This is a genomic window from Rhizobium sp. ARZ01, assembly GCF_014851675.1.
Taxonomy (GTDB): domain Bacteria; phylum Pseudomonadota; class Alphaproteobacteria; order Rhizobiales; family Rhizobiaceae; genus Mycoplana.
Genome location: NZ_JACVAE010000001.1, coordinates 2688896 through 2746566, shown reverse-complemented (window position 1 = coordinate 2746566; position 57671 = coordinate 2688896). Strand labels below are relative to the sequence as shown.

Sequence of the window (57671 nt, the reverse complement as noted above, 5' to 3'; positions counted from 1 at the left end):
AAGCGGCCGTCGGTGACGAGCGCGCAGGCCTTGCCGAGACCCTTCGACTTCAGGTAGCTCGTCGGATAGAGCATTTCCTGCATGCCGGGACCGCCCTTCGGGCCCTCGTAGCGGATGACGACGACATCGCCGGCCTTCACTTCGCCGCCGAGAATGCCTTTGACCGCCGCATCCTGGCTTTCGAAGACGACGGCGGGGCCGGTGAACTTCAGGATCGATTCATCGACGCCGGCCGTCTTCACGATGCAGCCGTCGAGCGCGATGTTGCCCTTCAAGACTGCAAGGCCGCCGTCCTTGGAGAAGGGGTGCTCGACCGAGCGGATCACGCCGTTTTCGCCGTCAGTGTCGAGCTCGTCCCAGCGCGCTTCCTGCGAGAAGGCTACCTGGGTCGGGATACCGCCGGGGGCGGCGCGGAAGAAGGTGCGGACCGTTTCGCTGTTGGTGCGGGTGATGTCCCAGCGGTCGATGGCATCGCCAAGCGTTGCGGCGTGCACGGTCGGGCTGCCGCGATGGATCAGGCCGCCACGGTCGAGCTCGCCAAGGATGCGCATGATGCCGCCGGCGCGGTGGACGTCTTCCATGTGCACGTCGGCCTTCGCAGGGGCGACCTTGGAGAGGCAGGGTACCTTGCGGGAGAGGTTGTTGATGTCGTCCAGGGTGAAGTCGATCCCGCCTTCATAGGCCGCAGCCAGGATGTGCAGCACGGTGTTGGTCGAGCCGCCCATAGCAATATCCAGGGACATCGCGTTCTCGAAGGCCTTGCGGTTGGCGACGTTGCGCGGCAGCACGCTCTCGTCTTCCTGCTCGTAGTAACGGCGGGCGAGATCGACGATCAGGTGGCCGGCTTCGACGAACAGGCGCTTGCGGTCGCCATGGGTGGCGAGCGTCGAGCCGTTGCCGGGGAGCGACAGGCCGAGCGCTTCGGTCAGACAGTTCATCGAGTTGGCGGTGAACATGCCCGAGCACGAGCCGCAGGTCGGGCAGGCGGAGCGTTCGATAGCCTTGACGTCTTCGTCGGACATCGTGTCGTCGGCGGCTGCGACCATTGCATCGACGAGGTCGAGCGCATGCGTCTTGCCGTGCAGCACGACCTTGCCGGCCTCCATCGGACCGCCGGAGACGAAGACGGACGGGATGTTGAGGCGCATGGCGGCATTCAGCATGCCGGGCGTGATCTTGTCGCAGTTGGAGATGCAGACCATGGCGTCGGCGCAATGCGCATTGACCATGTATTCGACCGAGTCGGCGATGATCTCGCGGCTCGGCAGCGAATAGAGCATGCCGTCATGGCCCATGGCGATGCCGTCGTCGACGGCGATCGTGTTGAATTCCTTGGCGACGCCCCCGGCCGCCTCGATCTCGCGGGCGACCAACTGGCCGAGGTCTTTCAGGTGCACGTGGCCGGGCACGAACTGAGTAAACGAGTTCACCACCGCGATAATCGGCTTGCCGAAATCCGAATCCTTCATGCCGGTCGCGCGCCAAAGGCCGCGGGCACCGGCCATGTTGCGGCCGTGGGTGGTGGTTCGGGAGCGATAGGCTGGCATCGATGGTTCCTCACTTCCAAGGGGCACGGAATGGCTGTCGGGCATGGCTATGCGGTGCGACTTACGCCATTCCTGCCGTTGTCAGGGGTTCCCTACCTCAAATCCCCCGCCGCGTCACGAAAGGAATGACATTATTTGCGGTCAAACGCGGAATTTCCTGTCGCTGCGGGCGGATCAATGATCGTTGTCGACAGGATGCATTTGTGAGACTGTGCGCCGCGCAACGAGGTTGGGTGAAGATGGCAAGGAAACGGGCGGATATCGCGGACGCGGCCGAAAGCAGCCCGCTCTATTTGCGCATCCGTGACGCGCTTGCCGAGGCGATCGCCGCCGGTCGCCTGCCGAAGGGCGCGCTGCTGCTCGAAGGCCATGTCGCCGGCATCTTTTCCTCGACGCGCACGCCGGTTCGCCAGGCCTTTGCATTGCTCGAAGCGGCCGGCGCAATCCGCCGCTTCGAGGGGCGCGGCTTCGTCGTCGGGCAGGGCAGGGGGGCGCCGCTGCGACTGATGCTGACACCAGACATGTTCGGTGATGGCGAGGAGGCGCAGACGCTGCGCAAGGCGCCGGCCTGGGAGGGGATCTATGAGGGGCTGGAGCGGGAGATGGTGCATCTCTCCGTCTTCGGCCGCCACCGCATCAACGAGGTGGAACTGGCGCGCGCCAAGGGTGTCGGCCGGCAGGTGGCGCGCGATGCGCTGACAAGGCTCGAAAGCCTCGGCATCGTCGAGAAGGACGAGCGGATGCGCTGGACGGTGGTGCCGCTCGACGAAAAGCGCATGCGCGACCTGCACGACATCCGCGTGGCGCTGGAGCCGGTGGCGTTGAGGCAGGCATTCCCCTTCATCTCGCCGGACGAGCGGGCGGCGATGACCGACCGCCTCAAGCGCGCGCTTGCCGGCTACCCCGATCTGTCGATCGAGGAGATGGACGGCATGGAGACCGACCTGCACATCACCCTTCTCGGCCATTGCCCCAACCGCGAGGTCCTGATCGCGCTGCGCCGCGCCCGATTCATGCTCAACGTCAGCAAGCACATCATGGGCGTCTCGCATGTCATGCCGAGGGACGAGCCGTTCATTGCGGAGCATCTGGTGGTGTTTGCAGCCCTCGAAGCCGGCGACATCGATCGGACGGCGGAGGCGCTGCGCCACCACATCGCGATCTCGCTGCCGAAGGTGATCGGGCGGGTGGCGGAGTTTCGCCGCACGCATCGGCCGGAAGTTCCGGTGTATGCCCACGATATCGGGCACTGAGCAACGTGGCGAAGGAAGGTGCGGGCATGGCGCCGGTTTGAGGCGAACCTAGCAGGTGGTGGCCCTCAGCTATTTGATATCGATCTCACTTTCAATTCGCTCGATCTCGAAATCACTGATCAGTATGTCCAGCCGAATTCTCCACACACCGGGAAGCGGCAGGAGGAGATCGGAGACGTCCCATGACCCGTTCGGTAGCTTGCGTGCCTTCCGTTTGATTTGCTCGATGCCGACCGAGGGATTGGCGAAGACGAAAGTGACCTCCTTCGCGTCGAGCGGGGCGAAGTCAGCACCCATCACGAAGGCAGAAGCTTCCGCCGCTTCAGCCTGTCCACGGGCAATCGTCACTTCCGCCATTGCCCGGCTACCATGCAGATGGACCGATGCAGGTTGAGCCGCCGCAATTGCAAGCGTTCGTGGTGGCGGGGTGAAGCGCCACGCCGCTGCCACGCCGAGTACCATTAGCACCAGAAGAATTTCAGCGGTGATCGAACGCACAAGCGCCCGGACCGCGCTTTTGTCACCGGCTTCGGCGTGACCCGTCAGTGCCCATCGATTGAATGCTGCCAGTGCGAAAAGAAGCATCGCCAGAGCAAGCTTGACGAGAAGCGCATAGCCATAGGCTGTGCTGAAAAGGGCCGGCAGTCCTCCCACCTGCACGACTGCGAGTGCGATGCCCGCAACCACGAGAATTGAAACTACTGAAGGGATGAGTGCGGAGAAGCGATGGAGGGCCTTGGCCCCAGCCGGATGACCGGCGTGAAGCGCTTTGGCAAGCGGCACCAAGGCTCCGACCCAGATCGAAATGGCCAACGCATGGAGAAAAACGCTCGGCCGCATCAGCCATTGCGGTTCAGCGGCACTGGCATGTCCGCTGAGCGACAAAGCCAGCGAACCTGTGACCAGCGCAAGGAGTGACGTTCCTCTCGCCAGGCGCGGATGCAGTGAAAATGCTGCCAGTACAAGCGCCACGGTCATGGCGAGCACGGTTCTCCCGAAGCTCGTTGACAGTCCAGTCGACCACACCAGCGGATCGAGGAGGTAGGGTAGCGGCCTGCCCAGCGCATCCAGTCCTTGCAGTCCGGCGGAAAGCGCGGTCCCGACAAGTCCGGTCCCGAGCATTGCAGCGTTGAATCGGCGCGCCACCCGCGCATCGCGAAGGAGCCAGTTGGCGGCGAAGACGCCACCAATGCCGAAGAACAGCCCAGCATACATGGCGATGCGGCTCACCCAGATGGCGGCCCTTACCGTCCAGTCGACCGTTGCCGCATCAGGAGCGGACTTGCTGGGCGCGCCGACGGAGAAAACCACCGAGCCACCCACCGGATGCCCGTCTTCAGAGACAACGCGCCACGTAAGCACGTGCGTGCCGGCGGAAAGGTCGGGCGGCAGCTCTATTTCAACGGTACGATCACGGAGTTTGAATCGCTCGAGTTCGACCGGCGAACCATCCGGCTCGATCAGTCTCAATGCCAACGGCGACACCGGCTCGCTGAATGACAGCGCGAACTTTGCCGGGGCTGTTGCGATTACGGCACCGTCGCGCGGTTCGCTGGCCGTCAACGAAGCGTGGGCCAGGGCCGTCGTTGCCAGGAAGAGCAAGGCCAGGACAGCCATCGCTGCTCGACCAATGAAAGCAGATTGGATGGTTCTGACCTTGCTCACTGCCTAGTCCCGATGTGAGATTGAAAGCCAACGCGGACGTCGGCTCATTGGCTCAATGTCCGGAGGCTTTTTCAAGCAGTTTCAACCCCGGAGCCGGCAATTCGAGATCGTCGGCAGATTGACCGGCCGCCGGAATTTCAATCCACCGTTCAGCCATGCCATCCGGGCACTCCTGTACAACCGGGAAATACAGGGTCTCACCTGCTTTCAGGTCGGTTGTCAGAAAGACCCGCAGTGCGAACTCGTCATACTCGTCGTCGGCGAGGCTGCCGCCGCTCCAGATGACTTCCTTCACGCCTTCGCTGGTCGGAGTGCCGTAGTAGTCATAGGACTTTGCATATGACCCCTTCACCTTCTCCAGGGTCCAGCCGGCCTTCGGTTGCGGTTTGATTGCAATGACGCCCTCGGGGATCTGAATGCGAACCGTCGTGGTGGGTTTACCCTCGCAACCATGCGGCACCTGCAGGATTGCCTTGTAGCTTGCGCCGACCGGCGCTTCTTTGACCTGCAAGGAAACGTGCGCCAGCGCTGCGCTGCTTCCGAGCGCCAGGATGGTTGCGGTCGCGATGAACTTCTTGAACATTTGTTTCTCCATGTCGCCTGCTGCTTCAGCTGGCGATGATCTGACGGCGCGGGGCCTGATAAAATGCCGGCATCTTCGCCTGAGAGGTGTCGGGCGGTCTGTCCGGATATGAATGGGGATTGACGAGCAGTCGCGTGTTCTCAGCTCAGTCGGGGAGGCGCTCGTGGGCTTCCCTGGAATTCGTCGAGCTGACGGAGTTGAAGGTCCGCTCGTGTGACAATCAGTTCGCTGTGACCGGAGAGCAATCTCTCAAACGCATAGGTCAGCCTTCCCGAGAAGGCGATGTCTGCAAATGCGCCACAAGCGAGTGTGCAGCACTTTAGCGTTCCGGAGTGGTCGGAAGAGGGAGCAGTATTTTCGGTGTGGTGGTCCGAGCTGTTGACACACAAAGGATTGCCGTAGGCATCCAAGGCGACTTGATTGGCCGCACCCGCCCCGTTGGCAATCTGCAAGACAAGAAAGAGCGCTGCGACAAGCGCCAGCCAGATACTCTTTCCGTTTCGCAGGTGTTGCATGATTGCTCCGTTTGATCGCTTGTCTATCTTCTAATAATCGAATTGAACATGCTCTTGATCAAACATAATCGGGAAAACGCGCACCAACGTTCAACGCTGTTTCAGCGGATTCTCTTGGAGGCGTTCCCGTTCGCAAGCGTTGTTATCGTTCAGCTTTGCCCTCCCGGTATGGTTTCCGCGTGCTCCCGAATGCGGTCATTTACCTCGCGTCATGCACGGGGCGCTGGCTGTCGGGCAGGGTTTCATGGTAAATACGCTGTGCCGGAGCAGTAAAGTTCGGCTACCGCAGGAGCGGACCTAAGCGGACTCAGCATTCCACAGTTTCTCTTCATTTCGCGTTCTTTGGCATGCGCAAGACACCATGCGTATGCGAACCTTTGAGGAGGGTGAAAACATGAGTGCCTTGCGTAATATTTGCTTTGGACTGTTATCATCCACATTCGCCTTTGCCTTGAACACGCCAGCGCCCGCTCAAGAACCTAAGCCGAACATCGTTGTCATCATGGGCGACGACATCGGGTGGTTCAACATCGGCGCCTACCACCGCGGCATCATGTCCGGAAAGACGCCGAACCTCGACCGGTTGGCCTCGGAAGGATTGATGTTTACCGACTACTACGCGGAGGCGAGTTGCACGGCCGGCCGTGCAAGTTTCATTACCGGTGAAATACCTTTGCGGACAGGATTGACGACGGTCGGACAGGCCGGCGCGGATGTCGGGATGCCGGACAAGGCGGCAACCATCGCCTCTGCCCTGAAAGAACAGGGGTACGCGACCGGGCAGTTCGGCAAGAACCACCTCGGCGACCTCAACAAGTACCTGCCGACGCTGCACGGCTTCGACGAGTTCTTCGGTTACCTCTATCACCTCGACGCGATGTCGGACCCCTACTGGTATTCGTTCCCGAACGACCAGTCGTATCGTGACAAGGTTGGGCCCAGAAACCTGGTGCACAGCTATGCAACGGACACCGATGACACGACCGAGATGCCGCGCTGGGGCAAGATCGGCAAGCAGCGGATTATCGACGAGGGGCCGCTCGCGCCGTATCCGGACATGACCAACGTGCCGAACATGCACGACATCACGCCCAAGGCAAAATACGACATGGGCACCTTCGACGAAGTGCTGGTGAAGGCTTCGTGCGATTTCATGGACAAGGCGAAGACGGCCGGCAAGCCCTTCTTCGTGTGGCACAATACGACGCGCATGCACGTCTGGACCTTCCTGTCACCGAAGTACCAGGCTCTCATGAACAGCGACACCAACTACGGGCTTGAGGAAGCCGGCATGGCACAACTCGACGATAGCGTCGGTGCCATCCTGAACTGCATCGACGACGCCGGCGAGACCGACAACACCATCGTCATCTTCACCACCGACAACGGCGCCGAGGTGTTCACCTGGCCCGATGGCGGCATGACGCCGTTCAAGGGCACCAAGGGCACCGTCATGGAGGGCGGCTTCCGGGCTCCGGCGATTATCCGCTGGCCGGGCAAGGTCAAGGCCGGCACGGTCGAGAACGGGATCTTCTCAGCGCTCGATTGGTTCCCGACGCTTGTTGCCGCCGGCGGCAACCCGAACATCGCGCAGCAATTGCTCAAGGGCGTGCAGCTTGGCGACCGGACCTACAAGAACCATCTCGACGGTTACAACCAGATGGATCTGTTGATGGGAAACGGGCCGTCAGCCCGGCATGAATTCTTCTACTTCGGTGGCCCGCAATTGGGCGCGGTGCGGATCGACAACTTCAAGTTCCAGTTCTACCAGCAGCCACAGGGCTGGCCGGGACAGAAGGTGACGACGGACATGCCCACAATGGTCAACATCCGGCAGGATCCGTTTGAACGGACTCCCTCCATTGCTCAGCAGAGCCTCAATGATCTGGGCGGGGGATACATGAATGATTTTTTCGCTCGCGAGTTTTGGCGGTTTGTGAGCGTGCAGCAAGAGGTTGCCAAGCTCGCTCTTACGGCGGTCGACTATCCGCCGATGCAAGATCCGGCGTCCTTCAATCTTGATGCTGTGAAGAAGCAGATCGATGCCGCAATCAAGAATAAGCCGGGGAATTAGCAGACCGGAGATGCGGGTGGCCGTTCAGCCACCTGCATCCTACAGATTTCCTTGGGGGATGCTTCGGGGCTAAAAACCGAAGCGCCCGCGCGATGCGCCAGCATCATCAGCCGCCCGGTTCTGTGCGGATGTGGACTTGAGACCGCGAAGATCGCAGCACCAAACCAGCAAAGACCTCACGACTCGACCAGGATCACCAGGGAGTCCGGCACCACGCCGTCAAAAGCCATCGCATCGGCCGCAGCCTCGCTCTGCATGGCCTTTGCGAGGGCGTCCATGTCCGGGACGTCCATGAGAATGGCAACCCGGGTCGGATCCTGCGGATCAACAAACGTTCGAATGCTCTTTATGCCAAGTTGACCAAAAAGCTCGGTGCGCTTCGGCGAGTTGAGCCAATGTTCCGTGCCCTTTGTGATGTTGTGGTGGGCAATGATCGTCGGCATCGCTTCCTCCCTCTTGTGACGTGGAAGGCAGGCATCAGCCGAGCGTGCCAAATTCCTACCACGTCGATCCACGGAACGCCGTACCATCTGGACTGTCAAGTACGCCGCCGGCGGGCGGGGCGATTTGAGCTTGGCTGCATATTCGTAGGCTGATGTTTGGCCGGGGGCTGCAGTAGCGCTCTGGCATTGCCGCCCACCCCCTCACGTAATCGCCCCCACCTGCCAGGGCACGAATTCGTTGTCGCCATAGTCAAACGCCTCGCTCGCCGTCTTCCGGCCCGACGCGGTCTCGATGACGAAGTCGAAGATGCGGCGGCCGGCCTGCTCGATCGTCTCGGTGCCGTCGACGATTGTGCCGCAGTTGATGTCCATGTCTTCCTTGATGTGCTCGTACATCGGCGTGTTGGTGGCGATCTTGATGCACGGGGCCGGCTTGTAGCCGGAGACTGAGCCGCGGCCAGTGGTGAAGGCGACGAGGTTGCAGCCGCCGGCGATCTGGCCGGTGACGGCGGCGGGGTCGTAACCGGGCGTGTCCATGAAGACGAAGCCGCTTTCCTTTACTTCTTCCGCATACTCATAGACGGCATTCAGCGGCATCGAGCCGCCTTTGGCGACCGCGCCAAGCGACTTTTCCAGGATCGTCGTCAGCCCGCCCGCCTTGTTGCCGTGCGAGGGGTTGTTGTTCAGTTCGGCGTCGTTCTTGGCCGTGTATTCGCGCCACCAGTCAATGCGCGACAGCAGTTTCTCGGCGACTTCCGGCCGCGCGGCGCGACGGGTTAAAAGGTGCTCGGCGCCGTAAATCTCCGGCGTTTCGGAGAGCACGGTCGTCGCGCCTTCCTTCACCAGCATATCAGAGGCGATGCCGAGCGCCGGATTGGCGGAAATGCCGGAATAGCCATCCGAGCCGCCGCATTCGAGCGCCAGCTTGATGCCGGAGAGCGGCTGCGGCGTGCGGCGGATGGCGCCTACGTCCGGCAGCATGTCGTCGATCATCTCGCAGGCCGCCTCGATCGTCTTGCGCGTGCCGCCGTGGTTCTGGATCATCATGGTGCGGAAGGTCTTGCCTTCCTTCAGTCCCGCTTCCTCGACCAGCGGGCCGTACTGGAACGTTTCGCAGCCGAGTCCGATCATCAGGATGCCGCCGAAATTCGGGTTTCTCGCATAGCCCTTGAACGTGCGGGTGAGGATGCGGCCGCCTTCGGATTTCAGGTTCAGCGCGCAGCCGCCGCCATAGGTCAGCGCGACGACGCCGTCGATGTTGTTGTGGCCGGCCTCGCGGAACTTTCGCGCATAGTGCTCGGCGACGTAGCGCGAGACGGTGGCGGAACAGTTCACGGTGGAGAGGATGCCGATGTAGTTGCGCGTGCCGATGCGGCCGTTGCCGCGGTCATAGCCGTCGAAGGTGCGGCGCTCGGCTTCCGGGACCATGACCGGTGGGGCATTGTCGACGCAGAATTCATGCTTCTGTGCGACGTCGTGGATCGCAAGATTCTGCAGGTGGACGTGCTCACCGGGCATGATCGCCCGCGTCGCATAGCCGATGATCTGGCCGTATTTCAGCACCGGTGCCCCCTCGGCGATCGGCGCCAGCGCCACCTTGTGGCCGCGTGGTATGCGCTCAGCCGCGACGGCACCGTTCACCAGCGGGCGCCCTGCGTCGAGATTGGCAGGAACCACACCGACATTGTCTTTCGGATTGAGGACGAGGGCGGCTGGCATTTCGGCAAGCATGGCTGAACTCCTGCGGCACGGGATGAGCGCATTATGCACAATGTCGGCAAAAGTCAATTATGATTGAATGCACCGCAAGCTCACCCCGGAACCCCATTCGGCTTTATTCATCATACATTGGGTGGATATTGTATGATGAATAAAGCTCTGACAGGATGCGACCGAAGCGAACAAGCCGGCGGAAGCGGGATGGACACGACGAGCGGACAAGGTGGCGGCGAGGGTAAGGCGGCGGGCGAGGCGCAGCAGTCCAAACGGCCGCGCGTGCAGAAGAGCGTTATTGCCGCCATTGGTCTCGACATCTGTTCCGAGCACTATCCCGTCGGCAGCGTGCTTCCGACGGAAAACGACCTTTGTGAGCTCTACGGGGTCAGTCGCACGGTCATCCGGGAATCACTGAAGGTCCTTGCGGCCAAGGGGCTGGTCTACGGCCGCCCGCGCATCGGCACGGTGGTGTGCGAGAAGGAGGAATGGAACATCCTCGATCCGCAGATCCTTGAATGGATGGGGCCGCGCATACAGGACCTCGACCTGCTCGGCTGTATCCTGGAGACACGGCGCACGGTCGAGCCGGTCGCGGCTGAGCTTGCCGCCGAGCGCGCGACTGTTCAGGAGATCGCCGATCTGGAGAACGCCTGGGCCCGGATGCGCAATGCAGGCCGGAATACGGAGGCCTTTACCCGTGCCGACGTGCAATTTCATGAGATCCTGCTGAAAGCCAGCCACAACCAGGTTTTTCGCCAGCTTTCCTCCATCATCCACGCGGCGCTGATGTACTCGTTGCATCGCTCCAACGAGGCCGTCGACAAGCGCGACGAGGCGCTCGCCATCCACCGCGAACTCGTCGAAGCGCTGCGCATGCGCGATGGGCACACCGCGCGTGCCTGCGCGCACAGGATGCTCGACCATGCCGCGCGCGACCTCGCGCCGGCGATGCGAAAGCGCGGCCAGGCGGACACACCCTGACCGCAACGGTTGGCCCACCTCGCTCCCAATCACGAAGATCATCTCCAAACGGACCTGAAGACCATGAAGATCACCAAGCTCACCACCTTTGTCGTTCCGCCGCGCTGGCTGTTTCTGAAAATCGAGACCGATGAAGGCATCGTCGGCTGGGGCGAGCCAGTCGTCGAGGGCAGGGCGCTGACGGTGGAAGCCGCCGTGCACGAGCTCGCCGACTATCTCGTCGGCAGGGACCCGATGCTGATCGAGGACCACTGGCAGGTGATGTATCGCGGCGGCTTCTATCGCGGCGGTGCGGTCCACATGTCCGCACTTGCCGGCATCGACCAGGCGCTGTGGGACATCAAGGGCAAGGCCTATGGCCAGCCGATCCACCAGTTGCTCGGCGGCCAGTGCCGCGACCGCATCAAGGTCTATTCCTGGATCGGCGGCGACCGCCCCTCCGACGTCGCCAACAACGCCAGGGAGGTCGTTGCCCGCGGGTTCAAGGCGATCAAGCTCAACGGCTGCGAGGAGATGCAGATCGTCGATGCCTGGGACAAGGTGGAGAAGGCGGTGGAGACAATCGCCACCATCCGCGAGGCGATCGGCCCGCATATCGGCATCGGTGTCGACTTCCACGGCCGCGTGCACAAGCCGATGGCAAAGGTGCTGGCGAAGGAACTCGAGCCTTACAAGCTGATGTTCATCGAGGAGCCGGTGCTCTCCGAGAATCGCGAGACACTGAAGGAGATCGCCAACCACTGCTCGACGCCGATCGCGCTCGGCGAACGCCTTTATTCGCGCTGGGATTTTAAGTCTGTGCTGTCGGACGGCTATGTCGACATCATCCAGCCGGACCTCAGCCACGCCGGCGGCATCACCGAATGCCGCAAGATCGCCGCGATGGCCGAGGCCTATGACGTGGCGCTGGCACCGCATTGCCCGCTCGGGCCGATTGCGCTTGCCGCGTGCCTGCAGGTCGATGCTGTCTCCCACAATGCCTTCATCCAGGAGCAGAGCCTCGGTATCCACTACAACCAGGGCAATGATATCCTCGACTACATCTCCAACAAGGAGGTGTTTCACTATGCGGACGGCTTCGTTTCAATCCCGCAGGGTCCCGGTCTCGGCATCGAGGTGGACGAGGCTTATGTGATCGAGCGCGCCAAGGAAGGACACCGCTGGCGCAACCCGGTCTGGCGCCACGCCGACGGTAGCGTCGCGGAGTGGTAAGAGCGAAGAGATGACCTTTGTGGGGCATGGCCTTGTGCCCCGCAATCATCTGTGGCGCCTGGGTCGCAATTCCCGGCTTGCGTACCTGCTCGACGCTGTTTGCTTACGATAACCGATTGCCTGCCTCGATTTTGCTGGTTAAACCTTTCCTAAGAAAAGCGGGCCGTCTTGCGGGGAGCTTGCAGGCGGACTCGTTTCGGGGAGGGGCGCTAGCGCGCCGCACTGTCAGAGGTGGGCCGGATGCGAAGTGTATGGCGTATAGCAGTGGTCCTGTCGCTTTCGGTGGCGCTGGCCGCATGTGGCGGCAAAAAGGGTTACATGGCCCCGATCGCGCTAACTTCCCCCGTTGCGGGAACGTCCACCGTTGACATGCTGATTGCCACCACGCGCTTGCCGTCGGGCGATCCCAACACGCTCTTTTCCGGTGAACGCAGCGCCCGTCCCTACCTGACCGAACTCGCCGTCTCGATACCGCCTGACAGCAAGCGCAAGGCGGGCCAGGTGCAATGGCCGAAGAAATTGCCGCCCGATCCGGAAAAGGACTTCGCCGTCACGAAGGTGCGGCAATTGGAATCCCTCGAGGGCGGTGAAGAGTGGTTCCGCGTCCACAACAAGGACGGTCACGTGATGGTGTTCGTGCACGGTTTCAACAACCGCTACGAAGACGCCGTGTTCCGATTTGCCCAGATCGTGCACGATTCGGGTGCTGTGGTGACACCAATCCTGTTTACCTGGCCCTCGCGCGCCAAGGTGTTCGACTACAACTACGACAAGGAAAGCACAAACTACTCGCGCACCGGCCTGGAGCGGCTCTTGAAGGTGCTGGAGCAGGAAAAGGGGGTCAAGGATATTACCATCCTTGCCCACTCGATGGGCACCTGGCTTGCGATGGAAGCGCTTCGACAGATGGCGATCCGCGACGGACGCGTCGCGGCGAAGATCGAAAACGTCGTTCTCGCTTCGCCGGATATCGACATCGATGTGTTTGCACGCCAGTGGTCTGATCTCGGTGAGAAGAAACCGAATATCACGATCTTCGTTTCGCAGGACGACAAGGCATTGGCCTTGTCGCGGTTCATTTCGGGAGACGTGCAGCGCCTTGGCCAAGTCAATCCCGCCGAGGAGCCCTACCGCGCCCAGTTCGAGAAGGCAGGCATCACGGTCGTCGACCTGACCAAGGTGAAGTCGGAAGACAGTCTGAACCACGGCAAATTCGCCGAGAGTCCGGAGATCGTGAAGCTGATCGGCAACCGGCTCGTGAATGGTCAGACGCTGACGGACTCCGATGTCTCACTCGGGGAAGGTATTACCGCAGTCGTCGCGGGAACGGCAGGCGGCATCGGCAGGATCGCCGCGACAACCGTTGCAACGCCGATCGACCTTTTGACGCTGACGCCGCAGGAGCAACTGCTCGGTGCGGGGCCGGATACTGGATTGGTCTTCGATCAGGCCCAAGAAACGAAGGCCGAAGCGAAAAAGCAGTGATCGACGTGCAATGCTGATGCACGCGGCCAATACTCTACAAAGCTCACTTTAACTCTCACGGGTGTGGGATATTTTGTCTTCAGCTGGTGCAGGAGGACTGGAAGCGAGTTTTGGCGCCGTCTCTTTTGCCTTGATATTCAAGCGCATGATTTCATTTCAATAAATCGAAAGGCGTCGGTGGCCGAGGCGTCTATTCTGTTGCACTCTATTTTTCATGGGAAAGTCCTTGATGCTTGTCGGCGAGTATCCTGCGGATTCCTTGCGCAAGGAAGTCGTGCCTTATCTGTCATCTTCCCACATTTTTGTGGAATTATGTGTATGATTGTGTATATATGCGCGCATAAGCACATAACTCAGCCAAAAAACTACGCTTCAAAAGGGGAATTCCATGGCACGAACGCCGGAGGAATGGGGGGCGCTGCTTGGCACGACCCTCACGAGAATGCAGGCCACAGACCCGAGTTTCATGCTGCCGGCGATGTCGCCGGATTGCTGCCGTATCATTACCGAAACGATTGCCGTGATAGTCGCCGAAGCCCGTTCGCAGGGGCGTGATGACGCGCTTCGCGGGCTGCGGCGCCCGGTGGTTGCCCTGGATCGGCTTTGCGCCTGAGGCGCTGAGGGATCATGCACGCAGGCAAGATCGGCCCAAGGCGTCCTGACGCAACTGCATGTAGTATTGCGTTGTGTCGGACACCTTGTGCCGATACCGAACCTGCCACCCCGGCTTGCCGCGGGTTTTTTAAGGAGCTACCGGGGCGTCGGACTTGCGGTCAGGCGGCCGCGCGAGCGGGAGCGATTGGCGCTTGCCAGGCGTTCACGCGCCTCTTTGAGTTCGCCGGCAGAAAAGAGCGGCTGGAATTTTTCAAGTAGCATCGTCGCCTCCATCGAAAGCTCCGGCTTTCCGAGGTCGATCAACCGTTCGAGGCCGGTGGTTCCGGGCTTGAAGACAAGCTCCTTCGCCGCGGCGACGCCACCGTTCAGAATGACGTAACGGCGGAATAGCACCGGCCGGAAGCCCAGCATGGCGCAGGTGTCGTAAAGGGCCAGCATCGCCTCGTGAAACTGGTCTTCAGGACGGTTGCCGGAGGGGCCTGGCTTCAAGGACTTCATCTCGGTGGCCTTGTGGGAAAGGACAAAGGGGCGCGGTATCCCGCTGTCCCTTGAAACGCGAATGGCAGCCTTTCGTCAACCGGTTCAAAGCGAATGTCGATAAGGGGGCAGGCAAAAGGCCGGCATCAATTCCAGCCGACTCCGCACGTAGCCGAAAGGTCGCCAATGGCGATCAGCGGGACGCGGCTTTGGAACCGCGCGCCACGTCAGAAACCGGCGTTTGCTATCCCTCAGATGCGACCGCCGGCGTCGGCTCAGAGGATAAAGTCCGATTTGCTCATCGTAAGGCTGAGGTCGAGCACGATCGAGAAGTCGGCCTTTCCATCGCCGTTCACGTCGCCCTGGATGAATGTGTCGCCGGACTTCTTCTCGAAGCGCAGTTCTCCGGCCTTCTTGTGGAACTTCTCCGCGCCAATGAAGGTGAAGGCTTGGTCGCCGCCGGATTTCGTGCTGGCGTCGATCGCCTTGAGATTGATCTTGTCGCCTTGCGCGCGGCTGAAATCGTAAATCGTGTCGCGACCGGACGAAGCGACCGTGGAGTCGGTTGCCGACATGAAGACGAAGGTATCGGCACCCAGCCCGCCATAGAGCTTGTCCGCACCGGTGCCGCCATAAAGCATGTCGTTTCCGGCTTTGCCCTTCAGCGTGTTGATGCCGGTGGTCCCCTTGATGACGTTGGCAAGGGCATTGCCGGTGCCGTTGATGTTGCCCGTTCCTGTCAACGTCAGGTTTTCGACATTGACCGAAAGCGTGGCGTTGACGGATGCCTTGACGAGATCGACGCCTTCGTTCGCCTTCTCCGCCACAGCGTCGGCCAGGTTGTCGACGATATAGGTGTCGTTGCCCTTACCGCCCTGCATCTTGTCGGCGCCGGCCTTGCCATCGAGCACGTTGTCGGCGGCATTGCCGAAGAGGACGTTTGCCAGGCTGTTGCCGGTGCCGTTGATCTTCACCGTGCCGGTCAACGTCAGATTTTCGACGTTGACCCCAAGGGTGTGGCTGATCGCAGCCTGGACGAGGTCGGTGCCCTCGTCGGCGTTTTCCGTCACTTTGTCACCGGGATTGTCGACGACATAGGTATCATCTCCCAAGCCACCGGACAGGGTGTCAGCGCCGACGCCCCCATCCAGGAGATCCTTGTCCGTGTCGCCGTTGAGTGTGTCGTTGCCGCTTCCGCCATAAAGTCTGTCGCTGCCCTCTCCGCCATGGAGAACTTCATCGTCGACGCCGCCACGGATTTCATCATTGCCATGTCCACCGATCACATCACCGGACAGCCGGCCGTTTGTGCCGTTGTAGATGTCATCGCCGCCGCCGAGACTGACGTTCCCGATCATTCGGCCGGTATTGGTCACAAGGTCTTTTGCGGCGACGTCATCTCGTCCATCGTACGAGTTCCATGCTCCGGAGATGATCCCGCTGTTCATCACGGAAATGGTTCCATTGACGTGAGGAGAATTGTACCTGACTATTCCGGTTTTTTCCGACGCGATCGTGCCGCTGTTTGTGATTTTCGCGGTCGTGGCATCATAGGAGTACATGACTACGCCCAAGCCTTGCGCCCAAATATCGCCGGCGTTGGTAAGCACGTTCCAGCTCCCATTCATTTGAATCCCGATGGCGTCCGAACGATAGCTCCGCACGTTGCCGCCGACCGCGATGTTCACTACGTTGCCGGCGTCAGCCGCCGCATCGCCGATCTCGATTGCGATTCCCCCGCCGAGAATAGTGCCGGCGACATCTAGACGGTGGTTGCTACCGGTACCGACGATTGTGAAGTCCGTGTAACTTGCGGCGTCGGTTCGGGCGATCGTAGCAGCAGGGCCGACATAGAGGTCATCCGTCGTGCTAAGATCAATGCGAAGGCCGGCGCCGATGAAGTCGGATGCGAAAACTTGCAATGCCATCTGTAATATCCTCGTTTAAGTGCTGAGGTCCCTACGTTTGGCTGCATGGTTATATTCGCGGTTTGCTACCTGAGGTGTAAGAAAGAGGTTCCGCGTGGAAAGGGCGTGCGGCGAAGAAGAAGCGTCATGAATGCTGGGTTACTCCCGTCGAAGGGGAGGGTGGAGCCAGCATGGGGTCGGGGATCGCGAAGCCATGCGCTTTCCAGGCTCGCGAGCCTTGCCGCTACAACGAGAAAAAGGCCTCTCGCTTTCGCGAAAGGCCTTTCAAATCAGAAACTTGGATGGTGGGCGTGACAGGGATTGAACCTGTGACCCCTACGATGTCAACGTAGTGCTCTCCCGCTGAGCTACACGCCCATCCGATGTGGGCGCATAGACCACAAATGCCCGCGCGGCGTCAATAGCTTTTGTGAAGCTTTTTTCGCCGTCGCCCGGGGATTTTCCCCAAGCCTGGAATTCCGGTGCTTTGCGGCGCGGAAAGCCCTTGGGATAAAATGGGGATCGCACTCTTTGCCGGAAAATGGCACGCTGTCTTCTATTGGCGCATTGGAGGAGCGTTGCCGGATTCGTGAAATTTGCATCTCAGGGCGCAGGCGCAGCATCATTCGTAGCAGTCAGCGCCGTGCCCTTCTGCAACACGTCATGCACCGTTCCGCTCGCTCTCAATGCAAATCTCCCAAAAGGGAGACAGGCTTCAAGAAAAAACATGCGCAAGAACAAAGACCTGAAGTGCGGAATCAAAAAAATCGCGACGGGTGTCAGGCGTCGCAGTGGAGGGATCTGACTATGTATACTGCCGGAATGAACTTCGGGCTTGGCGAGGAGATTGAGACGCTGCGCAACAGCGTGCGCCGGTTTGCCGCAGAACGGATCGCGCCGATCGCGAGTGACATCGACCGGAACAATGCCTTTCCTCTGTCGCTCTGGCAGCAGATGGGCGATCTCGGCCTGCTCGGGATCACGGCTTCGGAGGACTATGGCGGGGCGGGCATGGGTTATGTCGCCCATTGCGTGGCGATGGAGGAGATCAGCCGTGCCTCGGCCTCGGTGGGCCTCTCTTACGGCGCTCATTCCAATCTCTGCGTCAACCAGATCATGCGCAACGGCACGGATGGCCAGCGGGCAAAATACTTGCCGAAGCTGATTGCCGGCGAACATGTCGGTGCACTTGCCATGTCTGAGCCGGGAGCGGGATCCGACGTCGTGTCGATGAAGTTGCGGGCGGAGAAGCGGGGCGACCGTTATATCTTGAACGGCAACAAGATGTGGATCACCAATGGCCCGGACGCCGACGTGCTGGTCGTCTACGCCAAGACCGATCCGGACGCCGGCCCGCGCGGCATCACCGCCTTCCTGGTCGAGAAGGGCTTCAAGGGCTTCTCCACCGCGCAAAAGCTCGACAAGCTCGGCATGCGCGGCTCCAACACCTGCGAGCTTGTCTTTGAGAACTGCGACGTTCCGGCGGAAAACATCCTTGGCGGGGAGGGGCGCGGCGTCAACGTCTTGATGTCCGGCCTCGACTATGAGCGCGTGGTGCTGTCCGGCGGTCCACTCGGCATCATGGCCGCCTGCCTCGATGTCGTCGTTCCCTACGTGCACGAACGCAAGCAGTTCGAGCGTCCCATCGGCGAGTTCCAGTTCCTGCAGGGCAAGGTGGCCGACATGTATGTCGCACTCAATTCGGCGCGTGCCTATGTCTATGCGGTGGCGGCGGCCTGCGATCGCGGCGAGACGACCCGTAAGGACGCGGCCGGTTGCATCCTCTATGCGGCCGAGCAGGCCACGCAGCAGGCGCTGCAGGCGATCCAGGCGCTCGGCGGCAACGGCTACATCAATGACTATCCGACAGGGCGCCTGCTGCGCGACGCCAAGCTCTATGAAATCGGTGCAGGTACCTCCGAGATCAGGCGCATGCTGATAGGCCGCGAGATTTTCGGGGAAACGGCATAATGGCGGTCCTGCATTCCAACATTTCGCCGCGCAGCGAAGCCTTCGCCGCCAACCGGCAGGCGATGCTTTCGGCGATCGCGACCGCTGAGGCCGCCGCAAACGTCGCCTTCGAGGGCGGCGGCGCCAAGGCGCGGGAGCGCCACCTCGGACGCGGCAAGCTCTTGCCGCGCGACCGGGTGGCGCAGTTGCTCGACCCCGGCTCGGCCTTTCTGGAAATCGGTCTGACGGCCGGGCATGGCCTCTATGATGGGGCCTCGCCCGGCGGCGGCCTGATCGCGGGCATCGGCCGTGTCTCCGGCCAGGAGTGCATGATCGTCTGCAACGATGCGACGGTGAAGGGCGGCACCTATTATCCGATTACGGTGAAGAAGCACCTCCGTGCGCAGGAGATCGCGGAAGCAAACCGGCTGCCCTGCATCTATCTCGTCGATTCCGGCGGCGCCAACCTGCCGAACCAGGACGAGGTCTTCCCCGACCGCGATCATTTCGGCCGCATCTTCTACAATCAGGCGCAGATGTCGTCGAAGGGTATTGCGCAGATCGCCGTCGTTATGGGCAGTTGCACCGCGGGCGGCGCCTATGTTCCGGCGATGAGCGACGAGACGGTGATCGTGCAGAACCAGGGGACGATCTTCCTGGCCGGACCGCCGCTGGTGAAGGCGGCGACCGGAGAAGTCGTGAGCGCCGAGGACCTCGGCGGCGGCGACGTGCACACCAGGCTTTCCGGCGTTGCGGATCATCTGGCGCGCGACGACCGGCATGCGCTAGCGATCGCCCGGCGCATCGCCGCCAATCTCAACGGCCGCAAGGCCCCGCTTCCCGAAAAAGGCGAGGGCGAGGCGCCGCTGTACGATCCCGAGGAACTGCTCGGTATCGTGCCTTCGGACACGAAGATCCCTTATGACGTGCGTGAGGTGATCGCACGCATCGTCGACGGCTCGCGCTTCGACGAGTTCAAGGCGCGCTTCGGCACGACGCTCGTCTGCGGCTTCGCCGCCATCCACGGCATGCCGGTCGGCATTTTGGCGAACAACGGCGTGCTGTTTTCGGAAGCGGCGCTGAAGGGGGCGCATTTCATCGAGCTTTGCTCACAACGCTCTGTGCCGCTCGTCTTTCTGCAGAACATCACCGGCTTCATGGTCGGGCGGAAATACGAGGCTGACGGCATTGCCAAGCACGGCGCCAAGCTGGTGACGGCGGTGGCGACGACCAGCGTGCCGAAGATCACCATGCTGATCGGCGGTTCCTACGGGGCCGGTAACTACGGCATGTGCGGGCGGGCCTATTCGCCGCGCTTCCTCTGGACCTGGCCGAACAGCCGCATCGCGGTGATGGGCGGCGAACAGGCAGCGGGCGTGCTGGCGACAGTGCGGCGCGAGGGGATCGAGCGCAGCGGGCAAAGCTGGTCGGCTGAGGAAGAGGCCGAGTTCAAGCGGCCGACGATCGAGATGTTCGAGCGACAGAGCCATCCGCTCTACGCCTCGGCCCGGCTGTGGGACGACGGCATCGTCGATCCGCGCAAGGCGCGTGATGTGCTTGGGCTCTCACTTTCGGCCACCCTCAATGCCCCCATCGAACCGACACGGTTCGGCCTGTTCCGCATGTGATCCAACGCCTGGAGGATGGCCATGAAACGGGAAAACATCAACGCGAAGAACGCACCGGACCCGCATGGCGGCTATTCTCAGGCGGTCAAGCTCGATGAATATCGTCAGTTGGTGCTGATCAGCGGGCAGATCCCTGTTGATACCGACGACAAGGTGCCGGATGGCTTCGAGGCGCAGGCGCGTCAGGTGTGGCGCAACGTCGAGGCGCAATTGAAGGCAGCCGGCATGGAGAAGTCCGACCTGGTCAAGGTGACGACGTATCTCGCCGACCGGCAGTATGCGACGCAAAACCGCGAGATCCGCAGCGAGTTTTTAGGCAGCATCGCCCCAGCGCTGACAGTCGTGATCTGCGGCATCTTCGACGATCGGTGGCTGCTCGAAGTGGAAGCGGTCGCCGCGCAATAACCGGGAGAGACGATGTTCAAGAAGATCCTGATCGCCAATCGCGGCGAAATTGCCTGCCGGGTCATCCGGACGGCCCGCAAGCTCGGCATCTCCACCGTCGCCGTCTATTCGGATTCGGACCGCGGCGCGCTGCATGTGGCGATGGCTGATGAGGCCCTTCGTGTTGGGCTGGCTGAAGCGGCGCGGAGCTATCTCGACGCTGACGCAATCATTGCCGCCTGCAAAGCAAGCGGTGCCGAAGCCGTGCATCCCGGCTATGGCTTCCTGTCGGAAAACGCGGGCTTCGTCGAGGCGGTGGAAGCGGCGGGCCTCGTCTTCATCGGCCCCTCGGCAAAGGCGATCCGCGCCATGGGACTGAAGGATGCCGCCAAGGCGCTGATGGAGGAGGCGGGTGTTCCGGTCGTGCCCGGCTATCACGGCGAGGAGCAGGAACAGGCATTCCTCGCCTCGCAGGCCGATGCCATCGGCTATCCGGTGCTGATCAAGGCGCGCGCCGGTGGTGGCGGCAAGGGCATGCGCCGGGTCGAGCGGGCGCGGGATTTTGCCGCCGCCCTTGCCAGCGCACGGCGCGAGGCAGAAGCCTCTTTTGGCGATGGACGCGTTCTGGTCGAAAAATACATGGCCAAGCCGCGCCATATCGAGGTGCAGGTGTTCGGCGACAACCACGGCAACGTCGTGCATCTGTTCGAGCGCGACTGCTCGGCCCAGCGCCGACATCAGAAGGTCATCGAGGAGGCACCAGCGCCGGGCATGAGCGCGGAGATGCGTGAGGCCATGGGGACCGCGGCGGTGCGCGCGGCACAGGCGATCGGCTACAGCGGTGCAGGCACGGTGGAGTTCATCGCCGACGTTTCAGACGGGCTGCGGGCCGATCGCTTCTTTTTCATGGAAATGAATACACGCCTGCAGGTCGAACACCCCGTAACGGAGGCGATCACCGGCCTTGATCTGGTCGAATGGCAGTTGCGGGTCGCATCCGGCGAGCCGCTGCCTATGAAACAGGAAGAATTCGCCATCAACGGTTGGGCGTTCGAGGCCCGCATCTATGCGGAAAACCCTGCGCGCGACTTCTTGCCTGCGACCGGCCGGCTGGTTCGTTTCGAAGTGCCGACGGACGTTCGTGTCGATTCGGGCGTGCGCGCCGGTGACGAGATCACCGCCTTCTATGATCCGATGATCGCCAAGGTCATTGCGCATGGCGCGGACCGGACCGAGGCGCTCGGCCGGCTTGCCGGGGCGCTCGATCGATGCCGGATCGCTGGCCTGACGACCAATACAGGCTTCCTCGGCAGACTGTGCCGCGAGCCGCATTTCGCTGCCGGCGATGTCGACACCGGCCTGATCGACCGGGAGGCGGCGACGCTGCTGCCGAACCCACCGGCGGCAGCGCATGCACAGGCGCTGGCGGCGACCGCCGCCCTCGGCCTGCTCGATCCGACCGACGATCGCGACCCCTGGAGCAGCCTGCGCGGCTTCCGCCTGTGGGAAAAGGCCTGGCAGTCGGTGTTCGTCGAGCACGAGGGAAAGACATCGGAGTTTCGCGTGGCGCCCGCGGCGGGCCGCCGGTTTGAGGTTGCGATCGGTGAAGGGCACCTGTCGCTCACGCTGCTTTCCACGAACGGCGACGGCGCGGTTCTTGCCGATTTCGGCGACCGGGTGATGGAGGCTGTCGTCGTCCGCGACGGCCGGTCGATCACGCTCTTTGCCGAAGGGGCGAGCCACGTCTTCCATAGCGAGGAAACAGCCGGGCTGCATGACGAGGAGGAGGCGGGGGGCGACGTGCTGGCTGCGCCGATGCCCGGTCTGGTGCGCCTTCTCTCGGTTGCTGAAGGGTCGACCGTGGCCAAGGGCGATCCGCTCGTGACCATGGAGGCGATGAAGATGGAACTGGTGCTTGCCGCCCCGCGCGACGGCGTGGTCGAGGCTGTTCCCGTCGCGCCGGGCGATCAGGTCAGTGAGGGCGCGGTGCTGCTGCGGCTGGCGGCGGAGGAACCGGAATAAGCAGCCCCGAGGGAAGTGACGCTGCTGGATCACCGTAACGGTCCGTGCTCTACCCGTCACCCACGACGAGAGGGGAAGCGCGCATCCGCCTGCCGGCCCCGAGATCGTGTGATGTGTTTTCAGGAATGACTGTAGGAAAGATATGACGAAGTTCGATGCATTTCCGAAAGTTTCCCTTTCCCAATGGCCCACGCCCATCGAGCGTTGGGACCGCCTTTCCGACTACCTGGTAGGGCCGCAAATCTTCGCAAAGCGCGACGACATCGGAAGCCTGGGCTTGGGTGGAAACAAACTCCGCAAGCTCGAATACTTGATCGCCGACGCGCGAGCGAGCGGATGTGACTTGATCATGACCACAGGCGCGCTGCAGTCGAATCATGCTCGCCTGACGGCGGCAGCTTGCGCGCGTCTTGGGATTGACTGCCACTTGGTGCTGAAAGACGAGGTGCGGGGTCGCTCGGAAGCGTATGCCCACTCTTCGAACAAGTTTCTGGATCACCTTTTTGGTGCTCGCGTCGACGTTGTCGGCGCCGAAGTTCCGATCGAAGAGGCGTTTGCGTCGAGGGTGGATACCCATCAAAGGAAAGGCAGGAAACCTTATCTGATTCCGGTTGGCGGTTCGAACCCCATCGGCTGCCTGGGCTACGTTTCCGCAGCCCTCGAAATTGCTTCGCAAAGTGCTGAAGCTCCGTTCAGCCACATTTATGTCACATCGGGGTCGGCTGGAACCCATGCGGGTCTTGTCGTCGGTACGGCGTTGGCACGCTTGCCTAGCAAGCTCGTGGGCGTTTCAATCGCCCGTGACGCTCCCGAGCAAGGCGAGATTGTCCGGCATCTCGCCGCGCAGACTGCTGAGTTGGTAGGCGTCGATGATCAGGCCCTGGCTGACATCGTCATCGACGATGGGTTCTATCGGCCGGGCTACGGCCTTCCGAACTCAGCTTCGCTCGAAGCCTTGTCGTTGTGTGCCCGACTGGAAGGCGTAGTCGTCGATCCCGTCTATACAAGCAAGACGATGGCTGCACTGATCGCCGACGTGCGCCGCGGCTCCTTCAAGTCCGACGACCGGATTCTATTCATACACACCGGCGGCGCGCCTGCCTTGTTCGTCTACGAAGAACAGTTCGACGCCGACGGCAACCCAATTCTCCCAGCATTTTGAAGGGCGCCAGTCGTCAGCGCGCTGGATAACAGTCGCCGACACCATCTCATCATGTGTAGATCGATGCTAAGAGTTTTCCGAATCGTGTTTTTGGAGCCCAATCTGTGAGCAGTAACTGGAACAAAGGTGTGACTTTGGCGCTGGAAGCACCGGGCAAATTCACGACCATAAGCAACATCCAACAGGCCTCATGGGCTCTCATTGAAGATTGGCCGATTGACGATGGCGAAGCGCTGAACCGGGCCCTGCTTGTCATTGAGGCGGCGATCAAGGGCAAGAAGACGCCCGAGGAGGCAAGGATTGCGTTCATTGCTGCCGCCCACGAAGCTCAGATTGAAATCAAGGACTAAGGCCACGCTATTGCCGATCGCGGTAAGTCGGCACCCGTCACCTTGGGCCAATTGCGGCCAGAAGCTTCCGTGTGGCGGCTTTACGCGCTTAGCCTCAACGAGCGCGGCAACAAATGCATCGCGGTCGGCATTGAGAGGGCAGTAGTCGCGCCTCAGCTGTCTCGATAGCGAGAACAATGGCCGACTTCGAGCGGTCGGGAGACTGCCGCGTGTCGCGGGATCAAACAGGGACGTAGGTCAACCTGATCACATCCTCGCCAATCCGATCATGTGTCATAAGGCGGAGCGGCGGCCGAGGTCCGGCGAAATATGGCTTGCCGTGACCAAGCACGACAGGGTGCAGGTAGATTCGATACTCATCGATCAAGCCAAGTTCGGTGAGGCTTTGCGCCAAGGCTGGGCCAGCCACTTCGATCTCTCCGTCGCGCTCGGCCTTCAACTTGCGGATCGCGCCCTCAAGATCATCCTCAACAAGCCTGGCGTTGGGGCCGACAAACTTCAACGAGCGCGAGACGACCCATTTCGGCTGCTTTCGCCACGCCGCCGCGAAGGCCTGTTCCTCTGCATCCCATTCAGGATGATCGTCGTCCCAGTAACGCATGACCTCATACATTTGGCGGCCGTACACACTGCCCGCCTGCCCTTGAGCCTCCTCGATGAAGTGGCGGAAGAGCGTGGGGCTTGGCCCAAACTCCATATGATCGACGTAACCGTCCAGAGACTGATTCATTCCGAACACGAGCTTAGCCATACCCACTTCCTTTCCTCAATGACATATCCTCACGAGTCTGGTTGCGTTATGCAATCGGTCGTAAGTTAGATCGAATGGTTTTGTACCTCAATTGTTTTTTTGTGCGCGCGCCCCACGCTTAGGATCAATTGGACTCTCAGTCGCTGGAAAATGCTGGAACCCGTCCGCTAGGGCCCCACAAGCTGTCGTTCGGGTCAGGTCCCAGCCGATCCCGGATTGGTCGTCCAGAACTTCCAGTGGCGACTGGATGCGTGAGAGTGCTGACCCTCAATGGGGCCTCATGCCGACCGGGAGCACTACGTCGCCCACGCTACTCCACGAACACCCGCACGCTTGCCGCCCTACCCACCGCATCGATCACGGTCAGCGTCGAATAGCCGGCGCCGTCCGGCATCCATTGCGTCGTGCGTCGGCGCGAGCTTTCGGGCAGCATCCGGCCATTGGCCAGCCAGCGGAACGGCGCGCGGCCGCCCTGTAGTTTTAGCGCGAGCGGCGCGATGTCGCTGCCGTTTCGTGCGCCGAGTTCCACATGCGCCCCTTCCGGCGGATAGACGATCTGCGGTGCCGGCTCGCGGGCGGTGGCGGAGACGAGGCCGCTGGATGTGCGTGAGAAGCGGCGAAGCCCGATCGGCAGTTCGGACTGCGCGATCCGCACTGCGCCGGCTGGAGCTTTTGGCAAGGGTGTGATCGCGACGCCGGATTTGGAAAAGGCCTCGAACAGGATCGGGGCGGCGGCTTCGTAACCGGTCAGACCGGGCACGGCGGCATTGTCGGCGCGGCCGACCCAGACGCCGAGCACGTGGCGGCCGTCGTAGCCGACCGACCAGGCATCGCGATAGCCGTAGCTCGTGCCGGTCTTGTAGGCGATGCCGAGGCGACGGTTGCCGCGCGGCGGTAGAACGGCGGAAAGCGTGTCCGTCACGTTCCAGATGGCAGCCGGATCGAGCAGGGGATCGCCGACCACGACCTCAGGCGCCCGGTCGACACCGTCGCCGAGCCGCACGATCTTGCCCTGGTTGGCGAGCGCGGCGTAGAGCTGAACGAGATCGCGCAGCTTGATGCCGGCGCCACCGAGGCCGATTGCCAGTCCCGGCGCTTCGCCGGCCGGAAGCGCGAGCCGAACGTCGGCGCGGCGCATCCGCACCATCAGCCGCGTCGGGCCGACGGCGTCGAGCAACCGCACGGCCGGCACGTTGAGTGAAAGCTGCAACGCCTGTCTGACACTGACATCGCCCTGATAGCTCATGTCGAAATTACGGGGCCGGTAGCCGAAGAAATCGGCCGGTCGGTCTTCCACGATCGTCTCCTGCGCCACCAGCCCTTCCTCGAAGGCGAGGCCATAGATGAAGGGCTTCAGCGCAGACCCTGGCGAGCGGAGTTGGCGCGTCATGTCGATCCATCCGGAGCGGGTCGCGTCGAAATAGTCGGCCGAACCGACCTCGCCGACGATTGCGCCGGTCCTCGCATCCGCCATCACCATGGCGACAGACAGTTTTGGGCCGAGCCGCGCGGCGGCGTCGCGGGCGACCGTCTCCAGCGCCTGTTGCATGTCCCGATTGATCGTCGTCTCGTGACGCTGACGATCGGGCGCACGGCGCAGGGCAAGCTCAGAAAGGTGCGGGGCGAGTGCCGGAAGCTGCAGCCGCCGCGCTGCAATTTTTTCCGCTGACGCCCGCTCCGCCTCGCCTTCGCCGATGACGGTGGAGACGGCCATGCGGGTCAGGACACGTGCGCGTGCCGCTTCGGCTTCCTTGGGGAAACGATCCGGACGGCGGCGTTCGGGCAGTTGCGGCAGGGCGACGAGAAGGGCGGCTTCGGCGACCGAAAGCCGCTTCGGCTCTTTGCCGAAATAGGAAAGGCTTGCCGCGCGCACACCCTCGAGATTGCCGCCGTAAGGCGCGTGGGTCAGGTAAAGGTCGAGGATTTCCGCCTTGGACAGCCGCCGTTCGATCTGGATCGCGCGGGCGATCTGTTTCAGCTTCGCCAGCACCGAACGGCTCTCGCGCGGCTCGATCAGGCGGGCAACCTGCATCGAAAGCGTCGAGGCGCCGGAGACGATCCGGCCATTGCCGAGAAACTGGCCGGCAGCGCGCAGTAGCGCCAGCGGGTCGATGCCCCTGTGCTCGAAGAAGCGCTGGTCCTCATAGGCGAGCAGCATGCGCACGAACTGCGGATCGACATCCGCGGCCTTCGTCTGCAGCCGCCAGAGGCCCTCTGGCGTTGCGAAGGCGCGCAGCAAACGCCCGTCCGCATCAACCACTTCGCGCGAAACCTCCTTCGCCTTTTCGATAGGCGGCGGAAAGGCCTCGTCGGCGCGCTCAAGCCCGTGCAGCAGTGCGGTGCAGAGCACTGCACTGCCCATGAGAGCAACAAAGCCCTTGCGCAGCCGGGACACGGCTTCCTCTCCTACTCCGCCAGCACCTGCATCCGGCCCGTCGCCGTGCGGGCCGAGAACTGCGGCCGGTACATGTCTTCGACGGATGCAGCCGGGTGGTCGTAGGTACCCGGCGTCACCGCGCGCACGACATAGGCGAGCGTGATGCCGTCACCGCTGCCGCCCGAGCGGTCGAAGGCAGCGACGAAGCGGTCGCTGCGGAATTCGGTGTGCGCCGCCTCGACCTCGCCGACCCATTCGAAATTGGAGAGGTCGGCGCTGCTGACAAGGCTTGGATTGTCGATTTCCAGGCCAGCCGGCAAAAGGTCGGTGATCAGCACGCGTGATCGCCAGGAATTGTTCTCCGTCACCTTGAGCACGACGACGTAGCGCTCGTTCTGGCGAGCCTCGGAGATGGTCGCAGGCTGACCGTCGAGCGTGTAGTAGCTGCGTTCTATCGCATAGCCGTCGCCACCGGCCGGCAGCGGCTGGGCAGGGGCTGCGACCGTGGTCAGCACGGTCGCGACGCGCTCGTTGCCGCGGTTTACGACGGTGACGGGCTTGTGCAGCAGGTCCTCGCCGCCCATGCGAGCGGCGTAGCGGCCGCTATGGTCGGCGCCGTTCACTTCCAGCTTCAGCGAGTCGTCCTCATCCATGATCGCGCGGGCGGCGAGCAGCATCCAAGTCTGTTCCTGGGTGCTGGTGTAAGCCTTGTGTTCCCACTCGCTGGCGACGAACTTCGCAAGCTCCGGGATGATCGCGGGAACCGGGCGGCTCTCGGCTGCCAGTGCCAACACGGCCGCACCGTCACGCAGAGCCGATCCATAGTCGGAGCGCGCCAGGCTGACATTGGTGACGTCCGTCGACATGCGCAGCGAATCCTTGAAAATCTGCGCGGAGCGTTGCGCATCGCCGTAGAGTCCGAGGGCCGCTGCGATATGGGCCTTGGCAAGCGGGGTCGGGAATTCGGAAAGACGCGTGTCGGCGTAGTAGCGCAGGTCGCTGATCGCTGCTTTGCGGTTGCGCGCCAGGACATAGAGCGCATAGGCGATCTCGTTGCCGCGCTCCTGCACGTTATTGTCATAGGAGAGTGCGTTCTGCAGATTGTCCAGTGCCTGCACCATTGCCTGCTCGGGCACCTCGAACTTCTGCTCGCGCGCCCGCGTCAGGAAGTCGCTGATATAGGCGTCGAGCCAAAGGTCGCCGTAGCCAGGTCCCCAAAGGCCGAAGCTGCCGGAAGAAGACTGGTAGGAGAGCACGCGATAGATCGCCTCCTGCACCCGCTTCTTCGTTTCCTCGTCATCGGGTAGTCCCGAATCCTTCGACAGTTCGCTGAGATAGAGCAGCGGCAGGGCGCGGCTGGTCGTCTGCTCGGCGCAGCCGTAGGGGTAGCGGTCGAGCGTCATCAGCATGGCGGGAACATCGAAGGCGCCGGAGCGTGAAACGTTGAGCGCGACCGAAGCGTTGCCGAGGATGCTGTCGGCCAAGAGCTGGTCGTCGATCGTGATGCTGCCGCCGGCGGCAAGCTCGAGCACGCGCCGGGTCGTGATCGGCAGGGTTGCCGGGCGGACGGGAATGTCGAGCGACTGCTCCCAGGTCTGGCCGGTGCCATCCGACAGGGCGACGGTGACGACGCCGCTGCCGACCTCGCCGCCGATCAACGGCAGTGTCAGGTCAGCCTTGCCGCCGGCCTCGAGCCGCACGGTTTGCGCGGGGCCGGTCTGTTCGACCATGACGGACTTGTTGTGGGTGATCGCAAGCTGGTAGTCGCCGGCGGGGGCATCGGTGTTGGCAATGTCGAGCCGCAGGTTCGCGCGGTCCCCGGGTGCCAGGAACTTGGGCAGGCTGGCGGTGATGACAACCGGGTCGCGGATGATCACGTCGGCCGCGCCGTGGCCGACTCCGTCCTTCGACCAGGCGACGGCCATCACGCGGGCGGTGCCGTTGAACTGCGGGATGTCGAAGGAGACTTTCGCCTTGCCTTCCGCATCGAGCTTCACCGGGCCGGAGAAGAAGGCGACGAGTTTTTGCGTCGGCGGACTGCCCTCAAGGGCCGTCTGCCCGCCGTCACCGCCGGTGCGAAGCCGTCCCGTCGCGCCGAGCGAGCCGTCAATCAGCCGTCCGTAAAGGTCGCGGATTTCGAGGCCAAGGCGGCGCTGACCGTAATACCAGCCGTCCGGATCGGGTGCTTCGTAACGGGTCAGGTTGAGAATGCCGACGTCGACGGCGGCGACCGTGACATAGGCTTCCTCGTGGGCGCCAGCCCCCGTAACCGAGACCGAAATGTCGAGCGGCTGGCGCGGCAGCATCTTTTCCGGGACGTCGAGGCTCACAGCGAGCTTGCGCTCCGCCGGGTCGACCTTAAGCCATTTGACGCCAATGGAGCGCATCGGCATGCGGCTTTGCTGCGCGTCGCCCGGGCGATAGAGCGTGGCGGTCACATAGGCGCCAGCCCCCCACTCGGCGGTGACAGGTATCTCGACTTCGCCGCCTTCAGCCCCAAGTGCTGCGGTACTGGCCGAGATCAGGTTTTCCGTTCCGTTGGTGACAAGGAGTACGCCGGCATAGCGGGAAGAGACCTTGAGCCTGGCGGTCTCACCGATCTTGTAGCTTTCCTTGTCGAGGGCGATTTCGAGTGCGTCCGGGGTTTCCGTCGAGGTCGCCTCGACATACCAGCCGGCGTCGAATTCGATGCTTGTCGCGGGGCCGTCGGCTTCCGCGCTCTCCACTTCCAGCCGGTAGCGGCCCCAGGTGACGGGAACCGATATATCGGCACCGTTTTCGCTGACGTCGATCACGCCGGCCTCGACCTGCTTGGTCGAAAGAACGGGCTCGTAACGCCAGGAGCTGCCGTCTCGGTACCATTGGTAGTCGCGCTGGACGCTGAGCAGCTTCCAGGGCAGGCCGTTCATCGCCTGCTTCTTCCCGTCGGGGCTGGCGATGATCACATGGAAGCGGGCAATGGAATTTTCCGGCACATCGCCCGCTGCTGCCGGGCGGATGCCGATCATCGGTCCCTCGGACCTGACAGGCAGCGTCAGCGAACGCTCGACGGCGCGACCGCCGGCCTCGCTCATGCGGATCGTAATGTCGGCGTTCAAAAGCTGTGTCGTGGCGGGGCGATCGCTCACGTCCACGTCGAAGGTAGCCTTGCCGTCTTCGTCGAGTGGCTGCAACCCCTCGAACGGCACGCGGTTTTCCTCCATCGCCTCCTCGTCGGCGAGACCGAATACGTAGCCTTTGAAGAGCTCGCTCTCGCGGGTCGGCTCGAGTGCGATGTCACCCTCGATGTCGAGGCCGGCCGCGGGCGCGCCATAGAGATAACGACCATCCACATTGATTGCGACCGGCGTCCCTCCGACGATCTCCTTGGCGGCGCTCGTCAGGTCGAACTCGGTGCGATCGGGCATGAAGTCGTCGACCAGGAACGTCTTTTCACCGATCGCCGGTGCCTTGGGATCAGTGTAGATCTGCATCGTCCAGGTGCCGCGCATGGCATTCGGCTGGACGGCGTAGTCTACGGTGTGCCCGCCGAGCTTGCTGTCATTGCTAACAATGCGCCGGTCCTCGACGCCGTCCGGACGGGTAAAGACGAAGGTCAGCGGCAGCCCCTCGACCGCCGTGGCTTCCACGTCGCGGGCAAGGGCCGCCGCATGCACCGTCTCGCCGGCGCGGTAGATGCCGCGCTCGGTCCAGGCGAAGATGTCGATCGCGCCGGGCGCTGCGCGTCCAATCACGCCGCGGTCGGACAGGTCGAATCCGGCACGGGTCATGTCGAGGAAGACATAGTCCGACGTGCCGTTTCGCGCTGTCAGCACCGCCGGCATCATTGCCGCCGTGCCGCGCATCAGGCCGGCGGTAAACGTCGCCCGGCCATCGGCATCGGTCGTCGCCGTTCCGAGAATTTCATTGTTGCGGGCGAGGAGTTGCAGTTCGACCCCCGCCATGGGTTTGGCGCTGCTGAGGGCACGGGCAAAGACATGGAGGCCGTCAGTGCCGGCAAAGGTCGATAGCCCGATGTCGGAAACGAGGAACCACTGCGTTGCCTTTGCATCCCAGTCGCGTTTTGGGCCGGTCGAGGCTTGTGCTGTCAGCACGTAGATGCCGGGCTGGCGTTGCGGCAACGCTTCGTCGACCGGGAACGAGGTCACAACGTCCTTGTTCAAGTCGCGCTGCATCTCGATCTGGCCCTGCCAGACGAGCTCGCCGATTTCACTCTCGATACGGCCAGCCCCGTAACCATCGAGCTGGGTGAGGAACTGGGAACCAGTCAGGAGCGAGGCTATGTTGCGGTCGCCCACACGATAGAGCTTCAGGTCGGCGCTGTCGGTGTTGACCGAGACCAGCGGAATGCCGCGGCGCGCGGTGCTCGGCAGCACGAAGCTGTCGCCGGTAAAGCGAACGGTCGGGCTGCGATCCTGCACATAGATATCGAGCTCTGCCGACGCTTCGAGGCTTTCCTCGACCGAGGAGGGCAGGCCCGAACGAAAGGCGAGCTTGTAGCGCTGGCCATGGTTGAGGCCTTCCACGCAGATCTGGTTGTCCTTTGCCTCGACGCCCTTCGGTGCCTTGCCGTCGAGCGTTACGAAACTCGCATAATCCGCGCCGAATTTGACCAGCGGTTCGGAGAACTGCACGCAGGCGCGTGGGCTCACGCTGTCGTTGTCGATAGTGTGCTGAACAATGCGAAAACCCTGGCGCGCCTTCAGATCGAGATAGGCGGCACGTACGGCCGGATCCTCAAAGAGCGCAAGGCTCGCCTTGTAGGCATTAATGCCGGCGCGATAATTGGCTGACTTGTCCAGCGTCTCTGCGAGCACGGACAGCGCTTGCGCCCGGCCGGAAGTGGTGCGCGTCAGCCAGTAGGCATTCAGCGCGGCGAGCGGCCCCTGGCCGGTGAGGTAAGAGTTGTCCGTGGCCTGCGCGGCGGTCTGCGCCATTTCGATCCAGAGAAAGCGGTCGTCGGGAGCCAGAGAAAGGGCGCCCTTGTAAGCGTCGAGCGCTTCTGAAACGCGGCCGGACGATATCTCGATACGACCAAGCGAAGCGAGGCTCTCGGCCCCCTGGCCTTCCTGCGTGCTGAGAAGCGCCAGCCCGGACTTCAGCGCGCGTGCTTCCTGTTCCATCCCCTCGGAAATGAAGCTGAGCGAGGGGGCGGCGCCGATGTCGGGCTCGCCATCGGTCAGCGCGATCTTGCCGGCGACCGCGCCCGGGGAACTGGTCAACTGATTGTAGTCGGTCTTCAGGAAGCACCATTTGACCTTCGGATTGTAGGTGAAGGCGCGGCAGGACATGTCGTCAATGCAGTTGGTCTTGCACTGGTCCAGCGTGACGTTCTGCACGGTGCGCAGGTCGAAGCCGAAATAATCACCGTCTTCCGTGACGACGATCGAGCGCTTTGTCTCTGCTGCTTGAGCAGGAAGTACGCTTGCTACAATGGCAAGGAAAAATGCGGAGAAACCGATGAACGCACGCATAGACCCAAGTCCTCCAAACGCTGCCAAGCTCACGCCACTCTTGAGACTTCGGCTGGAGATGTCAACCGACGGTCGTGTCCGTCTGGATACGGTTCAAGAGGATGGGACGAGTGGCGGCCTGTTCCAGGAATAGGACGGGCGGGGCGCCGCTTTTCATCGCTCGCCGTGACGAAATTTGGAGCGTAGCTCAGGCGCCGCTGTTTGCGAGTTCGGAACGTACCATTTCGTAATAGTTCGAAAGGGCCGGCAGCGCCGCGGTCAAATCAACGAACAGCGCGTCTTCCGCCTGAAGCGTGCCGGCATAGCGGGCCGTGATGAACCGCTTGTGCTTGGTTGCGATATCAGCCGGCACGGCGGCAAGGGCGGTAAAGATCGGCGAGGCGACGGTGCGTCCCTTCACGGTGATGCGATCCAGTTCGAGGCTGGTGAAATGGTCGGCCAGAAGGGCGGTTCCTTCGCCGATCAGAAGCGGCACGCCGTAGTTCTTCGAAGCGCCTTCGAGACGCGAGGCGAGGTTCACTGAGTCGCCCAAGACCGAATAGTCGAAGCGCTGGGAGGAGCCCATGTTTCCAACGACGCAATCGCCGGTGTTGATGCCGACGCCGATGCGGAGCTGATGGTAGACCGCGCCGCGCTCGGCCGCCTCGCGCTTCAGTTCGACATTCAGCGTCTCCATCCGCGCCAGCATGTCGATTGCCGCGGCCACCGCATGGTTGGCGTGATCCTCGTCGTCGAGCGGCGCGTTCCAGAAGGCCATCAGGCAGTCGCCGATGTACTTGTCGATCGTGCCGCCGTGACCGAGGACGATATCCGAAAGCGGCGTAAGAAGGCGATTGATCAGCGTCGTCAGCTGTTCTGGGTCATCCTTCATCGTCTCGGCGATGGTGGTGAAGCCGCGCACGTCGCAGAAGAGGATGGAGAGCGTGCGCCGTTCGCCGCCGAGCCGCAGTTGCGAGGGGTCGCGGGCGAGCCGCTCGACCAGCGCCGGCGACAGGTACCGCGAGAAGGCGCGCGTGATCTGCTTGCGGTTGCGCCGCTCGTCGGCATAGTCGAAGGCGGCCTGGCCGATCGCCACGGAGACGAAGGCGAGCGCGGGGCCGAGCGGCGAGACGAAGAGATGGGCATGGCGGATCAGGAGATAACTGATCGCTGCAAGTGCGAGTGTTACGCCGAGCGTGACCGCCGCAGTCTGCCAGCCGGTCGAGCGCCAGACGGTGAGGGCGGCGAGCAGGGCTGCCAGCGCGACACCGCCCAGTACGAATGGCGTCTCCGCCCGCCGGATGGCGCTGCCGTGCGTGATATTGTCGAAGATCGTCGCCTGGATTTCCACGCCTGCCACGAGGCGGCCGGTGTGGACGGTATAGGGGGTTGCGAAGGCATCGGCGCCGCCGTGGTTGATTTCCGGCGCATTCTGCAGGCTCAGGCCGACGATGACGACGCGATCGCGAAAGAAATCCTTCGGCAGGAAGTTTTCAGGGTCGAGCGCCTGGTAATAGGACACCGTCGGGTAGCTGCGGGCAGGGCCATAGGACTGCATCAGCCAGTCGCCCGGCGGCAAAGCGTCGGGTCGGCCTGCGGTGCGCGCGATCTGCCGGGCGAGGCCGTCCTCGTAACGCGGCAGCTCGCGGAAGGTGCCGTCTCCGCTAAGCGTGATCGAGGCCATGCCGGTGACGGCGCCGGCGTCGGTAAAGAGTGGAAGCGGCGTGGTTCGCACGAGTTGCTCGGCTTGCGGCGTGACGATCACGCTCTCGTCACCGGCAAGTACGACGTCGGGGCCGAGAACTTCGGCAAGCGCTGCGTCCCGCTCCGGTGTGGACGGCTCGGCGAAGATGATGTCGAGGCCGATCGCCTTGGCGCCTGCGGCCCGCAATGCCGCGATCAGCCTGGCATGGATGTCGCGCGGCCAGGGCCACTGCACGTTGATTTCGGCAAGCGATGGCTCGTCGATCGCAACAACGATCGGACTGTCGACGGGCGGGGCGGGATCGTCGAACGTGGAGAGATAGTCGAAGCTTCTGAGTTCCTGCAGCGACCAGAAGGGAAAGCGCGTGAGCGCTGAGACGATGAGGATGGTGGCGATCGTCAGCAGGATCAGTCGCAGCTTGCGGCTGATCTTCGGCGTGCCGTTCACGCCTCTTGCGGAAGATGCGCGGGGAGCACCTTCCATCAAAAGCGAACCTTGACGGTGCCCTTGAAGCTACGCCCCCAGCCCGGCACACCGGTCGCAACCTCGAAATCGTCGTCGAGCAGGTTGAAGGCGGCGAGGTTCAGCTCGAACCGCTTGTCGAATGGTTCCCACGTAACGGCGGCGTCGAGCGTCCAGTAGGCGTCGAGTTCCTGCGGGGGGATGCCCAAGGTCGTGCCGTTCCCCAGCCGTTTGCCGATGTAATTGGCCGCTATGGTCCCCTTGACATTCGCCTCGTTGACCCAGGTGAGGGCGACCTGCCCAGCCCAGTCCGGCACGAACGGCAATGAACGTCCTTCATCCGGGCTGCCCGAATCCTGGTTTTCTGAATCGATGTAGGCGAGTGTCCCAGAGAGGCCAAAGCCGTGGCCGATATGGATGTTCGAGGTTACGCTTGCGCGGTCGATCCGACCGTCTTCCAGTCCCACAGTGTCGCCAAAAATCGGTGCGGGCCAAAGTGTGGGGTAGCTGACCGAGAAATTTTTGAGGTCCTGGTGCTGGAGATCGACGGCGGTGAACAGCCAATCGTTCCATTCTGAATCCCACCGCGCGGCAATGGTGTCGGTGTCTCCATTGATCGCCAGACCTGTCTGGTTCGCCTGAAGGCCGACGGTGCTGACCGGAGCGAGCGTGTTGATGTCGAAGTCGTAGCTTTGGCCGATATAGGCGGCGCGCAGCCATTGGCCGTCCGATGGCGAGTAGGCGATGCCGGCGCGGGGGTCGATGCCGCGCGTCTCCACGAGGTCCCCGTCGGCATAGGTGCCGAAGAGCCCGTACTCTGCGCGTAGCGTACTGCTGATATCGTGCAGGACGTCGACATAGAGGCGTCCGTAGTCGACCGAGTATTTGGCAGCGCCTGAGGCTACCGGAACGCCCCCGATATCCAGGGATTGCCCAAAGCGATAGTCGACGACTCCGCCTTCCACCCCGTATCGCCAGGCAAGGTCGCCCGTGGCAATCGTGTGGTTGAGTGCACCGATGTAGCTCTTCTGGCGCGAGTCGTCTGTCGCAGCAGCGCTGTCGATGGTGACAGCGCCGTCGCTGTCGGTGTCGCTATAGAAGAACGCCGCATTGACCACGTTCTCGAAGCTGAAAGTGTGGCTCCAGCCGATGCCGGCATCGGTCGACTTCAGTCTTTCGTCGCGCCCGATCGGGGTAGGAGAGAAGGTCTGGTCGAACCGGCTGTCGAAATGCTGGCCATAGGCGACGAAGCGGTCGTCCGGGGTCGGTGTTGCGGTGATGTAGCCGGTGCCGCCGACCAGCTGCGTCTCTCCGTCATAATCGCCATCGATGATCAGGGGGGTGGTGCCGGAGAACGGCGTCTTTACCCATTGGAGACTGGCCAGTGTGCTGACCGGAAAGGGCAGGTTGGTAAAGCTCTGCCAACTGCCCTCGTAGATCGGCCGCGAGTCGCCGTTATAGGTCGAAAGACCGTAGCCGAGTTCGACTTCGGCGAAGGGATAGCGGACGTAATAGGGCCTGGCCGAAGGGCCGGCCAGCATATGCGGGTCGTATAGCAGCCCCTGCATGAAGGACGAGAAGGTTGATTTGTTCTGCGTCGGCTCGATCCCGTCATTGCCGTAAAGGTAGTTGTTCAGGAACGGGTTGACGCTGCCGTGCAACGTCTGGTCGATATAGGACGTCCCGGTGAACGGATCGAAGGTGATGTCGCCGTAATACTGGCCCCAGGCGTTCAGGCCCTGCAGGCGGAAGGCGTTGTTGAGCGTCGAGCCGGCGTCATGGTTGAAGCTGATGGCCGCGTGCTCGCCTCCGGTCGCGCGCAGCCGACGCAGATATTCCTGCGCAGCAGCAATGGCGCCGTCCGAATCGTATTCATCGATTGCGACGCTTGCCCTGAACGACGGGATGACAGGATCGTTCGGATCCAGACGGTCGGCATTGTCCAATGCCTGGCGCGCGGCTTCCCGATTGCCCTGCTCCTGTTGGGCTATGGCGAGGAGGAGTTGGCCCTGCGAATAGGCGGGATTGGCGACCGTGCCTGCCAGGAGGTCCTGCGTTGCCTTGTCCAGTTCCCCCATCGCGAGGTGATATCGTCCGCGCGCTACCAGTGCGAGGTCGAAGCCGGGGTCGAGCGCCATGACGGTGTCGATCTCGCGCTTGGCCTCTCGCACGCGGTCCTGATCGAGGTAGACGATCGCGAGATTGGCGCGCGCGACGGCTCCCTCGGGGTCGAGTTCGATCGCTCGCTTCAACGCCTTCTCTGCCGACTGCACGTCACCGCGCACCGACTGGGCGAGCCCGAGATCGTTCCACAGGTCACTTGAGCCCGGCGCAACCTCAAGGGCGGCGTTCAGGTCGGCAATCGCCGCGTCGACGTTTCCATCGATATCAGCGCGGTAGCGAGCCCGGACAAGAAGCGCCATCGGTTGGGCGGGGTCCAGCGCAAGCGAACGCGCCATCCCTTCCTTGATTTGCTCGCGATCGTTGATAAGCATCGCAAATGCGGCGCGGTAGGCGGGAAGCGATGGGTCGTCCGGATAGTCCTTCTCGGCCTGTTTGATGATGTCGATAGCGGCGCGGATGTTTTCCAGAAAGCCCGCGGCATAGGCCTTGGAGACAGCGCCATAGGGCCCGGTTGCGTGACGGGGCGCCTTCTCCAACCGGTCGGGGTTGACCATTGCGCGAGCGAAGAAGCCGCCAAAGTCGGCAACGCTGCCGCGCTTCGCGTCCAGTCCGGGGCGAGCGCGAGCGAAAAGGCGCGCCGCCTCGTCGAAGCGACGTTCCGATCCGGCAATGAGCCCGTCGAGGAAATCGGCCCGCGCACGCTGCGCGGTGGACAGCTTCATCGTCCTGGCCCGGTCGAGTGAGGCCTGCGCCTGCTGTCGGCCCTCGAGCGAAAGCTGGGCCTCGGCAAGCGTCAGCCAATCCTCGGCGCTGCGGCTCGGTTCCGGCTCGGCCTCGATGCGGTCGATCGCCCGGCGCATGTCCTGCACTGTCGACGTTGAGGCGGGCATGAAGGAGAAGGCGTCGCGCAGGGACAGATAGAACAGCATCTGTTCGCGGTCGTCGGAACTGACGATGATGACCTTCTGCGGCGCCTGGCCGATGCGCGCGACGGCAGCCTCGCCCTGACCGACCCGCACGCTGCCGAGCTCGTTTGCCAGTTCGACGCTGCCCTCGAGCACGACGAGCGAGGTCTTGTCGCCCTCGACGGACAGCGACCAGTCGGTGCCGCGGATGGCGGCTGCCGCGGCCGGCGTCTCGATCTTCAGCCCTTGACCGCCGCGCTGGGCGCGCGCCCAGATGGTGCCGCTTTGAAGGTCGAGCACGGTGTCGCCGGATGCGGCCATCTGCCTGACCAGCATGGTGGAGTTGCGTCCCAGGCGAACCTGGGTGTTGTCGGCGAAAAGCACGGCAAGCTGCCCGGTGGCGTTTGTGCGCAATTCGTCGCCCGTCAGGAGGTCCTGGTTGAGGTTGACGTGGTGCCAGCTGGAAACGTCAAAAAAGCGGACTTCCTCACCCGACTTGCGTGCGATGACCGAGCCTGCGGCCGGGGCTGCACGCGGAACTGGCTCGCCATGGGCGGCTGTCAGCGCCCAAGCGGTGATCAGCGGCAATGCCGCAATTGTCTTCAATCCGGTCCGTGTTTTCATTGGCGCAAGAACTGACAGCCGTTGCGGAAATGTCAAGCGCGCCCCAGCGGTACACTTGCTTTTGCCGGCGGCTGTATTAACAGGGAAACACACTAAACGAAGGGATGTTAGTTCATGGCAAATGCTGGATTTACCTTGGAGAAGGAAGTCGGTGAGAAAAACGTCAAAAGACAGGAATTTTCTCTTGAGCATTTCAATCATGTTAAGAAGGTGAATGACGTATTTTACGATCAGGTGAAGTCGGCAGATCAGAAGGCGGCATATATATTTACTTTTATGCTCGCCTTCCTGATGTGGTCTGCCGAGGGGCAGGGCGTATTCAACCTCGCTCGCTACGAAAACAACAATCATCTATGGGGACTGGTTTCCGTTTTCCTTGCGATTTCGATCGTTTTTACAATCATATGCGCCATCCTTGTCGTCCTGCCGCGGCGAGTGGACAGCGGCACGTCACTGTTTTGGGGTGCGTGGTCGGGCCAGCGCGATCGACTCGTCGACGCCAGTGAAACGGGCGATATGGCCTATCTATTCGGGCAGTATCTGGAAAATGCCGACGCGATGTCACAGCTTGCGATCAACAAGTACCGCATGGTCCGCTTCGCCTTCCGGGGATTGCTGATGACGGTTGTCGCGTACGTCGTGCTGTTGCTCGCCCGTCAGTGAAGGTGGCGCGCACGTGGTGCTTGTCGCGTTAGCGCAGACAAAACACCGGATTGGGGGATCGCCGGATTGGGGCGGCGGCAGCGTTTGGCGCACGCTTGCGCGCCATGGGCGCGCAACGGCTGAGCGTTTCTATCCGATGGGATGCGGCTCGTGCGTCAGGCTGCGAGCATCTTGTTGACCTCGTCGACGAGGTCGCGCAGGTGGAACGGTTTGGACAGGACCTTGGCATCCTTGGGCGCCTTGGAGTCCGGATTGAGCGCCACAGCGGCAAAGCCGGTGATGAACATGACCTTCAGGTCCGGATCGAGCTCGGTAGCCCGGCGCGCAAGCTCGATGCCGTCCATTTCCGGCATGACGATATCGGTCAGGAGGAGGGAGAAGGGCTCTTCGCGCAGCCGGTCATAGGCGCTTGCGCCGTTGTCGTAGGACATGACCTTGTAGCCGGCCTTCTCCAGCGCCTTCACGAGGAATCGGCGCATATCGTTGTCATCTTCGGCGAGGAGGATCTTGAAACTCATGTTACTGGGGGCCGTTACTGCTGGTTGTCTTGCCTGTGCGGCGGTTCTGATACGAAAAACGATTCTGGTAAACATCCAGTGAATGGATGCAAACAGCGATTCGCTGCTCGTTGTTGTGACTATGGACACGCAAGCCCGCCGCTGGCAACATACTAGACATCGCGATTTTGTTACATGGTAAAGGACCGCAATGGCGCCGGAACTCAGTGAAAACGGCCTCTTCGAGGTGCTGGAGCCGGTTTCGCAGACCATTCCCCTGGTGTTCAACTCCCCCCACAGCGGTCGCGCCTATCCACAGGGATTCGTCCGTGATTCGCGACTGGATGCGCTCTCTATCCGCAGATCGGAGGATCATTATGTCGATGAGCTCTTCCACGCTGCACCCGGCCTTGGTGCCCCCTTTCTCCTTGCGCATTTCCCCCGTGCCTTCCTCGATGTGAACCGCGAACCTTATGAACTCGATCCCCGCATGTTCGAAGGATCCCTTCCGCCCTACGCGAACGTGAGCTCGATGCGGGTCGCCGGCGGTCTGGGGACGATTCCGCGCATCGTTGCCGAGAACATGGAGATCTACCAGCGGCGCATGCCGGTGGGGGAGGCGCTGGAGCGGGTCGAAAACATCTACAAGCCCTATCATGCCTGCTTGCGCAGCCTGATCGTGCAGACTCACCTGAAGTTCGGCTTCTCCGTTTTGGTCGATTGCCACTCCATGCCGGGCAATATCCGTGTCGCCGGCGGGACGCGGCCGGACTTCATCATCGGTGATCGCTACGGGACAAGTGCTGCCGGAGATCTTTCGCGCACGCTCGTGCGGCTGTTCGAGGACATGGGCTTCATTGTGGCGCGCAACAAGCCCTATGCGGGTGGCTTCATTACCGAGCATTACGGACGCCCTGCCAAGGGACTGCACGCCCTGCAGATCGAGGTCAACCGGGCGCTTTACGTGGACGAGACGACCTTGGAAAAGAAGCCGGAGTTCGAATCCGTGCGGGCTGGAATTACGCGGGCGCTTTCGGAATTCGCAGGCTATGTCGACAAATATGCCTCCGACAGCGCGCTCGCTGCCGAGTGACACTACCCTGGACTGTGATGAGCGGGTTTCCTGGCGGCCAAAAAAAACCGCGCTCAACGCGCGGTCAAGTCGAGGGAGGAAACACCCAAGGAGGGTATTTACAGTCAGAAATGACTGTGACGAAACGGTAATATTGCATTGCACAATTGTCAAGCACGCGAAGATTTGCCGTACATGGCAATATTTGCCGGCCGAACAATCTCGGTCGATATCTGATCGTGACGCAATCCGGTTCCGTTTTCCCCCGCATTGCTCTATTGAAACGCGTACCTTCCCCTTTCATGAGATTGCCATGCTTCCCGACCGCGCCTTTTTCGACCAGCTCGCCGATGCCGCCAAGGCGGAGACCCTGCCGCGCTTTCGCGTTGGCGCTGACGTGGTGAACAAGGAGGCAAAGGGGTTCGATCCCGTGACCGAAGGCGACCGCGCGGCGGAAGCTGCTATCCGTGCTTTGATCACTGAGCGCTTTCCCGGCCACGGGATCCTCGGGGAAGAGCACGGTTCGATCGGGCTGGACCGTGAGTACGTCTGGGTCATCGATCCGATCGACGGCACACGGGCCTTCATCTCGGGATTGCCGGTCTGGGGCACGCTCATCGGCCTCTATCGCAATGGCAAGGCGGTGATGGGACTCATCGACCAACCCTTCACTGGGGAGCGTTATTTCGCTGACGGCAACAAGTCGAGCTACAAGGGGCCAGAGGGGAACCGCGTGCTGTCGACACGTCCTTGCGAACATCTGGCCGATGCGATCATGTACACCACCTCGCCGCATCTTTTCATCGGTGAGGACCGGACACGCTATGACGCGGTACAGGATAAAGTACGGTTATTCCGGTACGGCGTCGATTGCTACGCCTACGCGCTCCTTGCCGCTGGCCATGTCGACCTTGTGATCGAATCCGGCCTAAAGGCCTATGACGTCGGCGGGCTTATACCCGTCATCGAGCAGGCGGGCGGTGTCATCACGGCGTGGGACGGCGGCCCGGCCGAAATGGGCGGCAGTATCATCGCGGCCGGTAGCCGTGCCGTCTACGAACAAGCGATCGCAATCCTGCAGGGTTGAACGGGTTTTCAGCCGCTCCCGTTGCGCTGCCTTAGTGTGTGACAACTCGACGGCGGTGCCGGCGATCGCGTAGGCAAGGGCCGGTGCGGTCGCTTGCTAAGCCCAGTAACTTCGCGACCGCGCGTCAGGCGCCGAGAGCAGTATGTTCGGCCTGGCTGCCGGGGATGAAAGCGTCGATCGCGGCCATCGCCTGCGCCCGATAGCGGTCGGCCTCATGGAAGACTTCATGCCGTGCCCCGTCGATCTCTATGAGGCGGCCGGCGCGAAACTTGTGGGCGATCGCATTCAGAACTGAGCGTGGGACGATGGGATCCAGCGTTGGGCACAGCACCAGGGTCGGGATGCGTATCCGTGTCAGGTGTTCCTGGCGCGAGACACGGCCGATCGCACCGAGCGTTTCCTTCAGCCAGCGCGCCGTGGGCGGGCCTATCGCGATCTCCGGATGGGTAGAGCAGATCGCCAGGTTGCGGCTGAAACGGCGCCGGTCGCTAGTCAGGACGTTTCCCTCGAAGGACGTTGTCGGTGCGTCCCCGCGGAAGGTTCGGGCGCCCAGCTGGAAGAAGCTCGCCGCATTGGCGATGGCGGAAATCGAGCGCTGGCTCATCACCTGGCCGGCCAGGGCGAGGAATGGTGCCGCGAGCACCATGCGGTCGATGCGGCTTTCAAGCTGTGGCGCCTGCGATAGCGCTACGAGCGCTCCCATGGAGTGCGCGACGATGAAGAACGGAAGGCGAGTGTCTGGGAGCACGATCTGTTCGAGGAACCGGCTGAGATCGGCTTCGTAGTCCGAGAACCGGGCCACATGCCCGCGTCTGGCGTCACGCAACATGCGGCCGGATCCACCCTGACCACGCCAGTCGAAGGTGGCGACCCACAGGCCACGTGCCGTCAGCTCATTGATGGTCTCGAAATACTTCTCGATCGACTCGTTACGTCCCTGCAGGAGCACAACGGTGCCCTTGGCTTCCGGCATTGCCGAACGGAAGACCGCATAGCGATTCTTCACGCCGCCCTTGCCTTCGAAAAAGCCGGCGAAATGGTTGCCGGGAACGGGATTGTCGGGCGTGGCGTAGAGAATTTCGTCCATATTCGGGAAGGCTCTGCAAGCGTTGGTGCATGAAGCGTAGGTGCTACACGGTGGCGCGTCAAAGAAAAAAGCCGGCCGTGCGGGACGCGGGGGCGCATCGCAGCACGTGCCGGCGAATTTGACCGGAGCAGAAGGGACGTAGCACCCCGGTCACGGAAGATCAGGCTTCCGATGATCCCGCTATAGTTGAGGGCGGCTGAACGGAACCCGAAATGTGCGTTCATCGGCCATTCAAGTGTTGTCAGCCGAATCAACGAAAAAGGGGTCTTGAAGCCGTGCTTTGCGATCCCCATCTCGTCACTGCGGGCGCCGGAAGGGTCCGCTGAAGGGTTCGCACCGCCAGATAGGGGTGCGTGTCCGAAATTAACCGGGTCAGGACCTTTGAAATCGGGTTCTGGCTTCTATGACAGCAATTCGTCGCTCAAAGGAGGACACCATGCGTCACGTCGATTTCTCTCCCCTTTACCGTTCCACCGTCGGCTTTGATCGTCTGTTCACGATGCTCGACAGCCTTGGCCAGCCGGACCAGAGCCCGACCTATCCGCCCTACAACATCGAGCGCACCGGCGAAAATGCCTATCGCATCACCATGGCGGTTGCCGGCTTCGATGAAAGCGAGCTTTCGATTGAGGCACGCGAGCACGTACTGACCATCAAGGGTGAAAAAGCCGACGAGACCGGCGATCAGGCGCAGTTTCTCCACCGCGGCATTGCCAAGCGCGCCTTCGAGCGCCGCTTCCAGCTCGCCGATCATGTGGAGATCCGCGGCGCGCAGCTGAAGAACGGCCTGCTCCACATCGATCTCGTCCGCGAGATTCCGGAGGCAGCCAAGCCGCGCAAGATTGAGATCACCTCGGTCGCGCGTGATGCCAAGCAGATCGAGGCGCAGACCGTCTGACGATCGCCGGCAGTAAGTGAATATCGACGGCGCCCGTAAGGGCGCCGTTTTGCGTTTGTCGCCAAAGCCTGCTCCGATCTTTCATTACGATCAGCGCCAAATTGGTCCGTCATGCCGGGCTTGATCCGGAATCCAGCGCGCTCAAGTCCTTGAGCGCAAAAGACTCTTCAGCACCGCAGACGCGGCGCAGCTGGATCCCGGCTCAATGCCGGGGTGACGGAAGGAGAACGTTCCGCAAGGGCGACCAACGCCTTCTGGCGACGGTTCTCGTTTGCTCAAACACACAGCGACAGGAAGCGTTCCACGTCCTCGGGTCGGGTGGCAAAGCTGGTGACGAGGCGGACCATCGTTTCGTCTTCGGCCATCGTTTCCTTGATGCCAAGCGGCGCGGGCCAGTCGTAGAAGACTGCGCCCTTGTCCCGCAGCGATTGCATCGTGGCATTGCGCAGGATCGCAAAAACCTCGTTCGATCCGGTCGGCCAGGCGAGCCGGGCGGTCTTTGCCTGCGCAATCCCGGCGGCCAGTCCTGCGGCCATCGCGTTGGAATGGCCGGCAAGTTCCAACCACAGGCCGTCGTGGAAATAGGCGTCGAACTGGGCGGCGATGAAGCGCGATTTCGAGAAAAGCTGGGCGGAGCGCTTGCGCAGAAAGTGCATCTCATGCGCGCGGCCGGGATCGAAAAGCACCAGCGCTTCCGCACACCAGCAGCCGTTCTTCGTGCCGCCGAAGGAAAGGATATCGACGCCGCGCTTCCAGGTCATTTCCGCAGGCGTTGCGCCGAGGGTGACGAGCGCATTGGCAAAGCGTGCACCGTCCATATGTAGCGGCAGCTTCTTCCGGTGCGCAACGTCGGCGATCGCGGCAATCTCGTCCAGTTCGTAGACGGTGCCGGCCTCCGTTGCCTGCGTTATGGTGACGGCAACGGGCTGACCGCCATGGACATTTTCCGGTGAGAAGCGGGCGAGCGCCGCAGCCAACGCCTCAGCCGGCATCTTTCCACGCGCGCCATCAATGGGCACGAGCTTCGAGCCGGCGGAAAAGAATTCGGGCGCGTTGCACTCGTCCACGTTCACGTGTGCCTCGGCGTGGCAGAAAACCTGCCCCCCGGGGCGGTTGTAGCTGGCAAGCGCCAGCGAATTGGCAGCCGTGCCGGTGCCGACGAAAAAGACGGCCACGTCGCGTTCGAAGATCTCACTGAAGGTTCGCTCGACCTTTTTGTCGAGCTCGCTGGCGCCATAGGCCTTGGCGTATCCGTCGGCGGCCGCGGAGAGACTGCGTGCGATGTCAGGATGGGCGCCTGCCCAGTTGTCGGAGGCAAAATACATACGAAAATTCTCGTTTCCGGCTCAATTGCGTGGTCGACTCGGACGATAATCCAGCGCGCGCTCCGATCAATCGGCTCTGGCGGCAAATCGATCATTTTGAAATGAAATGAAATTTTAGTTCGAAATCTCGTAATTAAATTTCAAAAGGCCATATTGGTTGGCAATTTTTCGTCTCGGAGTGCTATTATTTTAGCAACATGGCCTTGCGGTCCAAATCCGTTTCTGGCATAGAGCCTACGAAATAGGACAGTCATGCTGTCCTATTTCGGTCAGAGGACCGAAACAACGCCCCACACCTCTCTTTCGGAGGTGTCCGGCTGATGGCGCAAGTAACGCCGTTCACCGAATGAACGGTCGCGCTTTGCACTTTTCAACGGTCGCTGACGCTTGCCTGGTCGGCCGGACCTTCTATTTGCCGCTCGATCCGGTTCATGCAACGATGACGCCCGTGGGGCCGGATGCGAGGACGCTTTCCGGCTGGCGCGCGGGCGGAACCCTGCCCGCAGCTCGGGCCACAGGAGGGATGACGATGGTGGATTTCGCGTCGACGAGTTTTGGTTCGAACCGGGCGCAGACGGTTGCGACGGGCGCCAAAACGACGACGACGCGACGAACCGGTCATCCGATAAAACAGGGCCTCTATGATCCGAAAAACGAGCATGACGCCTGCGGCGTCGGCTTCGTCGCCCACCTGAAGGGCAAGAAGTCGCATCAGATCGTCAAGGACGGTCTGTTCATGCTGGAAAACCTGACGCACCGCGGTGCCGTCGGCGCCGATCCGCTGATGGGCGATGGCGCGGGTATACTGGTGCAGATCCCCGACCGCTTCTTCCGCGAGGAAATGGCCAAGCAAGGTATTACCTTGCCGAAGGCCGGCGAATATGCCGTCGGCCATATCTTCATGCCGCAGGACGAAAAGCTCGTTGAGTACTTCAAGAGCGTCATCAAGGATGTCGTGGCCGAGGAAGGCCAGCACCTGCTCGGCTATCGCGACGTGCCGGTCGACAATTCCTCGCTCTCCAAGGCACCCGACATCGTCGCCACCGAGCCGCGCCATGTGCAGGTCTTCATCGGCGCCGGGCGGAACGCTGCGACGACGCCGGAATTCGAGCGTCGGCTGTTCACCCTGCGCAAGGTGATCTCCAACCGCATCTATGACGAATACAAGGGCGAGGAGAGCGGCTTCTATCCGGTGTCGCTGTCGTCGTCGACGATCGTCTACAAGGGCATGTTCCTGGCCTACCAGGTCGGCGCCTACTACAAGGACCTCGCCGACCCGCGCTTCGAATCCGCCGTTGCCCTCGTGCACCAGCGCTTTTCGACCAATACCTTCCCGTCCTGGAAGCTGGCACACCCCTACCGCATGGTCGCCCACAACGGGGAGATCAACACGCTGCGCGGCAACGTCAACTGGATGGCGGCCCGTCAGGCCTCGGTCTCTTCGCCGCTGTTCGGCGACGACATTTCCAAGCTCTGGCCGATCTCCTATGAAGGCCAGTCGGATACGGCCTGTTTCGACAACGCGCTCGAATTTCTGATCCGCGGCGGTTACTCGATGGCCCATGCAGTCATGATGCTGATCCCGGAAGCATGGGCAGGCAACCAGCTGATGTCGCCCGAGCGCAAGGCATTCTACGAGTATCACGCAGCCCTGATGGAACCGTGGGACGGTCCTGCAGCCGTCGCCTTCACCGACGGCAAGCAGATCGGCGCGACGCTTGACCGCAACGGCCTGCGTCCGGCCCGCTATCTCGTCACCGACGATGACCGTGTCATCCTTGCGTCGGAAGCTGGCACGCTGCCCGTGAACGAAGAAAGCATCGTCAAGAAGTGGCGCCTGCAGCCGGGCAAGATGCTGCTGATCGACATGGAGAAGGGTTGCATCATCTCCGACGAAGAGGTGAAGCACGAGCTTGCCGCCAAGCATCCCTATCGCGAGTGGCTGGATCACACCCAACTGATCCTCGAGGACCTGCGCCCGGTCGAGCCGCGCGCGCTTCGCCGCGACGTCTCTCTGCTCGATCGCCAGCAGGCTTTCGGCTACACGCTGGAGGACACCAGGCTGCTGATGTCGCCGATGGCGACCACCGGCCAGGAAGCGATCGGCTCGATGGGCACGGACACGCCGATCTCAGCCATGTCGGACAAGACGAAGCTGCTCTACACCTATTTCAAGCAGAACTTCGCCCAGGTCACCAACCCGCCGATCGACCCGATCCGCGAGGAACTGGTGATGAGCCTCGTTTCGTTCATCGGCCCGCGCCCGAACATCCTCGATCACCTCGGTGCGGCGCATGCGAAACGCATGGAGGTCCGCCAGCCGATCCTGACCAACGGCGACCTGGAAAAGATCCGCTCGATCGGCCACACCGAGGACCGCTTCGACACCAAAACGCTCGATTTCACCTATGACGTCACGCGTGGCGCGGAAGCGATGCTGGAAATGCTCGATCGCCTCTGCGAACGGGCGGAAGCGGCAGTCAAGGGCGGCTACAACATCATCGTGCTCTCCGACCGCCAGATCGGTCCGGACCGCGTCGCGATCCCGGCGCTGCTGGCGACGGCCGCCGTGCATCACCACCTGATCCGCAAGGGCCTGCGCACCTCGGTCGGCCTCGTCGTCGAAACGGGCGAACCGCGTGAAGTGCACCATTTCTGCCTGCTCGCCGGCTACGGCGCCGAGGCGATCAATCCCTACCTTGCCTTCGACACCCTCACCGACATGCACAAGCGCGGCGAGTTTCCGAAGGAGGTCGATGGAGACGAGATCGTCTATCGCTACATCAAGGCGGTCGGAAAGGGCATCCTGAAGGTCATGTCCAAGATGGGCATCTCGACCTACCAGTCCTATTGCGGCGCGCAGATCTTCGACGCGATCGGCCTTTCCTCGGAGCTGGTCGACAAGTATTTCTTCGGCACGGCAACGACAATCGAGGGCATCGGCCTCGAAGAGATCGCCAAGGAGACGGTCGCCCGCCACAAGGCTGCCTTCGGCCGCGATCCGATCCTGGCCAACACGCTCGATATCGGCGGTGAATATGCCTACCGCATGCGCGGCGAGGATCACGCGTGGACGCCCGACGTCGTCGCCTCGCTCCAGCATGCGGTGCGCGGCAATGCGCAGGACCGCTACAAGGAGTTCTCCCAGCTGGTGAACACCTCGTCGCTGCGCATGAACACGATCCGCGGCCTGTTTTCGGTCAAGGACGCGGCGGCCTGGGGCAAGAAGCCGATTTCCGTCGAGGAAGTCGAACCAGCGTCCGAGATCGTCAAACGCTTCTCCACCGGCGCGATGTCGTTCGGGTCGATCTCCAGAGAGGCGCATACGACGCTCGCCATCGCCATGAACCGGATCGGCGGCAAGTCGAACACCGGCGAGGGCGGCGAGGAAGCCGACCGCTACACGCCGCTGGCCGACGGGTCAGCCAACCCGGAGCGCTCGGCGATCAAGCAGGTCGCCTCGGGCCGCTTCGGCGTCACCACCGAGTACCTGGTCAACGCCGACATGCTGCAGATCAAGGTGGCACAGGGCGCCAAGCCCGGCGAAGGCGGCCAGCTGCCCGGCCACAAGGTCGATGCGACGATCGCCAAGACCCGTCACTCGACGCCGGGCGTCGGCCTGATCTCGCCGCCGCCGCACCATGACATCTACTCGATCGAAGATCTGGCACAGCTGATCTACGACCTGAAGAACGTCAATCCGGAGGCCGACATCTCGGTCAAGCTCGTCTCCGAAGTCGGCGTCGGCACGGTTGCGGCGGGCGTTGCCAAGGCGCGTGCCGACCACATCACTGTCGCCGGCTTCGACGGCGGCACCGGCGCCTCGCCGCTGACCTCGCTGAAGCACGCGGGTTCGCCGTGGGAAATCGGCCTGGCCGAAACGCACCAGACGCTGGTCCTCAACGGCCTGCGCTCGCGCGTGGCACTACAGGTCGACGGCGGCCTGAAGACCGGCCGTGACGTCATCATCGGCGCGCTGCTCGGGGCCGACGAGTTCGGCTTCGCCACAGCACCGCTGATTGCGGCCGGCTGCATCATGATGCGCAAGTGCCACCTGAACACCTGTCCGGTCGGCGTCGCCACCCAGGATCCGGTGCTGCGCAAGCGCTTCAAGGGTGCGCCGGAGCACGTCGTCAACTACTTCTTCTTCGTCGCCGAAGAGGTGCGCGAAATCCTCGCCTCGCTCGGCGTGCGCAAGCTCGACGAGATCATCGGTGCCTCCGAACTGCTCGAAAAGGAGCGACTGATCAGCCACTGGAAGTCGCAGGGCCTCGACTTCAGCCGCATCTTCCACAAGATCGATGCGCCGAAGCAGGCGACCTACTGGACCGAGCGGCAGAACCACCCGATCGAGGACGTTCTCGATCGCACGCTGATCGAAAAGGCCAAACCGGCTCTCTCAGACAAGACGCCTGTCGCATACGAGGTCGACATCAAGAACGTCGACCGCTCGGCCGGCGCGATGCTCTCGGGCGAAGTCGCCAAGCGCTACGGTCACAAGGGCCTGAAGGACGACACGATCACCGTGCGCCTCAACGGCACGGCCGGCCAGTCGTTTGCCGCCTTCCTGGCGCGCGGCATCACCTTCGATCTTGTCGGAGCCGGCAACGACTATGTCGCCAAGGGTCTTTCGGGCGGCCGCGTCGTCGTCCGTCCGCCGGAGAACGCCAAGACCGTGGCGCATGAATCGATCATCGTCGGCAACACCGTGCTCTATGGTGCGATCGCGGGCGAATGCTACTTCAACGGCGTCGCCGGCGAACGCTTCGCCGTGCGCAACTCCGGTGCGGTCGCCGTCGTCGAGGGCGTGGGCGACCACGGCTGCGAGTACATGACCGGCGGCGTCGTCGTCGTCATCGGCCAGACCGGCCGAAACTTCGCGGCCGGCATGTCGGGCGGCGTCGCCTACGTGCTGGACGAGGAAGGCGATTTCGCCCGCCGCTGCAACATGGCCATGGTCGAGCTACAGCCGGTGCCGGAAGAAGACGACATGCTCGAGAAGCTGCATCATCACGGCGGCGACATCATGCACAAGGGCATGGTGGACGTTTCCGGCGACATGACGCGGCACGACGAGGAGCGCCTGTACCAGCTCATTTCCAACCACCTGCACTACACGGGCTCGAAACGCGCGAAAGACATTCTGGACCATTGGGCGGACTACCGTCCGAAGTTCCGCAAGGTCATGCCGGTCGAATACCGGCGCGCGCTCGAGGAGATGGAGCGCATGAATATGGCGGAAGCGGCCGAGTAACCCGGCCCCCGCATGCGTGCCCCTGGTCGCAGCCGATCAGGGGCCATTCCACGCGCCTTGAGGGCGCATGTTGAGACACGCTTAGATCAGGAACTGAAAATGGGTAAGGTTACAGGTTTCATGGAAATCGATCGGCAGGTTGCGAAGTACCAGCCGGCGTCGGATCGCATTCGCCACTTCCGCGAATTCACGATTCCCATGTCGGACCAGGAAGTTCAAAAGCAGGCAGCGCGCTGCATGGACTGCGGCATTCCCTATTGCCACGGTCCGACGGGATGTCCTGTTCATAACCAGATCCCGGACTGGAACGATCTGGTCTACAACGGCAACTGGGAACTGGCGATCCGCAACCTGCATTCGACCAACAACTTCCCGGAGTTCACCGGCCGCGTCTGCCCCGCACCCTGCGAGGAGGCGTGCACGCTGAACCTCGAGGACACGCCGGTCGCCATCAAGACCGTCGAACAGGCGATCGCCGACAAGGCCTATGAGATGGGCTACATCGTGCCGCAGCCGGCAACGGTCCACACCGGCAAGAAGGTCGCCGTCATCGGCTCCGGCCCCGCCGGCATGGCGGCTGCCCAGCAGCTCGCCCGCGCCGGCCATGAGGTCCATTTGTTCGAGCGCGAGTCCAAGCCCGGCGGCCTGCTGCGCTACGGTATCCCGGATTTCAAGATGGAGAAGAACTTCATCGACCGCCGCGTCGAGCAGATGCGCGGCGAGGGCGTCACCTTCCATTGCGGCGTCAATGTCGGCGTCGACAAGACGATGGACGAGCTTTTCGCCACCTTCGATGCCGTGCTCTACTGCGGCGGTTCTGAAACCCCGCGCGACGCGGGTATTCCCGGCGTCGATCTCCTTGGCGTGCATGACGCCATGCCCTATCTCGTCCAGCAGAACCGCCGCATCGGCCGCGAGAACGTCGACAGCGTCGGCTGGCCATCCGATCCGATCCTCGCTGGTGGCAAGCACATCGTGGTCGTCGGCGGCGGCGATACCGCGTCTGACTGTGTGGGCACTGCGTTCCGTCAGGGCGCGGTGAAAGTAACCCAGCTCGATATCCGTCCGCAGCCGCCGGAAAAGGAGGACAAGCTCGCCGTCTGGCCGTTCTGGGCGACGAAGATGCGCACTTCCTCCTCGCAGGCCGAAGGCGCGATCCGCGAGTTCCAGGTCGGCACGCTCGAATTCGTCGGCGAGGACGGCGTTCTGACGGGCGTCAAGTGCTGCCAGGTGGACGAGCGCCGCAAGCCGGTCGCCGGCACCGAGTTCATCATCAAGGCCGACCTCGCCTTCATCGCCATCGGTTTCCGCGGCCCCTTCACCAACAGCGTGGTCAAGGACCTCGGCGAGACGCTGGCGATCAACACCGACAAGCGCGGTTCCTCGAACGTCGTCGCCAACGACCGCGACTACAAGACCTCGGTCGACAAGCTCTGGACTGCCGGCGACATCCGCCGCGGCCAGTCGCTGGTCGTCTGGGCGATCCGCGAAGGCCGCCAGGCCGCACGCGCGATCGATGAGGCGCTAATGGGCTCGACCACGCTGCCGCGCTGAACCGGCTCAGGTCGTCTCTCGTCATCCCGGCGAGCCGGGATCCAGCCGCGCCGCGTCTGCGGCGCAGTTGAGTTTATTCGCTCAAGGACTTGAGCGGGCTGGATGCCGGATCAAGTCCGGCATGACGGATCGGTTTGGTCGTTGTTCGAGGAAAATGAAGGGCTGTAACAGTGCGTTGCGGCCGCGACGCTTAACTTGCAAACGCGATCAGGTTGCCATCGGGATCGCTGACGATGATCGTCTTCGTGCCCCATTCCTCGATCTGCAGTTTCTGGTGAAAATTGGCGCCGGTCGCCTCGTATTCGGCATAGAGCGCGGCAACGTCCTCGACGACGATCGTTGCCGAGAGAGCATCGATTTCTCTTGCCCGAAAGTCGCTGTCGAACGGCAAGCGTTCAACCTGCCGCAGGTTTAACTGAACGCCGTCGCGATAGACCTGTCCGTAGTAGGGCGGATCGCCGTAGAGGAAGGCGACGGTGAAACCAAGCTTCTCGCTATAGTAGTCGCAAGACGCTTCGATATTGGTAACGTAAAGCTGCGGCTCGACGGCGAGAAATGTCGAGCGAGCCTCGGCAGCCGTTGGCTCGGGCCTTGTGTTTTCCATGCTGTTCTATTCCCGATTCGCTGAATTCTGCTGGATGCCGATCGCTGGTCGCAGCTTGTTCATCCGGAAGTCGTCCACGCGCCCTTCCGGTGCCGACGCAAACTCGCCCTTTTCGATCATTCGGTCACGCGGGCTGCGGCCGCTGCCCTTGTCGAGTGCGGAGCCACCGAGGAGGACTGTGCCGCCGTCGAGTGCCGGATCGGTCAGGCTGATCGGCTGGGTTCGGACGATATCGGCAGCGTCGGTCGGGGCGGTGACGACCAGATCCGATACGGCCTCACCACCCTGTCTCTGCCCATCGACCGTCATGGCGTCTCCGAGGATCCGCCGGATTTCCTTCTCGACATAGAAGGCCAACTTTCGCTTGCCGGCCTTCGTCATCGATACGCCGTCGGAACCGCGCAGACGGACCTGCTGGCCGTTGATATCGGAGCCGGTCACGACGAACTTGCCGTCCTCGTCGACGAAGCCGTCCCAGATGTCGACAAAGGTGCCGCCGGTTTTCTCGACAGCGCCGCGAAAAATCGTGTTGAAGGCCGACATATCGGCCGTCATCGAAGCAGTCTGGAAGGCGGGCATGCCGACCCATAAGAGCGGCACGTTCCTTGCCCTCACATACGAGGAGAGATTGGCGACGCGCTGCTCGTATTCCTTCGTCCAGGCTTCACTTCGGAATTTTTCCTTCGGCCCGCCGATCGCCATCATCTGCCGGTCGTTGGCGCCGAGGCTCACCACCACGGCCGCCGGTTTGATTTCATCGATCAGGGCCGGAAGCTCGGTTTGCCAGTTGTAGTAGTCCTGTCGCACGAGGCCGGAAGAGCCGTTCGTGCGTGCCTCGATCATAACGCCAGGGATCTCCGTGAATGCCTCCGCCAGGCCGTCGCCGATGCCACTGGCGACAAAATCGCCGACAACTAGCACCTTGCGCGCGTCCGGAAGCTTCGCCACCACGACCGGCTCGGGAACGGCAATGGCCGCCGGCACCTTCTTCTTGGTTTTCGGTTTCTCGGGCCTTGCCTGCAAACGGCGCGGTTGCTGGCGTTGCTGGTAGGTCTGTGGTCGCTGCTGCGCCCGGCGTCCGAATCCGAAGCCGCCGAAGAGAAGGTCAAGGACGGTGCGGCGCTGGACGCGCTCCTGCGCTATGGCATCCGAATAGATCGCCGCTGGCGGCACGGCGACCGCCAGACAGGTCAATAACAGTGCCACTCGGCGAAATCGTCCCATGCGCAGTCAGGATCCTGTTTGGTCGGAATGATGCTCCGACGCCGTCATGGCATGATGATGGCAAATTGATCGCGTTCGGGAAAGCCCGCGATACGATTCGGGCGCCGCAGGGCGCCCGAATGTGCGGCTGGCGATGCCCGCAAGAATTACTTTCGCAGCGCGTTGAGCAGCGATGTGCTCGGTTGGCCGTCTGTCGTCAGGCCGAGACGGCTCTGGACCGCTTGAATGGCTGCCTTGGAACCGGATCCGAGATTGCCGTCTACCTCGCCCTCATAGTAGCCGAGTTCCTTTAGTCGCGACTGCAACTCGAATTTCTCGGCGATGTCGAGCGTGCCTTCAGGCCGCGGCCAGCGCTGTTTCACGCCGCCATAGCCGGCGATCTGGTCGGCAAGCATTCCGACGCCCATCGCATAGGAATTGGAGGCGTTGTAGCGCTTGATGACGAAGAAGTTGCGCGTCATCAGGAAGGCTGGCCCGTTGGCGCCGCCCGGCATCAGCAGTTCCGCACGGTCGCCGCCGTTCTTGAATCCTTTGCTGCCAGGGCGGAGGAAGCCGAGCTTCTGCCACTGCGCGAGCGTTTTCGTCTGGCCTTCATAGGCGCTGCCGCCATTCGGCGTGACGACTTCATAGCCCCAGGTCTTGCCCGGCTGCCAGCCGTTCTTGTGCAGGAGGTTTGCTGCCGTTGCCAGTGCGTCCGGCACCGAATTCCAGATGTCGCGGTGGCCGTTTCCGTCCGCGTCGACCGCATAGAGGAGGTAGCTCGACGGGATAAATTGGGTGTGCCCCATGGCTCCGGCCCAGGACCCGGTCATCTCCGACGCCGGGATATCGCCGTTCTGGAGGATCTTCAAGGCTGCGATGAGCTGGGTGCGCGCAAATTTGGCACGCTTCTGATCGGCATAGGCAAGGGTTGCAAGGGCGCGCGGCACGTAGTGCAGCTTTTCGTCCTTGGCGAGGACGGCGCCGTAGTTCGTTTCCATCGACCAGATGGCGAGCAGGATGTTGCGATCGACGCCGTAATGTTTTTCCAGCACAGCAAGCGTGCGCGCGTGCTTCTTCCCCATTTCCTGGCCGATTCTGACCGTGTATGGGTTCACACGAGAATCGAGGTAGTCCCAGATCTTGTGCTTGAATTCCGGCTGGTAGGCCGCCTTCTCCAGCACCTCCGGGTCCGGTGTCTTGACCCCGGAGAACGCTTTCTTGTAGGTCGCCTTGGTTATGCCGCTCTTTGCCGCTGTAGCGTAGAAATTGGCGATCCATTTCTGGAAGCCTGCGTCGGCCCATGCGGCGGTCGGCGAAGCGAGGAGAGTTGCGGAGACGAACATGGCGAGAGCGGGGCGGAGTAGCCTTGACTTGCTAAGCTTGTACATCGGTCGTTGGTTCCGTCTTTCGAACTATCGATCGGGCGGAGCATTAAGCTTCCGGTGGAAAGCTCAGCCTACAGACATGAAGTCAACAAATTCTTTACCATGGAATTCCACCTACGTCTCTCTTTGCAAATTGATAGCAAATTGAAACTAATGCGGGAAACGCGCCTCCGATGAACGGAGGCCACTCAAGAGGTTTATGATGGCTGAAAAACGCAAGGTTCGCAAAGCAGTGTTCCCGGTCGCGGGGCTCGGGACACGATTTTTGCCTGCTACAAAGGCCGTGCCGAAGGAAATGCTGACCGTCGTCGACAAGCCGGTGATCCAGTATGTGGTCGATGAGGCGCTGGAAGCGGGGATCGAGCACCTGATCTTCGTCACCGGGCGCAGCAAGGCTGTCATCGAGGATTATTTCGATATCCAGGTCGAACTGGAGCAGACGCTGCGCCAGCGCAACAAGGCAGCTGAACTCACGCTTTTGGAGAGCATTCTGCCGGTCGCAGGTTCCACCAGCTTTACCCGCCAGCAAGAACCGCTGGGCCTCGGTCATGCTGTCTGGTGTGCGCGCGATCTCGTCGGCAACGAGCCGTTCGCGCTGCTGCTGCCCGACATGATCATGAAGGCGCCGAAAGGCTGCCTTGCAGGGATGGTCGAACTCTACGAGCACGATGGCGGCAATGTGATCGCCGTCGAAGAATGCGCGCCGGACCAGGCGCACAAATACGGCATCGTCGGCATCGGCGGCGAGGTCGGCAATGGTCATCGAATCACGCAAATGGTCGAAAAGCCGGCGCCGGGTACCGCTCCGTCGAACTTCTTCATCAACGGCCGCTATATTCTCCAGCCGGAGATCTTTTCAATCCTCGCAACGCAGGAGCGCGGTGCCGGGAACGAGATCCAGCTGACGGATGCGATGGTGAAGCTGCTGAAGGAACAGCCGTTCGCCGCCTACCGCTTCCGCGGCGAGACATATGACTGCGGCGCCAAGGACGGGTTCATCCTCGCCAATGTCGCCTTCGCCCTTGCGCGCGCCGACATCCGGCCTGCAGTTGAAGAGCCGTTGCTGGCATTGCTCAAGAGTCTCAGGTAATCCGACCCGCGGCCCCCAAAGTCACAGATTGGCTTTGGGGCTGCGCCTTGCTGTCTGGCATCTGATTGGCGGCAGTCTTCGGTCCGACGTCAGCGGCGCAGTACCAAGCCAAGGCCGGCGCGCGTGACACCAGTATCCGCGCCGGTTTCCGGTTTCGTCAGTTCGTACGAGACATCACCGCTCAGCGCCAGGTAGCGGTTCAGGCCCCAAGTCAGCCCCGTGCCTATGATATAGACGTTCTGGTTCGATGCGGAGGACGTCGGGAAATCGCGCCACTCATAAGAACTAATCAGTCGCGCGACGAGATTGTTGCGCATCTCATGCGTGATATCTGCACTCGCAAGGTAGGAGACGTATCCGCTTTCACCCGGCGTGGTGGATGGTTCGATTGAGGTTCGCAGGCCGAGATTGACGTTCGTGCCGCGTTGCGGAGACCAGTCGACTGATCCATCGACGCTGAAGGCATTGATGGTCTTCAGTCTCTCATCGTCATAGGTCTCGCGGTCATAGCCAATGGCGAACTCGCCGCGCAGCTTTTCGCCAAGGTCGAGTTCAACGCCTGTGCGGGCGGCGTAAACGTCGCCGGAACGCGCGAAGCCTGCTGAATCTCGCGCGTCGTCATAGTGAACACGACCGGCGGACGCCTCGATGAAGGGGATGAGCGCCGGCGAGATCTCGTAGCCGATCCGGCCGGTCAGGACACCTTCGTTGTTGTTGCGGTCGCTCTGCGACAGCTCCGAGCCATCGGAAAGCTCGACAGCGCCATAGGTCGTGCGGTCGATCGTTGCCCCGAGCGTACCGCGGATCAACCCGAAATCGCGCTGGATGCGGGCGCCGCCTCCGAAGTTCTGCACGGCCGATTGGCGATCGGCATCCATGATTGCGTTCGGATCTGCTGCGTCCTCCCGCTCGAGACTGTATCCGGCAATCAGATTGACAGTGGTGTCGGCAGAAAGATCGAGCCTCAGGTCGGCGTCGATGAGGGCTTCCGGCTCCGTGTTGTTGCTGTCGGTGAAATTCTTTTCGAATGTTCCTGCGCCGTTGATCGTCAACTGGTGCAGCGACCAGTCAGAGACCACGGTGCCACGCAACGTCGTCGTCGAAAAAGAGCGGGTCTGAACGTCGTCGCCGGTCTTCGTGCGTTCGTAACCGACCCCTTGCGCAATCGAGGGCCTCAGAATGAACGTGCCCAGGCGGACACCGGGCGGTTCATCCGTCCACGGGGCGGCCGCTGTCCGAAGTCCGTCGATCGAGGGATTAGGCAAATTCTGCCGGCCAAGATCCGGCGTGGCCAATCCGGAATTGTCCGTCTCTAGCGAATTGACAGGCGCGGCTGGTATGGTCCGGCCGATCGCGGCGGGCGCATCGTCCGGAATTGGCTGTGGTGCAGCGCTGGCCTTGTTGTTACCGAACGGATTTCGTAGCTCATCCGCCGCTGCCGAATCCGCCTCCGGAGCGGGCGTCTGTGCCTCCTGCGCAAGCACAGGCCAGCCGGCCAACATCGTGCTGGCTAGCAGTAAGCCTGCCACGAGGCGCGGCAGCGGGGCTGGACGCGCCCGTTTGGATTTGCTGTGCGGCT

38 protein-coding genes and 1 tRNA gene (2 of these 39 running past the window's edge) are annotated in these 57671 nt (G+C 62.2%); 19 read left to right on the top strand and 20 right to left on the bottom strand.

Annotated features, from left to right (window positions below):
* On the bottom strand, positions 1–1547 hold the 5' portion of the coding sequence (gene ilvD / locus IB238_RS13015; RefSeq protein WP_192246826.1) for a dihydroxy-acid dehydratase. The gene continues 289 nt to the left of window position 1, outside the view; the window shows 1547 of its 1836 coding nt (coding positions 1–1547); it begins with the start codon at positions 1545–1547; its stop codon lies off the left edge, out of view.
* A 239-nt stretch (positions 1548–1786) separates the two neighbouring features.
* On the opposite strand from ilvD, the gene IB238_RS13010 reads away from it, so the two are divergent.
* Positions 1787–2800, top strand: a complete 1014-nt coding sequence (locus IB238_RS13010) for a GntR family transcriptional regulator (protein WP_192246824.1) — start codon at positions 1787–1789, stop codon at positions 2798–2800.
* A gap of 69 nt (positions 2801–2869) precedes the next feature.
* Here IB238_RS13010 and IB238_RS13005 read toward each other — a convergent pair whose 3' ends face one another.
* A complete protein-coding gene (locus tag IB238_RS13005; RefSeq protein ID WP_192246822.1) occupies positions 2870–4417 on the bottom strand; it encodes a copper resistance CopC/CopD family protein in 1548 nt (515 codons plus the stop codon).
* Positions 4418–4517: 100 nt separating this feature from the next.
* Positions 4518–5048 (bottom strand): YcnI family protein, encoded by a 531-nt coding sequence (locus IB238_RS13000; protein ID WP_192246820.1) that lies wholly within the window; start codon positions 5046–5048, stop codon positions 4518–4520.
* 909 nt (positions 5049–5957) lie between these two features.
* Between IB238_RS13000 and IB238_RS12995 the strand changes: the two genes are divergently transcribed.
* Entirely contained in the window at positions 5958–7637 is a 1680-nt protein-coding gene (locus IB238_RS12995) for an arylsulfatase (RefSeq protein ID WP_192246818.1), read from the top strand.
* Positions 7638–7813: 176 nt separating this feature from the next.
* Here the strand turns inward: IB238_RS12995 and IB238_RS12990 are convergent, their stop codons facing one another.
* Together IB238_RS12990 and IB238_RS12985 are read right to left on the bottom strand one after the other, a co-directional pair.
* Positions 7814–8080: a hypothetical protein gene (locus tag IB238_RS12990; RefSeq protein ID WP_192246816.1), complete on the bottom strand. Its 267-nt coding sequence runs from the start codon at positions 8078–8080 to the stop codon at positions 7814–7816.
* Positions 8081–8281: 201 nt separating this feature from the next.
* On the bottom strand, positions 8282–9811 hold the full coding sequence (locus IB238_RS12985) for an altronate dehydratase family protein (RefSeq protein WP_246723541.1): 1530 nt from the start codon (positions 9809–9811) through the stop codon (positions 8282–8284).
* Positions 9812–10000: 189 nt separating this feature from the next.
* On the opposite strand from IB238_RS12985, the gene IB238_RS12980 reads away from it, so the two are divergent.
* The 4 genes from IB238_RS12980 to IB238_RS12965 all read left to right on the top strand — a co-directional run bounded on the left by IB238_RS12980 (position 10001) and on the right by IB238_RS12965 (position 14087).
* Complete coding sequence (locus tag IB238_RS12980) at positions 10001–10777, top strand: FadR/GntR family transcriptional regulator (RefSeq protein ID WP_192246814.1); 777 nt, start codon at positions 10001–10003, stop codon at positions 10775–10777.
* 63 nt (positions 10778–10840) lie between these two features.
* Positions 10841–11989, top strand: coding sequence for a galactonate dehydratase (gene dgoD, locus IB238_RS12975; protein WP_192246812.1), 1149 nt, complete (start codon positions 10841–10843; stop codon positions 11987–11989).
* 240 nt (positions 11990–12229) lie between these two features.
* Positions 12230–13474 carry an alpha/beta hydrolase gene (locus IB238_RS12970; protein WP_192246810.1) on the top strand — a complete coding sequence of 415 codons (1245 nt, stop codon included), beginning with the start codon at positions 12230–12232 and terminating at the stop codon, positions 13472–13474.
* Between the two features lie 388 nt (positions 13475–13862).
* A complete protein-coding gene (locus tag IB238_RS12965) occupies positions 13863–14087 on the top strand; it encodes a hypothetical protein (protein WP_192246808.1) in 225 nt (74 codons plus the stop codon).
* 137 nt (positions 14088–14224) lie between these two features.
* Here the strand turns inward: IB238_RS12965 and IB238_RS12960 are convergent, their stop codons facing one another.
* The 3 genes from IB238_RS12960 to IB238_RS12950 form a co-directional block, all read right to left on the bottom strand.
* Entirely contained in the window at positions 14225–14587 is a 363-nt protein-coding gene (locus IB238_RS12960) for a hypothetical protein (RefSeq protein WP_192246806.1), read from the bottom strand.
* Between the two features lie 254 nt (positions 14588–14841).
* Entirely contained in the window at positions 14842–16494 is a 1653-nt protein-coding gene (locus IB238_RS12955; RefSeq protein ID WP_246723540.1) for a calcium-binding protein, read from the bottom strand.
* Between the two features lie 282 nt (positions 16495–16776).
* Positions 16777–16851, bottom strand: a tRNA-Val gene (locus IB238_RS12950).
* Between the two features lie 444 nt (positions 16852–17295).
* On the opposite strand from IB238_RS12950, the gene IB238_RS12945 reads away from it, so the two are divergent.
* The 6 genes from IB238_RS12945 (at position 17296) to IB238_RS12920 (ending at position 23969) form a co-directional block, all read left to right on the top strand.
* The gene (locus IB238_RS12945) at positions 17296–18444 is read left to right on the top strand and encodes an isovaleryl-CoA dehydrogenase (protein ID WP_192247774.1); all 1149 of its coding nucleotides are present in this window, start codon (positions 17296–17298) and stop codon (positions 18442–18444) included.
* On the top strand, positions 18444–20051 hold the full coding sequence (locus IB238_RS12940; protein WP_192246804.1) for a carboxyl transferase domain-containing protein: 1608 nt from the start codon (positions 18444–18446) through the stop codon (positions 20049–20051). The genes IB238_RS12945 and IB238_RS12940 overlap by 1 nt, the downstream gene beginning before the upstream one ends.
* A gap of 21 nt (positions 20052–20072) precedes the next feature.
* On the top strand, positions 20073–20456 hold the full coding sequence (locus tag IB238_RS12935; RefSeq protein WP_192246802.1) for a RidA family protein: 384 nt from the start codon (positions 20073–20075) through the stop codon (positions 20454–20456).
* A 12-nt stretch (positions 20457–20468) separates the two neighbouring features.
* Positions 20469–22457 carry an acetyl/propionyl/methylcrotonyl-CoA carboxylase subunit alpha gene (locus tag IB238_RS12930; RefSeq protein WP_192246800.1) on the top strand — a complete coding sequence of 663 codons (1989 nt, stop codon included), beginning with the start codon at positions 20469–20471 and terminating at the stop codon, positions 22455–22457.
* Positions 22458–22599: 142 nt separating this feature from the next.
* Positions 22600–23619 carry a D-cysteine desulfhydrase family protein gene (locus IB238_RS12925; protein WP_192246798.1) on the top strand — a complete coding sequence of 340 codons (1020 nt, stop codon included), beginning with the start codon at positions 22600–22602 and terminating at the stop codon, positions 23617–23619.
* 104 nt (positions 23620–23723) lie between these two features.
* A complete protein-coding gene (locus IB238_RS12920) occupies positions 23724–23969 on the top strand; it encodes a DUF982 domain-containing protein (protein ID WP_192246796.1) in 246 nt (81 codons plus the stop codon).
* Positions 23970–24189: 220 nt separating this feature from the next.
* Here the strand turns inward: IB238_RS12920 and IB238_RS12915 are convergent, their stop codons facing one another.
* The 5 genes from IB238_RS12915 to IB238_RS12895 form a co-directional block, all read right to left on the bottom strand.
* Entirely contained in the window at positions 24190–24720 is a 531-nt protein-coding gene (locus tag IB238_RS12915) for a dihydrofolate reductase family protein (protein ID WP_192246794.1), read from the bottom strand.
* Positions 24721–25030: 310 nt separating this feature from the next.
* Positions 25031–27082: a penicillin-binding protein 1C gene (gene pbpC / locus IB238_RS12910; protein ID WP_192247771.1), complete on the bottom strand. Its 2052-nt coding sequence runs from the start codon at positions 27080–27082 to the stop codon at positions 25031–25033.
* 44 nt (positions 27083–27126) lie between these two features.
* Positions 27127–32571 carry an alpha-2-macroglobulin family protein gene (locus IB238_RS12905; RefSeq protein WP_192246792.1) on the bottom strand — a complete coding sequence of 1815 codons (5445 nt, stop codon included), beginning with the start codon at positions 32569–32571 and terminating at the stop codon, positions 27127–27129.
* 187 nt (positions 32572–32758) lie between these two features.
* Positions 32759–34738: a CHASE2 domain-containing protein gene (locus IB238_RS12900; RefSeq protein ID WP_192246790.1), complete on the bottom strand. Its 1980-nt coding sequence runs from the start codon at positions 34736–34738 to the stop codon at positions 32759–32761.
* The gene (locus IB238_RS12895; protein WP_192246788.1) at positions 34738–38370 is read right to left on the bottom strand and encodes a FecR domain-containing protein; all 3633 of its coding nucleotides are present in this window, start codon (positions 38368–38370) and stop codon (positions 34738–34740) included. The genes IB238_RS12900 and IB238_RS12895 overlap by 1 nt, the downstream gene beginning before the upstream one ends.
* Before the next feature lie 114 nt (positions 38371–38484).
* Here IB238_RS12895 and IB238_RS12890 point away from each other — a divergent pair, with 114 nt between their 5' ends.
* Positions 38485–39033, top strand: a complete 549-nt coding sequence (locus IB238_RS12890; RefSeq protein ID WP_192246787.1) for a Pycsar system effector family protein — start codon at positions 38485–38487, stop codon at positions 39031–39033.
* A gap of 155 nt (positions 39034–39188) precedes the next feature.
* On the opposite strand, the gene cpdR1 is transcribed toward IB238_RS12890, so the two are convergent.
* Positions 39189–39551, bottom strand: a complete 363-nt coding sequence (gene cpdR1, locus IB238_RS12885) for a response regulator CpdR1 (protein WP_192246785.1) — start codon at positions 39549–39551, stop codon at positions 39189–39191.
* A 190-nt stretch (positions 39552–39741) separates the two neighbouring features.
* Between cpdR1 and IB238_RS12880 the strand changes: the two genes are divergently transcribed.
* On the top strand, positions 39742–40623 hold the full coding sequence (locus tag IB238_RS12880; RefSeq protein WP_192246783.1) for an N-formylglutamate amidohydrolase: 882 nt from the start codon (positions 39742–39744) through the stop codon (positions 40621–40623).
* A 292-nt stretch (positions 40624–40915) separates the two neighbouring features.
* Positions 40916–41689 (top strand): histidinol-phosphatase, encoded by a 774-nt coding sequence (hisN, locus tag IB238_RS12875; RefSeq protein WP_192246781.1) that lies wholly within the window; start codon positions 40916–40918, stop codon positions 41687–41689.
* A 124-nt stretch (positions 41690–41813) separates the two neighbouring features.
* Here hisN and IB238_RS12870 read toward each other — a convergent pair whose 3' ends face one another.
* Positions 41814–42776 carry an alpha/beta hydrolase gene (locus IB238_RS12870; RefSeq protein WP_192246779.1) on the bottom strand — a complete coding sequence of 321 codons (963 nt, stop codon included), beginning with the start codon at positions 42774–42776 and terminating at the stop codon, positions 41814–41816.
* A 436-nt stretch (positions 42777–43212) separates the two neighbouring features.
* Between IB238_RS12870 and IB238_RS12865 the strand changes: the two genes are divergently transcribed.
* Positions 43213–43674 (top strand): Hsp20 family protein, encoded by a 462-nt coding sequence (locus tag IB238_RS12865; RefSeq protein WP_192246777.1) that lies wholly within the window; start codon positions 43213–43215, stop codon positions 43672–43674.
* A gap of 275 nt (positions 43675–43949) precedes the next feature.
* Here the strand turns inward: IB238_RS12865 and IB238_RS12860 are convergent, their stop codons facing one another.
* On the bottom strand, positions 43950–44999 hold the full coding sequence (locus tag IB238_RS12860; RefSeq protein WP_192246775.1) for a low specificity L-threonine aldolase: 1050 nt from the start codon (positions 44997–44999) through the stop codon (positions 43950–43952).
* A gap of 529 nt (positions 45000–45528) precedes the next feature.
* On the opposite strand from IB238_RS12860, the gene gltB reads away from it, so the two are divergent.
* Positions 45529–50253 carry a glutamate synthase large subunit gene (gene gltB / locus IB238_RS12855; protein WP_192246773.1) on the top strand — a complete coding sequence of 1575 codons (4725 nt, stop codon included), beginning with the start codon at positions 45529–45531 and terminating at the stop codon, positions 50251–50253.
* Positions 50254–50352: 99 nt separating this feature from the next.
* Complete coding sequence (locus tag IB238_RS12850; protein ID WP_192246771.1) at positions 50353–51807, top strand: glutamate synthase subunit beta; 1455 nt, start codon at positions 50353–50355, stop codon at positions 51805–51807.
* A 190-nt stretch (positions 51808–51997) separates the two neighbouring features.
* Here IB238_RS12850 and IB238_RS12845 read toward each other — a convergent pair whose 3' ends face one another.
* The 3 genes from IB238_RS12845 to IB238_RS12835 form a co-directional block, all read right to left on the bottom strand.
* Positions 51998–52411, bottom strand: coding sequence for a VOC family protein (locus IB238_RS12845; RefSeq protein ID WP_192246768.1), 414 nt, complete (start codon positions 52409–52411; stop codon positions 51998–52000).
* A gap of 6 nt (positions 52412–52417) precedes the next feature.
* Positions 52418–53635: a DUF459 domain-containing protein gene (locus IB238_RS12840; protein ID WP_192246766.1), complete on the bottom strand. Its 1218-nt coding sequence runs from the start codon at positions 53633–53635 to the stop codon at positions 52418–52420.
* A gap of 146 nt (positions 53636–53781) precedes the next feature.
* Entirely contained in the window at positions 53782–55005 is a 1224-nt protein-coding gene (locus IB238_RS12835) for a lytic murein transglycosylase (RefSeq protein WP_192246764.1), read from the bottom strand.
* Between the two features lie 199 nt (positions 55006–55204).
* Between IB238_RS12835 and galU the strand changes: the two genes are divergently transcribed.
* A complete protein-coding gene (galU, locus tag IB238_RS12830; protein WP_192246762.1) occupies positions 55205–56092 on the top strand; it encodes a UTP--glucose-1-phosphate uridylyltransferase GalU in 888 nt (295 codons plus the stop codon).
* Positions 56093–56181: 89 nt separating this feature from the next.
* On the opposite strand, the gene IB238_RS12825 is transcribed toward galU, so the two are convergent.
* Positions 56182–57671, bottom strand: the 3' portion of a protein-coding gene (locus IB238_RS12825; RefSeq protein WP_192246760.1) for an outer membrane beta-barrel protein. Its footprint extends 7 nt past the window's final position; only the last 1490 of its 1497 coding nucleotides appear in the window; the start codon falls outside the window, past its right edge — the gene reads right to left on this strand; its stop codon occupies positions 56182–56184.

Excerpts from the sequence above, each read along its gene's own strand:
- cpdR1 (WP_192246785.1), bottom strand. The coding sequence starts at position 39,551 with ATGAGTTTCAAGATCCTCCTCGCCGAAGATGACAACGATATGCGCCGA.
- IB238_RS12955 (WP_246723540.1), bottom strand. The coding sequence starts at position 16,494 with ATGGCATTGCAAGTTTTCGCATCCGACTTCATCGGCGCCGGCCTTCGC.
- IB238_RS12865 (WP_192246777.1), top strand. The coding sequence starts at position 43,213 with ATGCGTCACGTCGATTTCTCTCCCCTTTACCGTTCCACCGTCGGCTTT.
- IB238_RS12870 (WP_192246779.1), bottom strand. The coding sequence starts at position 42,776 with ATGGACGAAATTCTCTACGCCACGCCCGACAATCCCGTTCCCGGCAAC.
- IB238_RS12945 (WP_192247774.1), top strand. The coding sequence starts at position 17,296 with ATGAACTTCGGGCTTGGCGAGGAGATTGAGACGCTGCGCAACAGCGTG.
- IB238_RS12900 (WP_192246790.1), bottom strand. The coding sequence starts at position 34,738 with ATGGAAGGTGCTCCCCGCGCATCTTCCGCAAGAGGCGTGAACGGCACG.
- galU (WP_192246762.1), top strand. The coding sequence starts at position 55,205 with ATGGCTGAAAAACGCAAGGTTCGCAAAGCAGTGTTCCCGGTCGCGGGG.
- IB238_RS12985 (WP_246723541.1), bottom strand. The coding sequence starts at position 9,811 with ATGCTTGCCGAAATGCCAGCCGCCCTCGTCCTCAATCCGAAAGACAAT.
- dgoD (WP_192246812.1), top strand. The coding sequence starts at position 10,841 with ATGAAGATCACCAAGCTCACCACCTTTGTCGTTCCGCCGCGCTGGCTG.
- IB238_RS12980 (WP_192246814.1), top strand. The coding sequence starts at position 10,001 with ATGGACACGACGAGCGGACAAGGTGGCGGCGAGGGTAAGGCGGCGGGC.
- IB238_RS12940 (WP_192246804.1), top strand. The coding sequence starts at position 18,444 with ATGGCGGTCCTGCATTCCAACATTTCGCCGCGCAGCGAAGCCTTCGCC.
- IB238_RS12845 (WP_192246768.1), bottom strand. The coding sequence starts at position 52,411 with ATGGAAAACACAAGGCCCGAGCCAACGGCTGCCGAGGCTCGCTCGACA.
- IB238_RS12970 (WP_192246810.1), top strand. The coding sequence starts at position 12,230 with ATGCGAAGTGTATGGCGTATAGCAGTGGTCCTGTCGCTTTCGGTGGCG.
- IB238_RS13005 (WP_192246822.1), bottom strand. The coding sequence starts at position 4,417 with ATGGCTGTCCTGGCCTTGCTCTTCCTGGCAACGACGGCCCTGGCCCAC.
- IB238_RS13010 (WP_192246824.1), top strand. The coding sequence starts at position 1,787 with ATGGCAAGGAAACGGGCGGATATCGCGGACGCGGCCGAAAGCAGCCCG.
- IB238_RS12925 (WP_192246798.1), top strand. The coding sequence starts at position 22,600 with ATGACGAAGTTCGATGCATTTCCGAAAGTTTCCCTTTCCCAATGGCCC.
- IB238_RS12840 (WP_192246766.1), bottom strand. The coding sequence starts at position 53,635 with ATGGGACGATTTCGCCGAGTGGCACTGTTATTGACCTGTCTGGCGGTC.
- gltB (WP_192246773.1), top strand. The coding sequence starts at position 45,529 with ATGGTGGATTTCGCGTCGACGAGTTTTGGTTCGAACCGGGCGCAGACG.
- IB238_RS12880 (WP_192246783.1), top strand. The coding sequence starts at position 39,742 with ATGGCGCCGGAACTCAGTGAAAACGGCCTCTTCGAGGTGCTGGAGCCG.
- IB238_RS12860 (WP_192246775.1), bottom strand. The coding sequence starts at position 44,999 with ATGTATTTTGCCTCCGACAACTGGGCAGGCGCCCATCCTGACATCGCA.
- IB238_RS12895 (WP_192246788.1), bottom strand. The coding sequence starts at position 38,370 with ATGAAAACACGGACCGGATTGAAGACAATTGCGGCATTGCCGCTGATC.
- IB238_RS12930 (WP_192246800.1), top strand. The coding sequence starts at position 20,469 with ATGTTCAAGAAGATCCTGATCGCCAATCGCGGCGAAATTGCCTGCCGG.
- IB238_RS12850 (WP_192246771.1), top strand. The coding sequence starts at position 50,353 with ATGGGTAAGGTTACAGGTTTCATGGAAATCGATCGGCAGGTTGCGAAG.
- IB238_RS12960 (WP_192246806.1), bottom strand. The coding sequence starts at position 14,587 with ATGAAGTCCTTGAAGCCAGGCCCCTCCGGCAACCGTCCTGAAGACCAG.
- hisN (WP_192246781.1), top strand. The coding sequence starts at position 40,916 with ATGCTTCCCGACCGCGCCTTTTTCGACCAGCTCGCCGATGCCGCCAAG.
- IB238_RS12965 (WP_192246808.1), top strand. The coding sequence starts at position 13,863 with ATGGCACGAACGCCGGAGGAATGGGGGGCGCTGCTTGGCACGACCCTC.
- IB238_RS12990 (WP_192246816.1), bottom strand. The coding sequence starts at position 8,080 with ATGCCGACGATCATTGCCCACCACAACATCACAAAGGGCACGGAACAT.
- IB238_RS12935 (WP_192246802.1), top strand. The coding sequence starts at position 20,073 with ATGAAACGGGAAAACATCAACGCGAAGAACGCACCGGACCCGCATGGC.
- pbpC (WP_192247771.1), bottom strand. The coding sequence starts at position 27,082 with ATGGGCAGTGCAGTGCTCTGCACCGCACTGCTGCACGGGCTTGAGCGC.
- IB238_RS13000 (WP_192246820.1), bottom strand. The coding sequence starts at position 5,048 with ATGTTCAAGAAGTTCATCGCGACCGCAACCATCCTGGCGCTCGGAAGC.
- IB238_RS12835 (WP_192246764.1), bottom strand. The coding sequence starts at position 55,005 with ATGTACAAGCTTAGCAAGTCAAGGCTACTCCGCCCCGCTCTCGCCATG.
- IB238_RS12905 (WP_192246792.1), bottom strand. The coding sequence starts at position 32,571 with ATGCGTGCGTTCATCGGTTTCTCCGCATTTTTCCTTGCCATTGTAGCA.
- IB238_RS12890 (WP_192246787.1), top strand. The coding sequence starts at position 38,485 with ATGGCAAATGCTGGATTTACCTTGGAGAAGGAAGTCGGTGAGAAAAAC.
- IB238_RS12995 (WP_192246818.1), top strand. The coding sequence starts at position 5,958 with ATGAGTGCCTTGCGTAATATTTGCTTTGGACTGTTATCATCCACATTC.
- IB238_RS12915 (WP_192246794.1), bottom strand. The coding sequence starts at position 24,720 with ATGGCTAAGCTCGTGTTCGGAATGAATCAGTCTCTGGACGGTTACGTC.